This window comes from Streptomyces sp. Ru62, from assembly GCF_002920615.1.
Lineage (GTDB): Bacteria > Actinomycetota > Actinomycetes > Streptomycetales > Streptomycetaceae > Streptomyces.
In genome coordinates this window covers 395,924-453,594 of record NZ_PQSU01000001.1, presented here as the reverse complement: position 1 = coordinate 453,594, position 57,671 = coordinate 395,924, and the positions used below count along the sequence as shown (strand labels likewise).

The window sequence follows — 57,671 nt, the reverse complement described above, 5'->3', positions numbered from 1 at the left end:
GACCTGCGGACCGTCCTGGAGGAGCTGCTGCGGCTGCGCACCCGGGTCCCGCAGCTCACCGGCGCCCTGGCGGCCGGCGTCGACGGCCTCGTCGTCGCCCACGACACCCCCGGGGTCGATCCGGAGGGCCTGGCCGCGCTCACCGCCGCCGCGCTCGGCGTCGCCGTGCGGGTCACCGATGCCACCGGGCACGGCGGCTTCCGGGAGCTGCTGGTGCGCGGCGAGCGCGGCTACATCGCCACCTACGCGGCCGGCCGGACCGCCGTCCTGACCCTGCTCGCGCAGGACCGGGTCAACGTCGGCCGGCTGCACCTGGAGGGGCGCCGGGCCGGCGCCCGCATCGGGGAGCTGCTGGACGCCGCCGAGGCCGTACGCCCGCTCCCGAGGACCACCCCCGCACGGACCCGCACTCCCCGCGCGCCCCGCACCACGGCCGCCGAGGCGCGCACCGCAACCGACAGCTGAAAGGACCACCATGGCCAACACCGAGACCGCGCTGAAGGAAGCCCTCACCTCCATAGAGGGAGCGACCGGTGTCGCGCTCGTCGACTACACCAGCGGGATGGCGCTGGGCACGATGGGCGGCAGCAAGACCTTCGACCTGAACGTGGCCGCCGCCGGCAACACCGATGTGATCCGCGCCAAGATGCGCACGATGGAGATGCTCGGCCTCAAGGCCGGCATCGAGGACATCCTGATCACCCTCTCCGACCAGTACCACCTGATCCGCCTGCTCAGCAGCCGCGGCGGCAACGGGCTGTTCCTGTACCTGGTCCTCGACTCCAGCCGGGCCAACCTGGCGATGGCCCGGCACCAGCTCAAGCGGATCGAGGAGGAGCTGGAGGTCTGACGGCGGCTCAGACCAGTGCGGCGGTACGGCGGCGGGCTCCGCCCGGGGCCGCGTCGCCGGCCGCGACGCCCGTACCGCGCAGGCCCTTGACGGTCTTGCCCGCGGGGCGCCCGCCGCGCCGGTCGAGCCAGTCGACGCGCACCCACAGCAGCGTCTCCCGGGTCCGCTCCAGCCGCCCGAGCCACGCGGCCTTCAGGCGCAGCCCGGTGCCGAGCCCGGCCAGCAGCATGCCACCGGCCGCGGGCACGGCGAAGGCGGAACCGAGCGCGAGCGCCCAGCCCAGCACCAGCCACCAGCGGTGGCCCCGGCGCCAGGCGCGCACGGTCACCGCCCGGTCCTGAAGGACGTCGTACTTGCCCGCGCGGGCCACCCCGCGGGCGAGGGCGGTGTAGCGGCCCCGCCGGGCGAGTGCCACGACGGCCGCGCCGATGAGGAACAGCGCCGCGCCCGCCAGCACGCCGATCCGGCGCCCGGTCACTCCCTCCGGCACGACCCCGATCCCCGCGGCGACCACCCCGAGCCACCACAGCGGTGCGGCCCCGGCCCGTACGACGACGGCCACCCGAGCCAGTCCCTGTCCTCCGCGCGCCACGTCAGCCTCCCGTGTCACGTTCCGAAGCGCATGCGTCTCGTAGGGAAGCTAATAGCAGAACGTGAGACGAATCTGAGAGTGGCGGGGCCCGGTCATTCGACGAACAGGCCGCGGGCCGCCGCCTTGGCGTCGAACTCCTCCAGGCGGGCCTGGGCGTCCGGCAGGTCGTCGCAGAGCGCCTCCAGCAGCACCCGGCCGAGGAGCATGGGCGCGCACGCGGTGTCGAAGGCGAGCCCGGTGCCGACGGCGGCGGGCAGCAGCAGGTCGGAGTACTTGGCGACCGGCGCGAACGCGGAGTCGGCGACGGTGACCACGGTCAGGCCGGCGTCCTTGGCGTAGGCGAGGGTGTCCACGACCTCGCGCGGGTGCCGGGGCAGCGCGAAGCAGAGCAGGGCGGTGGCACCCGCGCGGACGGCGGCGTCGATGCGGTCGTGGATCATCGTGCCGCCCTCGTGGAGCAGCCGGACGTCCGGGTGCACCTTGGCGGCGAAGTAGGAGAAGCCGTACGCCTGGGAGGCGGCGGCGCGCAGGCCGAGCACCGGCAGCGGGCGGGAGGCGGCGAGGACGCGGCCGGCCCGCTGCACCGGGCGGGGGTCGGCGAGCAGCTCGGCGAGGTGCCTCAGGTTCTCGATCTCGGCCTCGACGGCCTGCTGGTACTCGTTGTAGGCGGAGACCTCGGCGGCCGGTTCGGCCGGGACGACCTCGCGCAGGTGCTTGCGCAGGGCGGGATAGCCGTCGAAGCCGAGGGCGACCGCGAACCGGGTCACCGACGGCTGGCTGACCCCGGCCAGTTCGGCCAGTTCCACGCTGGACAGGAAGGGCACGTCGGCGGCCCGGCGCACCATGCTGTGCGCGATGCGGCGCTGGGTCGGCGTGAGCCGGTGGCCCTCGAAGAGCGCCTGCAATCGGTTGGCAGGGCTGTCGGTCCCGCTCATCACGTACTCCCCCTCCGGATTCCTCGACGCCCCGGGAGAGTACAGCGCCGGGGCATTGACAAACACGGGTCGTCTATTCAGACAGTGTCTCGCTGCATACCGTTATACAGCCCACCGTGGGGAGAACGCATGGCTCAGCTCGTGGAACTGCGCTCCATCGACGTCGTCCCGGACGAGGAACGGCACGGCACGGCCTTCAGCCAGTTCACCCTCTGGCTCGGCGCCAACCTCCAGATCACGGCCGTCGTGACGGGTGCCCTGGCGGTCGTCTTCGGCGGGGACGTGGTGTGGTCGGTCGTCGGCCTGCTGCTCGGCAACCTGCTCGGCGGGGCGGTGATGGCCCTGCACTCCGCCCAGGGCCCGAAGCTCGGCCTGCCGCAGATGATCCAGTCCCGGGCACAGTTCGGGGTGCGCGGGGCGGTCGTACCGCTGCTGCTGGTGATCGTGATGTACGTCGGCTTCTTCGCGTCCGGCAGCGTGCTCGCCGGGCAGGCGGTGGGCGAGCTGACGCACACCGACGACACCACCGGGATCGTCGTCTTCGCGGCCGTCACGGCGGTCATGGCGACCGCCGGCTACCGGGTCATCCACACCCTCGGCCGGGTCGCGAGCGTCGTCTGCGCGCTCGCCTTCGTCTACCTCGCCGTACGCCTCCTGGACCGCGCCGACACCGCCGCGCTGCTGCACGACGCGCACTTCTCGCTGCCGATGTTCCTGCTGGCGATGTCCCTGTCGGCGTCCTGGCAGCTGGCGTTCGGGCCGTACGTGGCGGACTACTCGCGCTATCTGCCGCGGACGACGTCCACGAAGGCCACCTTCTGGTGGACGCTGTCCGGCTCGGTGCTGGGCTCCCAGTGGTCGATGACGTTCGGGGTGCTCGTCGCGGCCACGGCGGGCGAGACGTTCCTGGACAGCCAGGTCGGGTACGTCGTCGCCCTCGGCGGCACGGGCCTGGCCGCGTCCTTCTTCTCCTTCGTCATCGCCCTGGGCAAGCTCACCGTCAACGTCCTCAACACCTACGGCGGCTTCATGTCGATGGTGACGAGCGTGAGCGGCTTCCGCGGGCAGCGGCGGCTGTCCCGGGCGGGCCGGGCCGCGTACATCGGGCTGGTGATGGTCGCCGGGACCGCGGTGGCCCTGCTGGGCAAGGACAGCTTCCTGTCCTCCTTCAAGGACTTCCTGCTGTTCCTGCTGACCTTCTTCACGCCCTGGTCGGCGATCAACCTGGTGGACTACTACCTGATCTCCAGGGAGCGGTACGACCTCGCGGCCCTCGCCGACCCGCACGGACGCTACGGCGCCTGGCGCTGGGACGCCCTCGCCGTGTACGCGGCCGGTCTGCTCGCCCAGCTGCCGTTCCTCGCCACCAGCTTCTACACCGGCCCGCTGGTGGACCCGCTCGGCGGTGCGGACATCTCCTGGATCGTCGGTCTGGCCGTACCGGCGCTGCTGTACTGGCTGGTCGCGCGCCGGAACACGGTGGCCGGCCCGAACCCCGAGCGGGGGGCTAGCCCCAGTGCCGTCGAGACGGCCGCTCCCTAGGCTGACCGGCATGAGCACACTCGATCCCCGGGACGCCGGCCTCAGGACGGACCCGAACCTCCGGAAGGACCTGGACGCGACCGTGCGCGCCCGCAGGGAACTGGGCGACGACTACGACTCCGCGCTGGTGGAGTCCTTCCTGGAGAAGGTCGAGCAGCGGATCGACGACGCGGTGGACCGCCGGGTGCGGCGGCAGCTCGCCGAGCGGCAGATGGCGACGGCCCGCGAGACCCGGCGGCCGAAGCCGGCCGACTCCTGGGGCGAGCGCTACGGCTTCGCCCTGATCACGCTCGTCCTGGCGATCCCGCTGTCCGCCATCGCGGGTGCGGTGGCCGGGCTGTCCGGGATGGTGGTCACCTGGCTCGGCATCGTCGGCGTCAACGCGGTGCAGGCCGTACGGCTCAACCCCGACCTCCTCGCCGGCCGGCGCCACCACGACGGCCCGGCGCGGGGCGAGTGACCGCCGGGGCGGGTGACCGCCCTCGGTGGGGTCACGCCTGCCGGGTCGGCAGCACCATGATCTGGCGCAGGTTGACGTGCCGGGGGCGGCTGGTGGCGTAGGCGACGACATCGGCGACCTCCGCCGGGGCGAGTCCCCCGATCGCCCCGAACATCTCGTCCAGTTGCCCGGACAGCTCCGCGCTGTCGACGTGCGAGGCCAGTTCGGTCTCCGTCAGTCCCGGCTCGATGTTGGTGACCCGGACGTCCCGCGGCCCCAGTTCGCCGCGCAGGCTCTGCGACAGGTAGGTGACGGCCGCCTTGGTCGCCCCGTACACCGCGTAGTTCGGGAAGGGCACGTGGGCGCCGATGGAGGAGATGTTCACCAGGTCGGCGGTGCGCCCCCCGGCCGCGGCGGCCAGCAGGTCGGCGTTGAAGGCGCGGATGATCCGCAGGACGCCGGTGACGTTCGTGTCGAGCATCCGCTGCCACTCGTCGAGCCGGCCCGCCTCGACGGGGTTCGGCAGCATGACACCGGCGTTGTTGACGACGAGGTCGACGGCTCCGAACGTCTCGTGGACCCGGTCCCGGGCGTCCTCCACGGACGCGTCGTCGGTGACGTCGGCGGCCACCGCGAGCGCCTGGCCGCCCTCCGCCCGGATCTTCTCCACCAGCGCGTCCAGCCGGTCCGCGCGCCGGGCGAGCAGCGCCACCCGGGCCCCCTCGGCGGCCAGGTGCAGGGCGACCGCCTCGCCGATGCCGCTGGCGGCTCCGGTGACCACGGCGGTACGGCCGGACAGGTTCTCGTACGACATGGGTGCTCCCTCGTGGACCGCGGCCGGGGCTGCTCCCCGGCGGCTGACACCACTCTCGTCACGTCCGGCCGCCCTACCCAGGGATGCGGTTTTCCTGGGTCTGCCAATACCAGGATCGACGGCCGCCGCTCCCCTACGATCTGGTTATGGACGGGGACTGGACCGAAGCAGAGGTGGGCGACTTCCTGCGCTCGCGCCGCGCCCGCATCAGGCCGGAGGAGGTCGGGCTGCCCGCGCACGGGCGGCGCCGGGTGCCGGGCCTGCGCCGCGAGGAGGTGGCCCAGCTCGCGGGAGTGAGCGTCGACTACTACATCCGGCTGGAGCAGGGCCGGGGCACCAGCGTGAGCGACGCCGTGCTGGATGCCGTCGCGCGGGTGCTGCGGCTGGACGAGACAGAGCACGCCTACCTGCGCACGGTGGCGCGCCCCCGCCGGCAGCGGCGGAGGCCGGCCGGTGCGCCCCGCGTCCGGCCCGGCGTGCAGATCCTCCTCGACGGCATGGAACGCAGCCCGGCGTTCGTGCTGGGCCGCCGCATGGACGTGCTCGCCTGGAACGCGCTCGGTGACGCCGTCAACGGCTTCAGCCGCCTGGCACCGGACGAACGGAACGTCCCCCGGCTGGTCTTCCTCGACCCTGCCTCCCGGGAGCTGTACCCGGAGTGGACGGCGGTGGCCGCGCAGACGGTGGCCCAGCTGCGGCTGCTGGCGGGCCGGTACGCCGACGACCCCGGACTGTGCGCGCTGGTCGGCGAACTGACCCTGAAGAGCGAGGACTTCCGCCGGCTGTGGACCGACCACGAGGTCCGCGAGTGCGCGTTCGGCGTGAAGAAGGTGCGGCACCCGGTCGCGGGCCTGCTGACCCTGCCGTACGAGACCCTGACGGTCCCCGCGGACCCGGAGCAGACGATCGTGGTGTACACGCCGGAACCGGGTTCGGAGACGGCTGAGCGGCTCGCCGTGTTGGGGAGCTGGAACGCGACGACGGCCGCAACCAGCGACTGAGGAGCAACGACGGCGACTGACCACGTCCGCGAGAGCGGCGCCGGTTCAGGCGCAAAGGGGGGTGCGCGGGGACCGCCGCACCCCCGTTTCCGGGGGGCGGGACGACGGCGGTCCCCGCGAGGGACGCGGGCCGGGTCAGGGCCGGGCCTACGCGTCCGTGGCGTCCATGGAGGTCCGGGAGCCGCTCCGGAGGTCCTTGGCGCCGTTCGGCGCCGGCCTGGGCGGGGAGCCGCTCCCACCCCTGCCGACACCCACTAATCTGCCGGATCCGTGTTAAGCGGGTGCTGCGCGCACATGACGCCCTCGTACCACTTCCGCGAATCCCGGCCCCCGCCCGGGCGGGCTACTTGGCGCCGCCCTTGGCCAGGAAGGCCAGCAGGTCCTGCCGGCTGACCACACCGGTCGGCTTGCCCTCGACCAGCACGATCGCGGCGTCCGCCGAACCCAGCACCTGCATCAGGTCGCCGACCGGCTCGCCGGAGCCGACCTGGGGCAGCGGGGCGCACATGTGCTTCTCCAGCGGGTCCTCCAGCGAGGCCCGCTTGCTGAACAGGGCGTCGAGCAGCTCCCGCTCCACGACCGAGCCGACGACCTCGGCGGCCATCACGTCCGGGTGACCGGCGCCGGGCTTGACGACGGGCATCTGCGAGACGCCGTACTCGCGCAGCACCTCGATGGCCTGGCCGACGGTCTCCTCCGGGTGCATGTGCACCAGGGACGGGATGGAGCCGCCCGCCTTGTCGCTCAGGACGTCACCGACGCGGGCGCTGGGGCCCTCGTCCTCCAGGAAGCCGTAGTCGGCCATCCACTCGTCGTTGAAGATCTTGCTGAGGTAGCCGCGGCCGCTGTCGGGCAGGAGCACGACCACGACGTCGTCCGGGCCGAGCCGCTCGGCGACCTTCAGCGCGGCCACGACGGCCATGCCGCAGGAGCCGCCCACCAGCAGGCCCTCCTCCTTGGCCAGCCGGCGGGTCATCTGGAAGGAGTCCTTGTCGGAGACGGCGACGATCTCGTCCGCGACGGTGCGGTCGTAGGCGGTCGGCCAGAAGTCCTCACCGACGCCCTCGACCAGGTACGGCCGCCCGGAGCCGCCCGAGTACACGGAGCCCTCGGGGTCGGCGCCGATGACCTTGACCGCGCCCTGGCTGGCCTCCTTCAGGTAGCGGCCGGTGCCGGAGATGGTGCCGCCGGTGCCAACGCCCGCCACGAAGTGGGTGATCTTCCCCTCGGTCTGCTCCCACAGCTCGGGGCCGGTCGAGTGGTAGTGCGAGAGCGGGTTGTTGGGGTTGGAGTACTGGTCGGGCTTCCAGGCGCCGGGCGTCTCGCGCACCAGCCGGTCGGAGACGTTGTAGTACGAGTCAGGGTGCTCCGGGGCCACGGCGGTCGGGCACACGACCACCTCGGCGCCGTACGCGCGCAGCACGTTGATCTTGTCGGTGCTCACCTTGTCCGGGCAGACGAAGATGCACTTGTAGCCCTTCTGCTGGGCCACGATGGCGAGTCCCACGCCGGTGTTGCCACTGGTCGGCTCGACGATCGTGCCGCCCGGCTTCAGCTCCCCGCTCTGCTCCGCGGCCTCGATCATGCGCAGGGCGATGCGGTCCTTCACGGAACCGCCCGGGTTGAAGTACTCCACCTTGGCCAGGACGGTCGCCTGGATGCCCTTGGTCACGTTGTTGAGCCGCACCAGCGGGGTGTTGCCGACGAGGCTGATCATCGAGTCGTGGTATCGCACCGTTGTCTCCGGTCGCTGCAAAAGAACTGTTCGTAGTGGTGTCGCCAGCCTAAGGCCAGCGGTGTGGCGTGGGCGTTCGTTCACTCCCTGTCGAGATTGGCGCACGGTCCGTACGGGGCAAGGAGTGGGTACGGCTACGAGGAGGTGGCGGCGACGCATGACGAGGATGTCGAGGGCACGAGTGGCCCGGCGCATCGCGGCCGGGGCGGCGTACGGCGGGGGCGGGGTCGGGCTCATCGGCGCGGCCGTCGTCGGTCTGGTGCTGGCGGAGGTGCGACTGGCACGGCGCCATGTGGGCAACGGCAGCGGCGGGCGGGTGCCGGTGGCCGACGGCGTGTACGGGCACGCGTACGGCATCCCGGGCGAACCGCCGCTCCGCCTGACCATGCTCGGCGATTCGACGGCGGCGGGGCAGGGCGTGCACCGGGCGGGCCAGACCCCGGGGGCGCTGCTGGCCTCCGGGCTCGCGGCGGTGGCGGAACGCCCGGTGGAGCTGCGGAACGTGGCGGTGCCGGGCGCCCGGTCCGACGACCTGGACCGCCAGGTCGCGCTGGTGCTGTCCGCACCCTCCCCCGTCCCGGACATCTGCGTGATCATGGTCGGCGCGAACGACGTGACCCACCGGATGCCCCCGACCCGCTCGGTACGGCACCTGGCGGCGGCGGTACGGCGGCTGCGCACGGCCGGCGCCGAGGTGGTGGTCGGCACCTGTCCCGACCTCGGCACGATCGAGCCGGTGCAGCAGCCGCTGCGCTGGCTGGCCCGGCGGGCGTCCCGGCAGCTGGCGGCGGCCCAGACGATCGGGGTGGTGGAACAGGGCGGGCGCACGGTGTCGCTGGGCGACCTGCTCGGCCCCGAGTTCGAGGCGAATCCGCGGGAGCTGTTCGGGCCGGACAACTACCACCCGTCGGCCGAGGGCTATGCGACCGCGGCCATGGCCGTCCTGCCCACGGTGTGCGCGGCGCTGGGCCTGTGGCCGGAGGAGGAACGGCCGGACGTGTCGCGCCGCGAGGGCTTCCTGCCGGTGGCCCGCGCGGCGGCCGAGGCCGCGTCGGAGGCCGGCACCGAGGTGACGGCGGCCATGCCGACGGGGCCGCGGGGGCCTTGGGCGTTGCTCAAGCGGAGGCGCCGGCGGCGGGTACCCGAGGCGGAGCCGGCGACCCGGCCCCTCTGACCGGCTCGGGCCCGGACCCGGAGCCAAGCAAGCGCTTAGACAATTGCGGCCAGTGTCACACCGCGACACCGGTGACCTGGCCCATACGTACGGGTAACTTCCCACCTGCCCTGCCCGAAAAAATCCGCCACTGGAGCCGTGATGCCCGAAGCCGTGATCGTCTCGACCGCCCGCTCCCCCATCGGCCGCGCGAACAAGGGCTCCCTGAAGGACCTGCGCCCCGACGACCTCACCGCCACGATCATCCAGGCGGCCCTCGCCAAGATCCCCGAGCTGGACCCGAAGGACATCGACGACCTGATGCTCGGCTGCGGCCTGCCCGGCGGCGAGCAGGGTCACAACCTCGGCCGGATCGTCGCCGTGCAGATGGGCATGGACCACCTGCCGGGCTGCACGATCACCCGCTACTGCTCCTCCTCCCTGCAGACCTCCCGCATGGCACTGCACGCCATCAAGGCCGGCGAGGGCGACGTCTTCATCTCGGCCGGTGTCGAGATGGTCTCCCGTTACGTCAAGGGAAGCTCCGACGGCCTGCCGGACACGCACAACCCGCTGTTCGCCGAGGCCGAGGCCCGCACCGAGTCGGTCGCCGGGCAGGAGGGCACCACCTGGCACGACCCGCGCGAGGACGGCCTGCTGCCCGACCCCTACATCGCGATGGGCCAGACCGCCGAGAACCTGGCCCGCTGGAAGGGCGTCACCCGCCAGGAGATGGACGAGTTCGGCGTCCGCTCGCAGAACCTCGCCGAGGAGGCCATCAAGAGCGGCTTCTGGGAGCGCGAGATCACCCCGGTGACCCTGCCCGACGGCACGGTGGTCGGCAAGGACGACGGCCCGCGCGCCGGCGTCACCCTGGAGGCCGTACAGGGCCTGAAGCCGGTCTTCCGCCCGGACGGACTCGTCACGGCCGGCAACTGCTGTCCGCTGAACGACGGCGCCGCCGCGCTCGTCATCATGTCCGACACCAAGGCCCGCGACCTGGGCCTGACCCCGCTCGCCCGCATCGTGTCCACCGGTGTCTCCGGCCTCTCCCCGGAGATCATGGGCCTCGGCCCGGTGGAGGCGAGCAAGCAGGCTCTCCAGCGCGCCGGTCTGACCATCGACGACATCGACCTGGTCGAGATCAACGAGGCCTTCGCCGCGCAGGTGATCCCGTCCTACCGGGACCTCGGCATCGACATCGACAAGCTGAACGTCAACGGCGGTGCCATCGCCGTCGGCCACCCGTTCGGCATGACCGGTGCCCGCATCACCGGCACGCTCATCAACTCGCTCCAGTGGCACGACAAGCAGTTCGGCCTGGAGACGATGTGCGTCGGCGGCGGCCAGGGCATGGCGATGGTCATCGAGCGCCTCAGCTGACCCACCGTCCGTAGCGGGCCACGTACGTCACGTCGCAGAAGGGCCCAGAACCCAGGAAACACCACGGTTCTGGGCCTTTTCGTGATCCAATCTCCCCCAGGATGTGACCTATCTCGCTCGCCGGGCCCATCGATGCAGGTCAGCGCGGGTCAGCGCGCCACACGACGAAACCACGAACGCAAAGTCCTGTCCGTTTCGTGACGTTACGCACTGACAGCTGGTTAGTCCGCCCTTCAAGCTGATGTAGGAAGTCGGGGGTCGACTTTGAACCGGGAGTATGTCAGTGAGCGCCATGCCGATCGCCCTGCTGCTCACCACGGCAGCCACCGGCGCCGTGGGTGTCGCCGTCCTGCGCACCGTGCTGAAGCTGCGCCGCCAGCTCACCGAACTGGCGGCGCAGCTCGCCGACGGCCAGGCGGCCACGACACGCGCCCTCCTGCCGAACGCCCGCACCACTGCCGACGCCGACGAGATACGGGCGGCCGTGGCCGAGGCGCTCGCCGAGGAACGGGAGCGCGAGCTGGCCGAGGCACGCGCCTTCTGGGCGGCGCAGGAGGCGCGTGACGCCTCCGAGTCGCCCTCGCTGTACGGCCTGCCCGACGCCGATGTGTTCCTGCCCCGCCAGGCGGACTTCGTGGGCCTGGAGCCGCTGGAGCCGGTGGCCGAGCCGGGCGCCGACGCCGACGAGTTCGCCGGGGAGTCCCCGGAGTTGGCCGCGGCGCGCCGCCGGCACCCCTCGCACCCGGACTTCGTGCCGGTGCAGTCGCCGGCCGTGAACGACCACGAGCGCACCGTCACCACGCTGGAGGAGCTGGCCGCCGAGCGCGTCGAACTCTCCGATGTCCGCCCCGGCCCGCTCGGCACGCTCGACGTCTACGTCTTCGCCGACGGCACCACCCTGTGCATGACCCCGGGCCACCGCGAGACGGCGGAACGCCTGGCGCGGGCCCTGGAGTCCGGCGAGGCCCCGTACCTGCTGGGCGGCTCGGGCATCTCCGGCGCGTACACCCTGACGTTCGCGTGCGGCGAGGAGACGGTCTACATCCTGGCCGACCGGGTGATCGCGTCCCTCTGACGGTCGACGTCAGACCCCCGCCCGCTGCCGCGCCTCCTCCACCAGCCGCACGGCCTCGGCGACCTGGTCCTCACTGCGCACCACGACCGCGAGGTCGTGCGCCGCCACCAGGATCTGATCCGCCGCGGCGAACATCCCCGCGTCCGGCATCTCCCGGGGCTCGCTCCCCGGCTCCTCCATCAGCTGGGCCCGCCGGGAAAGCTCCCGGGCCAGGGCCAATGCCTCCGCCGCCGCGCTCCGTTGGAGCCGGCTCTGCGGTGCCGCCCGCAACCGGTCGGCGAAGTGATCCACTGCTTGGGTCAAGGGCGTCGTATCAACCACCCGCCGAGCGTAACGCCCCGCACTGTTGCCAATACGCGAACGCTCAGGCACGGTGACGTGAAGGACCGGCTTACATCCCCTTTGCGTTCGGAGGCGCCGATGTCCCACGTCTTCTCCGAGGAGACCCACCGCAATCTGCTCGCCCGCATCCCCCACTGCACCGGTCGTGAAGTCTCCGACTGGCTGCGCACCGTCGAAGAAGGCCCGGCACTCTTCCGCTTCGAGGAGAAGGTCAGCTGGCTCCGGCACGAGTACGACCTGGCGTACGGCCACGCGAAGGCGATCGTGCACGAGTACGACCTGAGGAGGGCGGCGCGCAAGCTGCTCTGAACGGCCAAGCTGCCCTGAACGGCACAGGGCCCCGGGCGGATCACCCGGGGCCCTGCCGATGACCGGCGTCGGCGCTAGTCGTTGTTGCTGAAGATCGCCACCAGTCGCAGCATCTCCACGTAGATCCACACCAGGGTCAGCGTGAGGCCGAACGCGGCGAGCCATGCCTCGTTGCGCGGGGCGCCGTAGGCGATGCCGTCCTCGATCTGCTTGAAGTCGAGGGTCAGGAAGAACGCGCCGAGGATGATCGCGATGATGCCGACGAGCGCGCCGAGCGGGCCGAAGCTGCGCAGTCCGCCGTCCTCGGCGACACCGAAGGCGACCAGCAGCAGATTGACCGCCATGACCACCAGGAACGCCATCGCGATGGCGAGGCCGATGCGGGCGTAGCGGGCGGTGACGCGGATCCAGCCGGCCTTGTAGACGAGCAGGGTCGCGCCCGAGACGGCCATGGTGCCGAGCACGGCCTGGAAGGGCGCGCCGCTCCAGCGGCTGTTGTACATCTCGCTGATGACGCCGAGGAAGACGCCCTCGAAGGCGGCGTACCCGAGGATCAGCGCGGGCGACGGGGTGCGCTTGAAGCTCTGCACCATCGCCAGGACGAAGGCGATCAGCGCGGAGCCGACGGCCAGGCCGTAGCTGCTGCCCGAGACGGGCAGCAGGGCCCAGGCGAGGACGGCGCCGACGGCGACCGTGCCGAGCGTGACGGCCGAGCGGACGACGACGTCGTCCATGGTCATCCGGTCGGTGGTGGCCGGGGCCTGGGGCGGGGCGCCGACGCCCTGCTGTGCGTAGGGGTTCTGCGCGTACGGGTTCTGCGCGTACGGGTTGCCCTGTGCGTACCCGGCCTGCGGTGCGGTGTTGAAGCCGGCGTAGCCGTTGTCGCGGCTGAACCCCCGTCGCGAGAAGACCGGGTTGCTGCTCCTCATTTCACTCCTCCATGGCTGCCGAGCGCAGCCTTGGCTCAAGAGTAATGGATTGGCAAAGGATCGACCATGATACTTGAGGAGGATCTTTCCCCTGCTGTGCTGCGCAACACGCTACGCGGGCATCTGATTCCCGGCCATGGACGGACGGCTAACCGAGCGGAAACCCTGTGTACGCCTCCGCCAGGTCGGTCCCGGCCGCCCGGGAGGAGGCGATCCGCTCCAGCCGGGCCAGTTGGAGGCGGGCGTCGAAGGCGGTGGCGTCCGGGGCGCGGTGCAGCAGGGTCGTCATGTCGTAGGAGAACCGTTCGGCCTGCCAGATCCGGCGCAGACAGGTCGCGGAGTAGGCGTCGAGGAGGTCCGGGGAGCCGGTCTCCCGTTCGTGGGCGAGGGCCCGGGCGAGCGTGACGACGTCACCGACGGCGAGGTTCAGCCCCTTGGCGCCGGTCGGCGGCACGATGTGGGCGGCGTCGCCGGCGAGGAAGAGCCGGCCGTGCCGCATCGGCTCGTGCACGAAGGAGCGCATGGGGGTGACCGACTTCTGGGTGATCGGCCCGCGCTCCAGCCGCCAGCCGTCGTCCGTCTCGAACCGCCGGTCCAGCTCGTCCCAGATCGCCTCGTCGCCCCACGCCTCGGCGTCCGTCCCCGCGGGCACCTGGAGGTAGAGCCGGGAGACGGCCGGCGACCGCATGGACAGCAGGGCGAAGCCGCGTTCGTGGCGGGCGTAGACGAGTTCGTCGTGCGAGGGCGCGACATCGGCGAGGATGCCGAGCCATGCGTAGGGGTACGACCGCTCGAACACCCGGGACACCCCGGCCGGGAAGGCCTGGCGGGCCACCCCCCAGAACCCGTCGCAGCCGACGACGTAGTCGCACTCCAACACGTCCTCGCGCCCCTGGTGCCGGAACGGGACCCGTGGCCGGTCGCCCTCCGCGCCCTCCACGCGCAGCGCCTCGGCCTCGAAGAGCAGCGGCCCGCCCTCCTTCGACTGGAGCGCGATGAGGTCCTTGCAGACCTCGGTCTGGGCGTAGACGGTCACGGACCGTCCGCCGGTGAGCGCGGGGAAGTCGACGCGGTGCCGGCGCCGGTCGAACCGCAGCTCGATCCCGTCGTGCCGCAGCCCCTCCCGGTCCATCCGCTCCCCGGCCCCGGCGGCGCGCAGCACGTCGACGGTCCCCTGCTCCAGAATCCCGGCCCGCTGCCGCTGCTCGACGTAGTCCCGGTCCCGGCTCTCCAGGACGACCGACTCGATCCCGGCACGGTGCAACAGCCGGGCGAGCAGCAGCCCGGCCGGGCCCGCCCCGATGATCCCGACGGTGGTGCGCATCGGTCGTCTCCTCTCTCCCGCCGCCCCACAGGGCGTTCGTCTGGTGAAATTTCTTTCACTGTTTTCCGGGCGTGAGTCTCCGCCGCACGGGCCCGGCTGTCAACGGTCGTGCGGCGGTCGAGTGGTGTGTGGGCGGTTCTGGTGGCGCCCTCGACGCCGAGGGTCAGGCGTAGACGGACACCATGACGCCCCGAACCGGCCGTTCCATCCGACCGGAACAGGTGACGAGGAAGGTGCCCGGAGCCGGACTTGAACCGGCACGCCCGCGAAGGGGCAGCGAGGTTTAAGCTCGCCGTGTCTGCATTCCACCATCCGGGCAGGCCATGGGCTCCGCTTGCGAGCTTCGAGCCTATCGGGACCCATCCCCCGGACAGCGGACGGGTGGACCGATGTTGTCTTATTTTATTGACGTCTGAGGGTGCATCAGCCCGCGGAACACGCCATCCGCACTTGCCAATAGCCTGACGTGACGGCTGTACGCGCGTACGTGAAATGACGGAATTTCACCGTCCGAACGAGGGTGTTCCACCTGTTCTCGACAGGGTTCCCGACGCGGCCCCCGCCACGGACGGAGTCAGGGTCACCCGTCCTCCCCAGGTATGACGGCGGGCCGCTCCGTCCGACCCGAGTCGCCCTCCGGAACCGGAACAGCGACTGACTACACGCGCGCTCCCCGCCGGGACGATGGACCAGTCCCCAACGAACAGACGTCGTACCGACAGGAGCGCCCTCCCGTGACCACCACACCCACCGCAGGCCGGACCACCGCCGTGGCCGCACGCGCCACGGAGCTGTCGAAGATCTACGGGCAGGGTGAGACCCGGGTGGTCGCCCTGGACCGGGTCTCCGTCGACTTCCGGGCCGCCGAGTTCACCGCGATCATGGGGCCGTCGGGCTCCGGCAAGTCCACGCTGATGCACTGCGTGGCCGGGCTGGACACCTTCTCCTCCGGGTCCGTCCGGATCGGGGACACCGAGCTGGGGTCCCTGAAGGACAAGCAGCTCACCAAGTTGCGCCGGGACAAGATCGGCTTCATCTTCCAGGCGTTCAACCTGCTGCCGACGCTGACCGCCCTGGAGAACATCACCCTCCCGATGGACATCGCCGGGCGGAAGCCGGACAAGGCGTGGCTGGACCGGGTCATCGACATGGTCGGGCTGTCCGGCCGGCTCAGCCACCGGCCCGCCCAGCTGTCCGGCGGTCAGCAGCAGCGGGTCGCCGTCGCCCGCGCCCTCGCCTCCCGGCCCGAGATCATCTTCGGTGACGAACCGACCGGGAACCTGGACTCGCGCTCCGGCGCCGAGGTCCTCGGCTTCCTGCGCAACTCCGTGCGCGAGCTGGGCCAGACCGTCGTCATGGTCACCCACGACCCGGTGGCCGCCGCCTACGCGGACCGGGTGATCTTCCTGGCCGACGGGCGGATCGTCGACGAGATGTACGGCCCCACCGCCGACTCCGTCCTCGACACCATGAAGCAGTTCGACGCGAAGGGCCGTACCAGCTGATGTTCCGCACCGCCCTGCGCAACGTCCTCGCGCACAAGGCCCGGCTCCTGATGACCGTGCTCGCCGTCATGCTCGGCGTGGCGTTCGTCTCCGGGACGCTGGTCTTCACCAACACCATCTCCGACGCCTACCAGAAGAGCTCCGCCAAGGGCTTCGACCGGGTCGACGTCGCCGTACGGCCCGAGTACCAGGACTCCAAGGGCAACCAGGTCGGCCGGACCCCCGAGCTGACCCGGGCCCTGCTCGACAAGGCCGCAGGGGTCCCCGGGGCCGCCTCCGCCACCGGCGTCGTCAGCGGCTTCACCGCCGTCGCCGACAAGGACGGCAAGCTTGTCGGCGGTGACTGGCAGTCCGCCGGCGGCAACTACTGGGGCACCGAGGACCCCCGCTACCCGCTGGTCAGCGGCCATGCCCCGCGCGGCAAGGACGAGGTGCTGATCGACTCGGCGACCGCGAAGCGGGCGGGGTACCGGGTCGGCGACACCGTGCGGCTCTCCGTGGACGGCCCGGTCCTCACCCCCACCGTCAGCGGCATCTTCACCACCGACGACGGCAACGTCGCCGCGGGCGGCAGCCTCACCCTGTTCGACACGGCGACCGCGCAGGCCCTGTTCGGCAAGAAGGGCACGTACGACGAGATCGACGTGCGGGCCGCGGCCGGCACCAGCCAGGCGGCGCTCAAGGCCCGGCTCGACAAGGCCCTGCCCGCGAAGCTGGTGGAGACCACCACCGGCAAGCAGCTCGCCGACGACCAGGCGGAGGCCATCTCCTCGTCCATGAGCAGCCTGAAGCAGGGCCTGCTGGTGTTCGCCGGCATCGCCCTGTTCGTCGGCACGTTCATCATCGCCAACACCTTCACCATGCTGGTCGCCCAGCGCACCCGGGAACTGGCCCTGCTGCGGGCGGTCGGCGCCTCCCGCCGCCAGGTCACCCGCTCGGTGCTCATCGAGGCGTTCGCCGTCGGCGCGGTCGCCGGTGTGACCGGTCTGGCCGCCGGTGTCGGCATCGGCGCGGGCCTGCGCTCCCTGCTCGGCTCGTTGGGCGCGACCATGCCCGACGGCCCGCTGGTGATCAGCCCCGGCACGGTGGTCACCGCCCTCGGGGTCGGCGTCCTCATCACCATGCTGGCCGCCTGGCTGCCCGGCCGCCGGGCCGCGAAGATCCCGCCGGTGGCGGCGATGAGCAGCGTGCACGCCACGGCCACCACCAAGTCGCTGGTGCTGCGCAACACGCTGGGCTCCCTGTTCGCGGCGGCCGGCATCGCGGTGGTCCTCGCGGGCACCAGGATGGACGCCGACACCGGCCAGGGCGCGATGGGCGTCGGCGCCGTGCTGCTGATCATCGGCGTGTTCATCCTGACCCCGCTGCTGTCCCGCCCGCTGATCGCCGCCGCCGCGCCGGTGCTGCGCGCCTTCGGGGTGTCGGGCAAGCTGGCCCGGCAGAACTCGGTGCGCAACCCGCGCCGCACCGCGGCCACCGCCTCCGCGCTGATGATCGGCCTGACGCTGATCACCGGTATGACCGTGATGGCGGGCAGCCTCCAGACGTCCATCGACAAGATGGCCTCCTCGGCGATCCGCGCCGACTACGTCGTCTCGATGGCCAACCGCGGCCCGCTCTCCCCCGGTGTGGAGAAGAAGATCGCCTCCGCCGACGGCGTCACCGCGAGCAGCCCCCTGCGCAACGGCGAGTCCCGTATCGACGGCGGCACCGAATACCTGACCGGTGTCGACGGCGCGACCATCGGCGAGCTGACCGATCTGAAGGTGACCGACGGGTCGTTCAGCGTGGGCGGCACGCGGGTCGTCGTGGACGAGGACCGTGCCAAGGACTTCGGCTGGAGGGCCGGTTCCCGCTTCACCGCGCACTTCGAGGACGGCAAGGCCCAGCGGCTGACGGTCGCGGGGGTCTACGAGGGCAACGACATGCTCAACGGGATCATCCTCGACAACAAGGTCCTCACCCCGCACCTGTCCGACCCGGCCGACATGCAGGTCATGGTGAAGACGGCGGACGGGGCGTCCGACGCGGCCAAGGACAGGCTGGAGAAGGTCCTCGGCTCCAACCCGGCGATCAAGGTCCAGGACAAGCAGGACATCTCCAAGGAGATCGCGCAGATGTTCACGCTGATGCTGAACATGGTCTACGGCCTGCTCGGCATGGCGGTGATCGTCGCGGTGCTCGGCGTCATCAACACGCTGGCCATGTCCGTCTGCGAGCGGGCCCAGGAGATCGGCATGCTCCGCGCGATCGGCCTGGACCGCAGGGCGGTCAAGCGGATGGTCCGCCTGGAGTCCCTGGTCATCTCCCTGTTCGGCGGGGTGCTGGGCATCGGTCTGGGCGTGTTCTTCGGCTGGGCGGCCGGCGAGCTGCTGGGCACGAAGATGCCGACGTACGAACTGGTGCTGCCGTGGGGCCGGATGACGGTGTTCCTGCTGCTGGCGGGCGTGGTCGGCGTCCTGGCCGCGCTGTGGCCGGCCCGGCGCGCGGCCCGGCTGAACATGCTGACGGCCATCAAGGCCGAGTAACCGGTCGTACGACGGCACAAGGGGGCCCCGCGGGAGGGGCCCCCTTGTGCCGTACCGCTGTCAGCCGTGCCAGGTGCGGGCCCGCAGGGGGAGTCCTGAGGCGCCGGACTCGGGGGTGCGGATCGCGAGGACCTGGTTGACGCCGATGCGGTTGCGTTCGAACGCGAGCGCGGAGGCGGCCATGTACAGCCGCCAGACGCGGGCGCGGCCCGGGCTGGTGAGGCCGACGGCCCGGTCCCAGTCGGCCTCCAGGTTGGCGACCCACCGGCGCAGGGTGCGGGCGTAGTGCTCGCGGATGGACTCCACGTCCCGGACCTCGAAACCGGCCCGCTCCAGCTGGGTGACGGTGGTGCCGACGGGGGCGAGTTCGCCGTCGGGGAAGACGTAGGCGTCGATGAACTCGTCCACCTCGTACGCCGACTCGTCCCGCTGCGGGCGGCGGGCGATCTGGTGGTTGAGCAGCCGGCCGCCGGGCTTGAGCAGGGCGTGGAGCTGACGGGCGTACTCCAGGTACTTCTCGGCGCCGACGTGTTCGGCCATGCCGATGGAGGAGATCGCGTCGAAGGGGCCGTCCACGACGTCCCGGTAGTCCTGGACCCTGATCTCCACCCGGTCGGTCAGGCCCTCGTCGGCGACGCGCTTGCGGGCGTACGCCGCCTGCTCCTGGGAGAGCGTGACGCCGACGACGCTCACGCCGTGCTCGCGGGCCGCGTGGATGGCCATGGAGCCCCAGCCGCAGCCGACGTCCAGCAGCCGCTGACCCTCCTTCAGGCCCAGCTTGGCGCAGACCAGTTCGAGCTTGTCACGCTGGGCGGACTCCAGGGTCCCGGCGTCCTCCCAGTAGGCGCAGGAGTACACCATGGACGGACCGAGGACGATCTCGTAGAAGTCGTTGCCGACGTCGTAGTGGTGGCTGATGGCCCGCTTGTCGGTCCGGCGGGTGTGCAGATTCCGGCGGGGCCTGCGGACCTCCTCGCGCGGCGGCGCGGGCGGGATCGGCGGACCGGCCAGTTTCAGCAGCTCGCGGGCGGCGGCCCGGACATCGGGGTCGCGGAGGGCCTGGACGAGGCTGCGGGCGTCCTCCCCGCGCTCCCAGACGAGGCCCGCCATGGCGTCGAGCGCGGTGTACAGGTCACCCTCGATCTCCAGGTCGCCGGCGACCCAGGCGCGGGCGAGGCCCAGTTCGCCCGGTTTGAACATCATGCGGCGCAGGGCGCGGCGGTTGCGCACGACGAGCGCCGGCGCGTCCGGCGGCCCTGCCTGCGATCCGTCCCAGGCCTTCAGGCGTACCGGGAGCGGGGCTCCCAGCATCTGCTCGGCAAGACTCCTCAGCCGCGACGCGGCGTCGGCCATGGCGCACACCTCCAAGACGACGATCCCGGATGCCGGATACCACGTAAACACCGCGAGGGCCTCGGCGCAGTCCCGCAAAGGAGTTACGACTGGGCAAAACGGTTGTAGAAACCATGCAGATGGGTGCCCGGGAACGCCGGAAGACCTCCCGCACCACGGATGGCAGGAGGTCTTCCGGGTCGGCCGCCGACGGAAGGGTCCGTCGGCGACCTGAGGGTCTGTCTACGACCGGAGGGTCTACCGGTGTCGACCGGAGGTCAGGAGGCCTTGGCCTTCTCCTCGGTCTTGCTCGCGGCGGCGACCGGCGCCGGCTTGGCGGCCTCGTAGAACTCCTCGCGCGGGTTCTCCATGGCGCCGAGGGAGACGACCTCGCGCTTGAGGAACATGCCGAGCGTCCAGTCGGCGAAGACGCGGATCTTGCGGTTCCAGGTCGGCATCGCCAGACCGTGGTAGCCACGGTGCATGTACCAGGCGAGGCGGCCCTTGACCTTGATCTTCATCTTGCCCATGACGATCATCGCCACGCCCTTGTGCAGGCCGAGACCGGCGACCGCACCCTTGTTGGCGTGCTCGTACTCCTTCTGCGGGAAGCCCCGCATACCGGAGACCACGTTGTCGCCGAGGACCTTGGCCTGGCGCAGCGCGTGCTGGGCGTTCGGCGGGCACCAGGCGTTCTCCACACCGGCCTTGCGGGCGGCGATGTCCGGGACCTGGGCGTTGTCGCCGGCGGCCCAGATGTAGTCCGTGCCCTTGACCTGGAGGGTGGGCTCGCAGTCGACGTGACCGCGCGGGCCGAGCGGCAGACCGAAGCGGGAGAGGGCCGGGTTGGGCTTGACGCCGGCCGTCCACACGATGGTGTTGGAGTCGACCTCCAGGCCGTTCTTCAGCACCACGTGGCCGTCGACGCAGGAGTCCATGGAGGTGGAGAGGTAGATCTCCACGCCCCGGCTCTCCAGGTGCTCCTTGCCGTACTGGCCGAGCTTGGGGCCGACCTCGGGGAGGATCTTGTCGGCGGCGTCGACGAGGATGAAGCGCATGTCCTCGCGGGAGACGTTCTTGTAGTACTTGGCCGCGTCCCGGGCCATGTCCTCGACCTCGCCGATGGTCTCCGCGCCCGCGAAGCCACCGCCGATGAAGACGAAGGTGAGCGCCTTGCGGCGGATCTCCTCGTCGGTCGTGGAGTCCGCCTTGTCGAGCTGCTCCAGGACGTGGTTGCGCAGGCCGATCGACTCCTCGATGCCCTTCATGCCGATGCCCTGCTCGGCGAGGCCGGGGATCGGGAAGGTGCGGGAGACCGCGCCCATGGCGATGACCAGGTAGTCGAAGGGCAGCTCGTACGCCTCGCCCACCAGCGGGGCGATCGTGGCGACCTTGCGGTCCTGGTCGATGGTGGTGACCCGACCGGTGAGGACCTCCGCCTTCGGCAGCACGCGTCGCAGCGGGACGACGACGTGGCGAGGGGAGATGCTGCCGGCGGCGGCTTCGGGGAGGAAGGGCTGGTAGGTCATGTACGACCGGGGGTCGACGACCGTGACGGTCGCCTCGCCGTAGCGCATCTTCTTGAGGATGCGCCGAGCTGCGTACAGGCCTACGTACCCACCGCCTACTACGAGGATCCTGGGACGCTCCGTGGTGCTCATGCCATCGAGTATCCACCCGCCCCCGGGGGGTCGCTCGTGCGCCCCTTCACAAGGTCTGACAGGGCCTGTGTTAAACTCCGCGGCTCGCGTGAAGCAGACCACCGGGCCACGGGGGAACCGCGGGGCGCTTCGCCCCGTTGTCAAGGCCGCGTGAGCTGCCTCTCCGGGCCGATGGGGCGCCCGTGAGGGCACCGTGACACCCTCGGAACACCCCCTTCCGGGACCCTCCCACACTCCCCGTCTGAACATGTTCAAACGGCCCTCCGACCCCCGGAAGAGGCAATGGACCCCCTTCCGGGGCCCGATGGGAGGGAATTCCTTGTGAAGAACTTCACGAAGGTTCCCGCGTGGGTATGACCAGGGGCCCCTCAAGGGGGCCCCGGACACCGCTCAAACGTTATCCAACCTGCTCAGCAGGTGGCTACCACTCAGTAACAAAAGAGAGCCACGCCACGCCGCCCATGGGCCGCGCTCCCGCCCCGGGCCGCTCTCACGCCACCGACCAGGCGATGCCGTCGAGGATGTCGTGCTCGCTCACCACGACCTCCTCGGCGCCGATCCGCTCCATGATCGCGAGCAGGACGAGGGCGCCCGCGCCGATGACGTCGACCCGGCCCGGGTGCAGGGACGGGATCGCGGCGCGCTCGGCGTGCGTGGAGCGCAGCAGCCGTTCGGTGATCTCGCGCACGCGGTCCCGCGAGACCCGGGAGTGGTGGATGCGCGCGGAGTCGTACCCGGGCAGCTCCTGGGCGATGGCGGACACCGTGGTGACGGACCCGGCCAGGCCCACCAGGGTGTGGGCCTCGCGCAGCGGGACCGACTGCTCGGCGAGGTCCAGGGCGGCCTCGATGTCGGCCCGCATGGCGGCGATCTCGTCCTCGGTGGGCGGGTCGCTCACCTCGCCGCCGTGCACCAGGTGCCGCTCGGTCATCCGCACGCAGCCGACGTCCACCGACCGGGCGGCGCGCACGTGGTCGTCGCCGACGACGAACTCGGTGGAGCCGCCGCCGATGTCCACGACCAGGTAGGGCCGGGCGAGGTCCGCACGGCCGGTGAGCTCCTTGGTGGCACCCGTGAAGGAGAACTCGGCCTCCTGGTCACCGGTGATGACCTCCGGCTCGACCCCGAGGATGTCCAGCACGCCGCGCACGAAGTCCTCGCGGTTCTCGGCGTCGCGGGAGGCGGAGGTGGCGACGAAGCGCAGGCGCTCGACGCCGTGCTCCTTGATGACGTCCGCGTACTCACGGCAGGCGGCGAAGGTGCGCTCCAGTGCCTCGGGCGCGAGCCGGCCGGTGCGGTCGACCCCCTGGCCGAGCCGCACGATCGTCATCCGGCGGTCCAGGTCGGTCAGTTCGCCCGTCGCCGGGTCGGCGTCCGCGACCAGCAGACGGATGGAGTTGGTACCGCAGTCGACGGCGGCCACGCGAGTCACTTCTCGTCCCCCTCGCTGTCGTCGCGCTCGTCCCTCTCGCCGCTGTCGAGCGTCACGCACGCGCCCTTGCGCCACCACTCCGGCAGCATCGCCAGGGCCTCGTCGCCGAGCGGGTTCACGCCCGGGCCCGCGGCCAGCGAGTGGGCGACGAGCACGTGCAGGCACTTCACCCGGTCCGGCATGCCGCCCGCGCTCGGGAAGCCGCTCAGGACCTCGATCTCGTCCCGGCGCCGGATGTAGTCCTCGTGCGCGGCCCGGTACGCGGCGGCCAGCTCGGGGTCACGGCCCAGCCGCTCGGTCATCTCCTTCATCACGCCGTTCGCCTCCAGCGTGCCGATGGCGGAGGACGCCTTCGGGCACGTCAGGTAGTACAGCGTCGGGAAGGGCGTGCCGTCGGGCAGGCGCGGTGCCGTCTCCACGACGTCCGGCTGACCGCACGGGCAGCGGTGCGCGATGGCCCTGAGGCCCCGCGGCGGGCGGCCCAGCTGCTGCTTGAAGGCCTCTACGTCCGCGTCGGTGGGCTCGGTGCGCGGAGTGGGCGGCGGAGGGGTTTCCATGACTGCTTTCAGGGTGGGTTCGTGTCGGTTGCCGGACCGGACGGGCCGGTCACTGGTCGGAGGCGTCGGCCTTGTCGACGCCTTCCCAGACGTTCGTGTACCAGGGCCGGTGGGCGGCCCCGAGGTCGGCGCGGGACTGCCTGGCCGCACCCGGGTCGACGACCACGTACCCGGTCTCGCCGGGCATCACGTAGTGCAGCCGGCGGCGGATCTGCTGCTCGGCGTAGGCGTCGTCCTGCCAGCGCGCCTTCAGGTCACGGAGCTGCTCGACGCGCTCACGGGCCTGCTCCCGCTGCCGCTGGAGGTCGGCGATCTGCTCGCGCTGGGAGACGTACTGCCGCATCGGATAGGCGAGGGCGACGATCATCGTGCACAGCACCAGCGCGAGCAGGGCCGCGCGGCCCGTGAGCCGGGAGCGGCGGGCCTGCCGCTTGGTCTGGGAGCGGTAGACGCGGGCCGCGGTCTGCTCGCCGAGCAGCCGCAGCCTGGTCGCGGTGGAGAAACGGTCCCGGTCCTTCACGGCCATCTGGCTCTCCGCCTCCCCTTTCACACGTGCGTACGTCCCCGGACACGGTACGGGACCGAGTACGGGGACGTACGTACGACTGGCTAGGACTTGACCCCGGAAGGCTCAGCCCTTGAAGCGCGGGAACGCGCTGCGGCCGGCGTACACCGCCGCGTCGTCGAGGATCTCCTCGATGCGCAGCAGCTGGTTGTACTTGGCGACGCGCTCGGAGCGGGCCGGGGCGCCGGTCTTGATCTGGCCGCAGTTGGTGGCGACGGCCAGGTCGGCGATGGTGACGTCCTCGGTCTCACCGGAGCGGTGCGACATCATGCACTTGAAGCCGTTGCGCTGGGCCAGCTCGACGGCGTCCAGGGTCTCGGTCAGCGAGCCGATCTGGTTGACCTTGACCAGCAGGGCGTTGGCGGCGCCCTCCTCGATGCCGCGGGCGAGGCGCTCGGGGTTGGTGACGAACAGGTCGTCGCCGACCAGCTGGACCTTGTCGCCGAGCTTGTCGGTGATGACCTTCCAGCCGGCCCAGTCGTCCTCGAACAGCGGGTCCTCGATGGAGACGAGCGGGTAGGCCGCTACGAGCTCCTCGTAGTACTCCGTCATCTCGGCGGCGGAGCGTTCCTTGCCCTCGAAGAGGTACTTGCCGTCCTTGTAGAACTCGGAGGCGGCCACGTCGAGCGCGAGGGCGATCTGCTGGCCGGGGGCGTAGCCGGCCTCCTTGATGGCCTCCAGGATGAGGTCGAGGGCCTCACGGTTGGAGCCGAGGTTCGGGGCGAAGCCGCCCTCGTCGCCGAGGCCGGTGGACAGGCCCTTGTTCTTCAGGACCTTCTTCAGGGTGTGGTAGACCTCGGTGCCCCAGCGCAGGGCCTCGGAGAAGGACTCCGCGCCGATCGGGGCGATCATGAACTCCTGGATGTCCACGTTGGAGTCGGCGTGCGAGCCGCCGTTCAGGATGTTCATCATCGGCACCGGCAGCAGGTGCGCGTTCGGGCCGCCCAGGTAGCGGAAGAGGGGGAGGTCGCTGGCCTCGGAGGCCGCGTGGGCGACGGCGAGCGAGACGCCGAGGATGGCGTTGGCGCCGAGGGAGCCCTTGTTGTCGGTGGCGTCCAGGTCGAACATGGCCTGGTCGATCAGGCGCTGCTCGGTGGCGTCGTAACCGACCAGCTCCGGGCCGATCTGCTCGATCACGGCGAGGACGGCCTTCTCGACGCCCTTGCCCTGGTAGCGGTTCGGGTCGCCGTCGCGGAGCTCGATGGCCTCGAAGGCGCCGGTCGAGGCGCCGGACGGGACGGCGGCACGACCCGTGCTGCCGTCGTCGAGGCCGACCTCGACCTCGACCGTGGGGTTGCCTCGGGAGTCCAGGATTTCCCGGGCTACGACGACGTCGATGGACGGCACGAGCATCTCCTTCTTGGATGTGACGCTGGAAGTGCGGGGCGGTGTGCCTTACGGCTGTGCCTTGCGACTAGAGCCTAACCGTCCCGGGGGCGTCGGCCACCGACCGACCGTCCCGTGGACAAGCCGACGGTACCTTTTGTTTCTCGCCGAAACAAAGGGTGCGGGGGGCGGCGGACGCAAAAAAGCCCCGCCCCGGTGCGTACGGGGGAACACGCACCGGGGCGGGGAGCCCGTGGGGACGGGGGGCGGCCCGCAGGGGGCCTCAGCGCGGCCCGCGCGCAGGCGCGGGCCCGTGGCCGGGCTGGGGGCCGGGTCTCACTTCAGGTGGAGCTGCTGACCCGGGTAGATCAGGTTGGCGTCCTCGACGATGTCCTTGTTCAGCTCGAACAGCTTCTGCCAGCCGCCCTGCACGTGGTGCTTCTCGGCGATGGAACTGAGGGTGTCACCGGTGACGACCTTGTACTCGCCGTCGCCCTTCTTGACCTTCTTGCCGGTCGGGGTGGTGACGGTCTTGCCCTGGCCCTTGCTCGCGCTCGCGGCCGGACGCTCGGCGGAGCGGGAGGCGGCCTGCTCGCCGGTGGAGCGGGTGGCGGTGGAGCTGCCCGAGCCGGTGGAGGTGCTCGGAGTGGAGGTGCTCGGCGCGGAGCCGTTGTACGGGGTGCTGGACAGGCCCGTGCCGCAGACCGGCCAGGCGCCCTTGCCCTGGGCGGCGAGGACCTTCTCGGCGACGGCTATCTGCTGCGCCTTGCTCGCCTTGTCGGCGGTGCCGGCGTACTGCGTGCCGCCGTACGCGGCCCAGGTGGAGGCGGAGAACTGCAGACCGCCGTAGTAGCCGTTGCCGGTGTTGATGGACCAGTTGCCGCCGGACTCGCACTGGGCGACCGCGTCCCACTGGGAGGCGGTGGCGGCGGAGGCGTTGCCGGCCGCCATCAGCGGAGCGGCGACGGCGGCACCGGTGACACCGGCGAGCGCGATGGCGCGGACGGCCTTGGACGGACGACGGTGCTTGCCCTTGCTGGAGAACAGCATGGATCGATCCCCTCACCGACGCCTGCGAGGTGAGCTGTCGGGTTCGGGCCGGTTGAGTTGCCCGGCCGCACTCCGCTCACGCGGACTGCGGCTTCACCCCAAGCCGGTTCCGGCATCAACTGCCGGGCCCGGCACCTACCTTGGGTCCCCCGCTCCTGCCTACGGCGCTTGACGCGACGACTGTTCCCGGGCAACCGCTGGCAGGATTCGGCGTTGCGGCTGCCGGGGCTCGTGGTGACGAGCGGTCCCGACCGTAGACACGCGATCCGCGGAATTTCAAAGACGATCTAGGCTTCTGAGACTCATCCCACACTTTCGCCAAACCGGACATTAAGGCGATAACCGGGACGTCAACTCCCCCTACTCGCCGCCCGTTTCGCCCCCGACTTCCAGGGTCTGACCGGCACTGATGTGGTTCGGGTCGGTCCCGATGGCCTTCTTGTTGCCGGCGTACAGCGCGCGCCACCCGCCGTCGACGTCAAGGGAGTCGGCGATGGAGGCGAGGGTGTCGCCCTGGCGGACGGTGTACGTGTCCGTTTCGCGCGAGGCGTGCCGGCCGGAAGACGTGGCGTTCTGACCGTTTGTCGCGCTTTCGTCCGCACCGCTCTCGTCCGCGCTCGCGCCCCGGTGGCGCCCGCCGCCGAGGGAGCCGGTGTCGACCAGGCTCCAAGAACCGGCGGCCTGCTGCGGGTTGTCCTGGAGGCCGGCGTCCGGAGCGGCCGTGGGCGAGCTCTCGGCCCCCTGGGCGCTTCCGGTGTCCGGCGCGGTGGACTTGTCGGACTTGGGAGTGTTGGTCCCCGTGGAGCCGGCTCCCGCATCGGCATCCTTGCCCGGCTTGGCGCTCGGAGTGGTGACCTCCTCCGAGGAAGAGTCGGCGCCGGAGCCGGAGTTGGTGCCGGAGCCGGCATCGCTGGAGGGCGACGAATCCGGCAGGCCGGACGAGTCGGAGCTGTCGGAGGAACCGGATGTACCGGAGTTGCCCGCTGATCCGGACGAATGACTCGAACCGCCGCTGTCGCCGGAGCCGCCGGAGCCGCCGACGCCCGTGTCGACGTGCGTCGAGCCCGAGTCCTCGGTCAGACCGGACAGCAGGGCGCAGGTGGCCCAGGGCGTGGTGCCCTTGTCGGCGAGGATCTTTTCGGCGACGGCGATCTGCTGGTTGCGGCTGGCCTGGTCCGGGCCGGCCGCGTACTGGCCGCCGCCGTAGGCGTTCCAGTCCTCCTGCGAGATCTGCAGGCCGCCGTAGTACCCGTTGCCGGTGTCCGCGCTCCACGAGCCGCCGCTCTCGCACTCGGCCACCTTGTCCCACGTGGTGCCGTCGGCCGCGTTGGCGCTCGCCGCGCCGAGCAGCGGGATGGCGATGGCGGAGCCGGTCACTCCGGCCGCGACGAGGAGAGCCGGGGCCTGACGGGGGCGACGGTGTCGGCCGTTCCCGGAGAGCATGCAGAAGCCTTTCGAGCGACAGCAGGACCGGCGCGGCGGATGGAGCCGGTCGCCGCGCTGATGGGTGAACGTATCGGCAGACGATCACTTGTCACAAGTTCATGCCGCACAGATCACGTGAAGATCACAGAGTTGAACGCCTGTCATCTTTCCCTGGAGAGGCTGTGCCGGACCCGGAAGGACCGCGTCCGGACGGTGTGTTCAGGTGCGGGGTGTGAACTCCACCGGCAGGGTGCGCAGGCCGCGCATGATGAGTCCGCCGCGCCAGCGCAGTTCGGCAGGATCCGCGGCGAGGCGCAGATCGGGCAGCCGGGTGAGCAGGGCGGCGAGCGCGGTCTGACCCTCCAGACGGGCGAGCGGCGCGCCGAGGCAGTAGTGGATGCCGTGACCGTAACCGAGGTGCTGGTTGTCGCGGCGGGCGAGGTCCAGCACGTCCGGGTCGGCGAACCGCTCCGGGTCCCGGTCGGCGGCGGCGAGGACGACGAGCACCGGGTCGCCCGGCGCGATCCGCTGTCCGCCGATGGTGAGCGGCTCGGTGGCGAACCGCCAGGTGGCCAGCTCCACCGGGCCGTCGAAGCGCAGCAGTTCCTCCACGCCGGTCGCCAGGAGCTCCGTCTCCCGGCGCGCCAGGGACTCCTCCAGCCGTCGGCGCTGACCGGGGTGCGTGAGCAGGGCGTAGGTGCCGTTGCCGATGAGGTTGACGGTCGTCTCGAAGCCGGCGAACAGGAGGATGAAGGCCATGGCGGCGGCCTCGTTCTCGGTGAGGTGCTCGCCGTGGTCGGAGGCGCGGATCAGGCCCGAGATCAGGTCCTCGCCGGGCGCGGGCTCGGCCGGCAGCGCCTCGCGCTTCTTGTGGATCAGCTCGGCCAGATAGCCGCGCATCTTCTTCACCGACCGGGCGACGCCTCCCCGGGGGCCTCCGCCGTGCCGGATCATCATGCCCGCCCAGTCCCGGAAGTCGTCCTGATCCTCGCGCGGGACGCCGAGCAGGTCGCAGATGGCGTAGATGGGCAGCGGGAAGGCGAACTCGTGGATGAGGTCGGCGGAGCCGCGCCGTGCGAACTGGTCGATGAGGTGATCGGTCAGCTCCTGCACCCGGGGCGCGAACTCGGCGACCCGGCGGGGCGTGAAGGCCTTGCTGACCAGCCGGCGCAGCCGAGTGTGGTCCGGCGGGTCGATGTTCAGCAGATGCGTCATCAGCTCGGCCTTGCGCTCGCCGGGGATGCCGGTCTTGCCCTTGGCGTGCGCGGGCTCGTCGTGATGCGCCGGGTTCTTGCTGAGCCGCTGGTCGGCCAGGGCCTGCCGGGCATCGGCGTACCGGGTGACCAGCCAGGCCTCGACCCCGCTCGGCAACCGCGTCCGGTGCACGGGGGCGTGCTCGCGCAGCCATGCGTAGGCGGGATAGGGGTCGGTGGCGAACTCCCAGGTGAACAGGGCGGGGGCCGGTTGCTCCGGGTGGGAGGACGGCTGGGCGGAGTGGGAGGACGGCTGGGCGGGGTGGGGCTGGTCGGTCACTCCTCGACCGTATCCGGCTCGCCGGGGAGTGCAGGGCGGGGTGTGGCAGCCCCCGGGGGCCGCGGGGGCGCGGGGGCGCGGTGGTGAGGGGCCGCAGGGGTCTGGCCTGCGGGCCGTCCCCCCGGGCATCGGGGACCGGGCACCAGGGACCCGGGCACCAGGCGCCGGGGACCAGGAACCGGACGCCAGGAACTGGGCACCAGGAACCGGACACCGGGGACGCGGACCGGACACCGGACGTAGGGCCGGGGCCCCGAGCGCCCCGGGTGGCGGTGCTAGGCGGGCAGGCCCTCGGCGGCCCGTATCGCGTCCCGGTAGGCCCGGGCCGCCGCCCGCAGTGCCGCCTCGGGGTCGGTGCCAACCGCCTCGGCGCGGACCGCCAGCGCCAGCAGTTCGTAGCCGATGCCGTCCCCCTTCGGCAGCGGGACGTCCAGGCCCGCCGTGCGGGTGCGCGAGGCGAGCTTGGCGGCGAGGGCCAGGCCGGGCTGGCCGAGCGGGACGCCGTCCGTGACCGAGGCGCGCCGCTTCTCCTCGGCCTTGGTGCGCAACCAGTGCTCCTTGACGTCCTCCGGGGTCTCGGCCTCCTCGTCGCCGAAGACGTGGGGGTGCCGGTGGATCAGCTTGGCGACGATGCCGCCGGCGACGTCGTCGACGGAGAACGGCGCGTCCGGGTCCTCCTCGGCGATGCGGGAGTGGAAGACGACCTGGAGGAGGACGTCGCCCAGCTCTTCGCGCAGCTCCGCGCGGTCGCCGGCCTCGATCGCCTCGACCAGTTCGTACGCCTCCTCGATGCCGTACTTCGCCAGGCCCTCGTGGGTCTGCCGGGAGGACCACGGGCACTCGGCGCGGATGCGGTCCATGACCTGAACGAGGTCCAGCAGGCGGGCTCCGGGCAGGTCGTAGGAGGCGGGGAGCAGCTCCAGCTCCGGCATGGCGACCCGGCCGGAGCCGGCCAGCCGGGCGAGGCCGTCGGTGAGGGCGGGCTCTCCCTCACCCGTGGCGACGACCACCACCGTCCGGCCCCCGGCACAGGCGTCGACCAGCTCCTGGGCGGTGGGTGACGCCTCCGCCACGGCTATCCCGGCCTCGCGCAGATACGGCAGCTGCGGATGGGCGCCGTCCGCGCACAGCACGGCGTCGGCGGTGCGCAGGGCCTGCCAGGCGGGCCAGGACAGCAGACCGGGGGCGACGCGGTGGCTGGTGGTGAGCAGGACGATGCGGCCGGGGGCGGCTCCCCCACGGGCTTCGGGGCTGGTTTCGTTCACGATCCGAACGTAACCCACGGGGCGAGGCAGCGGATCGGGTTGTCCACAGGCCCGACGGGGTCATGTGATCGTATGACCGGACGCGCCACCGCGCCGGCCGGTGGCCCGTCTACGCCGTCACCGGCTCCCCGCCCGCCGTCGTGACCTCGCGTACCCACGGCGTCCCGGCGTCCACCCGGCTGCTCTTCTGCACGTCCCAGGAGCCGTAGCGCGGGTTGAGGTCGACGTGGAGTTCCTCCGAGGCCTTGGACAGGGCCTTCCAGAAGGCGGGCTGGCTCGTGTCGGTGCCGAGCCGCGCGGCCAGCTTCTGCGCCTCCAGTTGCAGCCGCAGGTTGTCGTCGAGGCGGGCCGGGGCGATGCCGTACTTCTGGAGCCAGGCCGTCTCCAGGCCCTTGCCGCCACCGGCCTGCCGCTCCAGCTCGCCGCGCATCTGCTGGATCTCCTTGCGGGTGACGGTGATGTCCGCGTCCCGCGCGGCGCGGTGCAGCACCCGGTCGAGCACCATGTTGTGCAGGGTGTCACGGGTGAGCGTGCTGGTGGAGGAGACAACCTGCTCGTACTGCGTCTCGTCCGGCACCGCCGCGCGCTGCGCCCGGCGGACCTCGTCGACCCGGCTCTCCAGCTGGGCCACGGTGATCCGCTGCCCGCCGACGACGGCCGCGGCGCCCGGGTGCGCGTCGCTTCCGCAGGCGGTCAGCAGGGGTGCCGCGGCGGCGATCGCGGCGGTGAGGACGAGCGCGGTGCGGCGGCGGTGCAAGGGGACCTCCCGGGGAGATTGCAACGACAGGTGCGGCGCGCCAGCGCCTCCGCCAGGGGTGGTGGTCGGGCGACGGGCGGGCGCACAGAGTCTTGCGGTGATCGATGGTAGGCAGTGGGCAGGCTGCGGCCAACCCATTCGACCAACGATTCGCGCGCGCTTCGGGCACCGCCGCGCCGCTCCCCGAGGGGCCGTCAGGCCGGCCGGGTCAGCCGACGATGGCCACGGGCGCGTCCCAGGCGTCCCGGTCGACGGTCAGCGTGACCCCGCCGTGCGCCTCCTTGCTGTTCACCATGTACTGGTGGCCGCGGCTGTGGTTCGTGTACCGGGTCGCGCCCCACGGCCAGTCCGCGGTCGTCGTGTTCTGCTTGTCCCACAGCGCGTACCAGAGGTTGCCCGGCAGGTCCGTCCTGTCCTTGGCGGTGGCGACGGCCTTGGCGCTGGAGCTGGTGAAGCCGTAGTAGCCGCCGCGGTAGGTCTTGGACCGCAGCGTCTTCATGAACGAGCGGACGTACGTGAGGACGGCGTCGTTGCACGTCTTGTTCTGGACGTCGTACGGCTCCATGTCGAGGTACACGGGGCTGCCCGCCTTCATGCCGAGCGCCGACGCCTTGGCGACCGCGTCCTTGGCGTCGGCCACGCCGAGGGACGCCGCGGTGGCGGCGGTCAGCTTCTCGGGGCTGGAGCCGGTCTGGCAGGGCGGCTGGGCGCCGACGTAGATCGGGATGAGCTTCCATCCGAGGGAGTTGACCGACTTCACCCAGGAGGCGGTGAGGTTGGGCTGGGCGCAGCCGCGGTTCTTGCCGCCCACGTAGACGGCGGCGGCGCCGTAGAAGCCGGTGTGCCAGGCCTTCATGGCCGACAGCGAGGGCGCTGTGCAGGTGTCGAACGCGCGGCCCGTGAAGGTCTTCTGGGCCGGCCAGGTGGTGGCGGCCATGGAGGTCTGCGCGGCGATCCCGGCCCCGGCCACGACGGCCGCGCCGGCCACCGCCCAGGTGAGGTACCTGCGCTTCTTCGACTGCCGATGACCGGCCATGAACCCCACCCCTGCTCGTCGCACGTCGCATCCCGCGCGTGCGTGCCTGGCGAAAACGAAGCGAGACGTACCGAGCGGCGTTCTGCCGCCGGGAAACGCAGGCCCCTTGAGTGCACAAGATTCTCCCAGGACCGGCAAAGTCGCCCGCCGCTACCCGCGTACCTGCCCCAGCCACTGGAGGGTGCGGCGGATCTCCACGGCCAGCGGGTGGCCGGGGCCGTGCAGCCGCTCGACGTCCAGCACGAGCCGCGCGAGCGTGTCGTGGGCGGCCGGCCGGTCGCCGAGGGCGAGCAGCAGATGGCCGATGCGGCGGCGCACCTCGTGGGCGAGCTGCGGGTCCCCGGAGACGTACTGGTTCTCGTAGTACGGCAGCAGCGCCCGGTACTCGGCGAGCGCCGCCGCCGGTTCGCCCAGTTGCTCCAGGCACTGCGCGGCCTCGTAGCGGTAGCGCAGCGACTGCGGGTCGGCCTGGCCGGCCTCGGCGGCGCGTTCGTCCGCGAGCCGGCGCAGTTCGGGCAGCGCGCGCCGGTACTGGCCGTCGTCCATGAGCGTGGCCGCGTACTGCTTGCGCAGGGTCCGTACGACCGGGGAGTGCTCGCCGTGCTGCTCGGCGGCGGCCGGCAGGATCGCGCCCAGGATGTCCACGGCCTGCGTGATGCGGCCCTCGCCCAGCAGGCGCTTGACCTCGTCCACGGCGGCGGCGACATCGGGCTTCTCCGCCACCGGCGGCGCCGGTGCGACGGGCGTGGGCTGGGGCGCGGGGGTCCGCGCGCGGTCCGGCCAGGGGGCGTGCGGGCGCAGGAAGGGACGCGTGGGGTCCAGGGGCGCGCCCGTGGGCGTCCCGCGCGCGGGCAGGAGCAGCGCCAGGGCCTCGTACACCTCCTGCGCGGACGCCGGCCGGTGCTGCGGGTCCTTGGCGAGCAGTCGCAGCACCAGGGTTTCGAGCGCCTCGGGGACCTCGGGACGGATCCGGCGCACGGGCAGCGGCGGCTCGTACAGGTGCCGGTGCAGCACGCCCAGGGCCGTGGAGCCGGCGAACGGCACCTCACCGCTGAGCAGTTCGTGCATCAGCACACCGAGCGCGTACAGGTCGGTGTACGGGCCGACCGCGCCGCCCATCGCCTGCTCCGGCGCCATGTAGGCGGGTGAGCCGATCGGGGAACCGGTGTGCGTGAGGCGGGTGGTGTCGGTGTCCATCACCGACGCCACGCCCAGGTCGAGGACGGTGACCGTGCCGTCCTGCTTCACCATCACATTGCGCGGCTTCAGGTCGCGGTGCACGATCGGCACGGCGTGCACGGCGCTCAGCACGGCGCACAGTTGCGCGGCCACCGCGACCGTCCACTGCCACGGGTACGGGTCGTGCTCGGCGAGGTGGTCGGAGAGGTCGGCCCCGTCGACGTACTGCATGACGAGGAACAGCTCCTCGCCCTCGCTGCCCGCGTCGTGCACCGTCACCAGACCGGGATGGTCCACCTGCGCGGTCACCCGGCACTCGCGCACGAACCGGCGGCGCAGCTCGTCCGCCTCCTGGCCCGCCACCTTGTCCGGGCGCAGCAGCTTCACCGCCACGCGCCGGTCGAGCCGGCGGTCGTAGGCCGTCCAGACCTGGCCCATGCCGCCCTGCCCGATGAGCGTGGACAGTTCGTAACGGCCGGCGACCATGCGTCCTGTCGTCACGGTCACCGTCCGCCCTCGCCGTGGCCCTCGTGTCCGTCCTGCCGGCGCAGGTAGTCGCTGAGTTCGTCCAGTTCGGCGCGTACCTGGTCGATGCGGGCGGGCGCGGGGCGCTGGGCCGGCTCGGCCGGGGGCACGGGCGCCGGGGGCACGGCTCCCGTGTGCGGCGGCCCGGGTATCCGGGTGTGCGGCTGGAGTACCGGCGTGGGGTGCGCGGGCGGTACGGGGTGCTGCGGGGCCGGCACGGGCGTCGTGTACGGCGGCGCCGCGTGCCCGAAGCCGTACGGGCCGGGGGCGGGCGGGGCGTGGGTGGCGGCGTGCGCGGGGACGAACCCGGCGAACCGCTCCCGCTGGTGCAGCCGGATGTCCACCACCAGGTAGTACACCGCGGACGCCACGCCGAGGAGCATGAGCAGGCCCAGGGCGACGTCGCTGCGCCAGTCCTCTTCCGGCAGTTCACCGACCACCACGAACCCGGTGATGGACAGCGGCAGGCTCAGCCACGCGGTCAGCCAGTCGGACCAGCGGGCCCGCACGAAGGCCACCCGGAACAACGGCAGACACGACAGCAGCCCGCAGGAGAGGGCCCCGGCCGCCGCGAACATCACGCGCAGGGAGATGACCTTTCCCGCGCTGCGGGGAGGCGGCACCGCGCCGTGGCCGTACATGACTGCTCCTGGACCGAGTGGGACCGATGGGGACGGACGCCGACGGGACGGTGTCCCGGTCGGAGTCCGAGCGTATAGGCCGACACGGACAACCGGTCCCGGGTTGTACCGAACCGTTGTCGCACTGATCACTTCACTCGGTCCGGTCGCCCCACGGTCCGGCCGGGCCCGTTCGTCCGGGCCGGGTTCAGCCGGGTGCGACCGTGCCGTCCGTCAGTCCGTCGTACATCCCGCGCACGAGCTGTTCCCCGAGCCGGCTCGCGTGCCTGAGCGCCCGCTCGAACTCGTCCAGCGCGCGGAACCGGTCGCCGTAGCGCCGCTGTTCCTCCAGCGGCAGCCGCGGCAACTGGAGCCGGCGCACGTCCAGCCGGGTCGCCGTGGAGGCGTAGCTGCTGGCCTGCCGGTTGTTGGCCGTGCCCCGCAGGAACCCGGCGAGGAACCACGGGTCGAGCGCCGTCCGGTCCGGGCGCAGCAGTACGAGGTTGCGCCCCAGCACCGCGCCCCCGGTCGCCTCGTCGATCACGCGCGCCACCGATCCCCCGCCGAGCACCGGTACGACGACATCGCCCGGCTCGGTCAGTACGGCCTCCTCCTCGCTCTCCGGAAGCGTGCCCGAAGGCGCCGTTCCGGCGACCACGTCATGGTCGGTGAGCACCGGCACGCGCGCGTGGCCGCCGTTTCCGCCGGTGCGCATCACCAGCGCGCCCCCGCGCGCGAGTTCACCGATCGTGGTGAGCGGCCAGCGCGCGGCCGGCGACGGGTCGGCCGGGGGCGGGGTGAGGTCGGCGGTCAGGCGCAGGGTCGCGCCCAGGCGCTCACGCACCCGCGTGAGCTGCTCCGCGCCGTCCGCCACCGCGGCGGGCGGCAGATGGCGGGCGGGAGCCAGGTCCACGTCGTCGTCCAGGAGGTCGATGACCGGCACGGAACGGGCGAGCCCCGGGCGCTCCGCGAGTCGCCCCGCGCGCGTGAAGGCGTCCCACGCGTCCGTCACGGCCTCCCGTACCGCCTCCCAGTCCGGACCGCCCCGCCCCTCCCCGGCGAACCTCCCGGTGTCCACGAGCAGCACCTCGGGCGTCGCCGGCGCCCGGTCGGGCCGGCGCAGCACCCACAGGTGCAGCGGGATGTTGTACGGCGGTGCCGCCCCGACCGGCAGCGCCACCACGGCACGCAGCGCGCCCCGGCGCAGCAGATCGGCGCGGATCCGGCGCCCGGAACGGCGGGAGGCGGCGGCCGGCGGCATGAGCAGCACGGCGGTGCCGCCGTCGGTCAGGCGGGCCAGCGCGTGTTGCACCCACGCCAGTTCGGACTCGGTGCGGGCCGGGAAGCCGTACTCCCAGCGGGGGTCGTAGGCGAGTTCGTCGTGGCCCCAGTTGCGCTCGTTGAACGGCGGATGGCACAGGACCACGTCGGCGCGCAGCCCGGGGTGCGCGTCGGCGCGCAGGGTGTCGCCGGCGGCGGCGCGCACGGTGGCCCGGCTGTGCAGCGCGAGCCGCAGCGCGCTGATCGCGGCGAGTTCGGGGGCGCTGTCCTGGGCGTACAGCTCCTGGTCGGGCCGGCCGGCCACGGCACGCAGCAGTGCGCCGGTGCCGCAGGCCGGGTCGAGGACGGTACGGGCCGGGCCGGCGAGGTCGGCCATGAGACCGGCGAGTTCGGCCGGGGTGAGCGTGTACTGGCGGGGGTTGGCGTCCAGGTGCCGTCCCAGCAGGAACTCGAACGCCTGCCGTGCCCCCGTCTCGGCGGCCAGTTCGGCGGCACCGCGCAGGAGGGGGGTGGAGAGGAGGAGTTGGGGGCCGGTGGGGGTGCGGAGGGCTGGGGTGGTGGCTTGGGGGGCGGGAGTTGCTGGGCGGGCCCCGGCACCGGCATGCACATCGGCGGCACCGACAGCGGCGTTCACAGCGGAGGAGCCGGCACCCGCGTTCACACGGGACGCCCCGGCGCCCGCGTTCACAGCGGAAGAGCCGGCACCGGTGTTCACACCGGACGACCCGGCACCTGCGTTCACAGCGGAGGAGCCAAAACCCGTGTTCACACCCTCAGCCCAAGCGCCCGCGTTCACACCACCAGCATGCGCGGCCTCGTTCACAGCCCCGGCGTCGCCACCGGCGTTCACACCCCCGGCGTCGGCAGCCCTGTTCACACCACCGCTCTCAGGTGTCGGCCCCATACCCGCACCCCGCACCCCGCGCCCCGCCCGCCCCACCGGTCCGCCGAAGCGCGGGACCAGCACCTGATCCAGCGCGCCGGACAGGATCGCGGCCAGCCGTGCGTCGGAGCCCGCGCTCGCGTCGAGCCAGACGGTGGGGCGCTCGTGGATCAGCAGCAGCACACAACCGGTGTGCACCAGGGCCGTCAGCGGTCCTTCCGGGTGCCCGGCGAGTTGTTGCCAGACGCGTTCGCGCAGCGGCACCTCGGCGAGTTTCCCCTGCTTGCGCAGCCAGGCCTCGACCTCGGCGAGCGCGAAGGACGGGCTGGTCTCGGTGCCGCCCACCGGCTTCGGGAAGTCGGCGTGCCGACGGCGCCAGTTGCTGACGGCGGCCCGGCCCACTCCGGCCAGCCGCGCGATACCGGCCGCGGTCACCTCTGTCGCGTTGTCCTGCACCGGCCCGCTCCCCTCGTCCCATGTGAGCACCGAGCATACCGACGTACACAAGATCCAGGGGTTCACGGCGTGAACCAACACCGATCCGTGAACCGTGTTGACTCGGTTCACAAGGTCTGCTGTTATTGACCCAGCGAACAAGCGGCCGCCGGAGGGGGAGGCCGCAGTAGTGGGGAGGGGTTCGCCATGGGCATGAAGGCCAAGGTCGCGGTCGGTGCCGTCGTGGGCTTCGTCGTCATCGGTGCCGTGTCCGCCAATGCGGGCGGCGACGGCAAGGACGGCGGTTCCGGCGGTGGCGACAAGGGGTCCTCGGCGTCGGCCGGGCACAAACCCGGCGGCGCGAAGGACTCGGGGGGTGCCGAGAAGTCCGACGCGAAGTCCGCCGAGAGGAAGGCCGCCTTCGAGGGCGACGGCGAGTACCAGGTCGGTACCGACGTGAAGCCGGGGACGTACCGGACGACCGGCAACGACGACGGCATGTGCTACTGGGAGCGTGCCAAGGACGCCTCCGGCGAACTGGACTCCCTGCTCGCCAACGACAACGTCAGCGGCACGAGTTACGTGACCGTCAAGCCCACCGACAAGCTGTTCAAGTCCAGCGGTTGCGAGGACTGGGAGGCCGTGGACCCGAAGGCGAAGGGCACGCCCGCCTCCTCGATGGACGGCGACGGGGGCATGTTCAAGGTCGGTACGGACATCGCGCCGGGTACCTACAGGTCGACCGGCAACGCCGACGACTCCTGCTACTGGGAGCGTACGAAGGACGCCGGCCACGGGCTGGACTCGATCATCGCCAACAACAACGTCACCGGTACGGCCGTCGTCACCATCAGCCCGTCGGACGCCTACTTCAAGACGAACGACTGCGGCACCTGGAAGAAGGCCTGACCCGTCCGGTCTCCCGGCGCGGGCTACGACACCCCGCGCCGGCGCGCCACCACACTCCACGGAGCCCCACGGCTCCCCGCTCACCACCCATTTCTCTCAGCAAGGAACCGTCATGCGTCGTACCGCACTCGCCGCCCTCTGTCTCGCCGCCGCGGCCACGGCGGCCCTCACCACCGGCTGCCAGCCGGGGCAGGACTCGGCGGACAGCAAGCCGAAGGGCCCGTTCGCCGGGCTGAGCGGCGGTCAGATCGCCGACCGCGCGCTGAAGGCCACCACCGATGCCTCGTCCGTGCGGCTGAAGGGCCGGGTCACCGACGACGAGAGCAAGGGCGTCATCGAGATCGACATGGCGATCGACCACAAGGGCGAGTGCGCCGGCACGATGAGGATGGGCGGCCAGGGCAAGGCCGAGCTGATCAAGACGGGCAGCACCGTCTACATGAAGTACGACGCGGCCTTCCTGCGCGCCCAGAGCGAGGGCGAGTCCAAGGAGGACACGCAGGCGGCCGTGGACATGCTGGCCGGGAAGTGGACCAAGATGGCCGTGAAGGGCCAGGACGCCAAGGACATCGCGAGCTTCTGCGACCTGGACTCGGTCCTCGGCGACATGAGCAGCGGTGGCACGGCCGGCACCAGCCGCGGGAAGACCACGCGGGTCGACGGCACCCCGGCGATCACCCTGCACGAGAAGGACGGCAAGGAGAGCTACACGGCGTACGTGGCGACCGAGGGCAAGCCGTACCTGCTGCGGGTCGACAGCGTGTCCGGCGGGAAGGAGCCGGAGCACCTGTCGTTCCTCGACTACGGCAAGCCGGTCCCCGCGAGCAAGCCCGCGGGCGAGATCATCGACCTGGACGCGCTGTAACGGCCGACGCGCCGTGACAACCGACGCGCCGTGACAGCCGACGCGCTGGGCCACCCGTGCCGGGCGGGGCCCGGCGCGGGGGTCACAGCGGGTGCCGCATCCATACGTTGGGCTCGGTGTAGACGGCGTACCCGTGCTCCGGTTCGCAGCGGACCGGGACCAGCGCGCCGGGCACCTCGACGTCGCCCGCCGTGTCGAAGGGCAGTCCGGTCCAGCGGCGCCACTCCTCCAGCGAGCCAGTCACGGTCATGGAGGCCGGGGCGATGGAGTCGATGGCGGCGCCGGCCCGGGCGTGCACGCGCAGCCAGGGGTCCTCGGGCAGCCCGTCGGGGCGGACCCGGTGGGCGTACTCGGCGATCGGGGTGTGCGGCTCGCGGTGCTTGGCGTTGGGGCGGACGGGGGCGACCACCTCGCGGAAGCCGCGGGCGCGGGCGTTGTCGCGCATCGCCGAGAGCATGACGGACGACAGGCCCCGGCCCTGGGCGTGCGGGGCGATGGTGACCGCGATGGCGCTGACGGTGTCCGGGCGGGTGCCGTGGCGCAGGTCGGCGAAGGCCCACACCAGGACCTGGTCCCAGCCCCGGGCCGGCAGGGTGCGCCGGCCGTCCAGGTCGAGGGCGAACGGCACGCTGTGGGCGTGGGCGACGACCTGGCCGTCCGCGTCCTCGGCGAACAGGGTGTACTCGGGCAGTTCGGTGGGGATGCGGCCGTAGTGGGCGTTGCCCACCAGGTCGTGGGTGACGAACTCGGGCCAGGTGTCGGTCATGCCGAGCACCGCGCGGAGCCGGTCGGGCCGCTCGGCGAGGCTGCTCACCTTGATGTCCATGACGGTCACGGTAGGCGGTGCCTCCCCGGGCGGGACAGCGAATTGCCCGGCGGCGGGACGGCGGTGCGGCCGGTGCCCGTGCGGGTCACCGGGCGCGGAACCGCTCGGGTGCCTTGGTGGGGTTGCCGCCGGTGGGGAGCTTCTGGTCCGGGCAGCCGGTGAGGACCTTCTTCATGGCGGTCCGCTCGGCGGCGGTGACCCACAGGCCGTACTTCTTCTTGACCGCGACCTGGGCGGCGACATAGGCGCACCGGTAGGACTTCTCGGGCGGCAGCCAGGTGGCCGCGTCGCCGTCGCCCTTGCCGCGGTTGGTGCTCGCGTCGACCGCGAGGAGGTTCAGAGGGTCGTTGGCCAGCGCTATGCGCTTGCTGGGGTCCCAGTACTTGGCGCCCTTCTGCCAGGCGTCGGAGAGGGCGACGACGTGGTCGATGTCGACCTGGCTGCGGCCGCGCCGGTAGGTGATGTCCTTGCCGGAGTAGGGGTCGGGGTCCAGCAGCCCGTAGGAGACCTTGCAACCGCCGCCGGTGAACCGCACCTGCTTCAGGTCGCGTTTGAGGATGTCGTCGCGGGTGTCGCAGGAGTTGGAGTCGGTGTCCGCCCAGGCGGTGCCGAACCGCTCCCGGGAGTAACCGGTCTTCGGCGCGCGCCCCTTGACGGTCAGCGAGTCGACGGCGGCCAGTGCCGCGCCCCCGCCCCCGCGTTTCGCGGGCCCGGAGGCCCCCTCGGTCTGCTCGGCCGTGCAGCCGGTCACGGCGACCAGCACCGCCACGGCGATGGCCGCTCCGCCCCTCGGACGCGTCACAGTGCGTCTCCCTCGCTCACCCTGGCCCGCCCCGCAGGTGCGGGCGGATCGTTCCGCTCACCACCGTAACTTCCCTCCACAGCCCATCAGATGCGAGCGCGAAGGGGGCATGGGGCAGCAAACCGGGCGCCGGTTGGAGAATATGACAGGCCGTTGCCGCGCGCGCCCTCCGGGCGGGCTTGACCTTGTCACTGGCGTCAGGGTCCGACGATCCTCGCATGACCGAGAGCAGCCACCCCCAGGGCCCCCGTACCGTCCTCGTGACCGGCGCCGGCACCGGCATCGGCCGCGCCACCGCGCGCGCGTTCGCCGCCGAGGGCGCCCGCGTCGTCGCCGTGGGCCGCCGGGCCGCGCCCCTGGCCGAGACCGCCGACGGGCACCCCGGGATCACGCCCCTGTCCGCCGACCTGACCGCCGAGGACGGCCCCGGCACCGTCGTACGGGCCGCGCTGGAGCGGTACGGCCGGATCGACGTGCTCGTCAACAACGCGGCCGTCGTCACCGCCGACTCCCTGCGCGGCTACACACGCGCGTCGGTACGACCGCTGCTGGAGACCAACCTCCTCGCACCCGTGCTGCTCACCCAGGCGGCGCTGCCCGTGCTGACCGGGAGCCGGGGTGTCGTGGTGAACGTGACCACCTCGGTGGGCCAGCGCGCCTGGCCCGGGAACTCCCTGTACGCGGCGGGCAAGGCGGCCCTGGAGACGCTGACCCGCAGCTGGGCGGTGGAACTGGCGCCGCACGGCATCCGGGTGGTCGCCGTGGCCCCGGGCGCGATCGAGACCCCGGTCGCCGACCACGCCGGCTTCACCCCCGAGCAGCGCGCCGCCCTGCGCAGGTGGCAGCTCGCCCACACCCCGCTCGGCCGGATCGGCCGCCCAGAGGAAGTCGCCTGGGCCATCACCCGGCTCGCCTCCCCGGGGGCGTCGTTCGTGACGGGGGTGGTGCTGCCGGTGGACGGCGGCGCGGTGGTCGCCTGACCCGGTTCCGTGTGGTCCTCTGAACCGGTTCGCGTGGTCGCCCGAACCGGTTCGGCCGTCGCCTGGCCCGGTTCGCTCAGGGCACCGTGTCGCCCGCCTCCCGCAACGCCGCCGCCAGCCGGTCCCGGACCGCCGTCTGGGCGCGGATGCGCGCGTCGAGCACGGCCAGCCGGTCCCCAGCGACCCGCAGTGCCCTGGCGGAGGCCGGACCGGCGGTGACGTCGCCGTCCAGGCAGGGCAGGAAAGCCCGTACGTCGTCCAGGGTGAGGCCCGCCTCCAGCAGCCGGCGGATGTTGCGGACCCGGACGGCGGTACCGGTGTCGTACGCGCGGTAGCCGTTGGCGGCGCGTGCGGAGGTGATCAGGCCCTGCTGCTCGTAGTGGCGCAGGGCGCGCGGTGTCGTTCCGGTCGCCTCGGCCAGCTCACCGATCCGCACGCGCGCCCCGTCCCCGTACGCCTGCCGTCACCCCAGGACCGAGGTGAGGAACTCGCCGACCCAGGCGAGCAGTTCGCGGCCGACCAGCGGCTTGCCGCCGACCTTCGCGGTCTTCGGGCGCGGGACCAGCACCTGGTGCGCGGCGGGCTTGATGACCGTGCCCGGGTACAGGCGCTTGAGCCGCAGTTCCTGCGACTCGCGCAACTCCACCGGCGCGAAGCGGATGTTGGTGCCCTGCAGCACGACCTCGCCGACGCCGCACGCGCGCGCGAGCATCCGCAGCCCGGCCACCAGCAGCAGGTTCTCCACCGGCTCGGGCAGCTTGCCGTAGCGGTCGGTGAGCTCCTCGCGGACGGCCTTGATGTCCTCCTCGGAGTTGGCCGAGGCGATGGAGCGGTACGCCTGGAGGCGCAGGCGCTCGCCGGGCGCGTAGTCGTGCGGGACGTGCGCGTCGACCGGGAGCTCGATCTTGACCTCCAGCGGTGCCTCCTCCTCGATCTCGCCCGTCTCCAGCTGGCGCCGGTAGTCGGCGACGGCCTCGCCGACCATGCGGACGTACAGGTCGAAGCCGACGCCGGCGATGTGCCCGGACTGCTCCCCGCCGAGCAGGTTTCCGGCGCCGCGGATCTCCAGGTCCTTCATCGCCACGTACATGCCCGCGCCCATCTCGGTGTGCTGGGCGATGGTCGCCAGGCGCTCGTGGGCGGTCTCCGTCAGCGGCTTCTCCGGCGGGTACAGGAAGTACGCGTAGCCGCGCTCGCGACCCCGGCCGACCCGGCCGCGCAGCTGGTGCAGCTGGGACAGGCCGAAGGTGTCGCCGCGCTCCACGATGAGCGTGTTGGCGTTGGAGATGTCGATGCCGGACTCGACGATCGTGGTCGAGACGAGGACGTCGAACTTCTTCTCCCAGAAGTCGACGACCACCTGCTCCAGCGCGGACTCGGACATCTGGCCGTGGGCCGTGGCGATGCGCGCCTCGGGGACGATGTCGCGGAGTCTGGCCGCCGCGCGGTCGATGGACTCGACGCGGTTGTGGATGTAGAAGACCTGGCCCTCGCGCAGCAGTTCGCGGCGGATGGCGGCGCCGATCTGCTTCTCCTCGTAGGGCCCGACGAAGGTGAGCACCGGGTGCCGCTCCTCCGGCGGTGTGGTGATCGTGGACATCTCGCGGATGCCGGTGACCGCCATCTCCAGGGTGCGCGGGATCGGGGTGGCGGACATGGTCAGCACGTCGACGTTGGCGCGGAGCTTCTTCAGCTGCTCCTTGTGCTCGACGCCGAAGCGCTGCTCCTCGTCGACGATGACCAGGCCCAGGTCCTTGAACTTGGTCTCGGAGGAGAACAGGCGGTGGGTGCCGATGACGACGTCCACCGAGCCGTCCTTCAGCCCTTCCAGGACGGCCTTGGCCTCGGTGTCGGTCTGGAACCGGGACAGCGCCCGCACGTTCACCGGGAACTGTCCGTACCGCTCGGAGAACGTGCCGAAGTGCTGCTGCACCAGCAGGGTCGTGGGGACGAGGACGGCGACCTGCTTGCCGTCCTGTACGGCCTTGAAGGCGGCCCGGACCGCGATCTCGGTCTTGCCGTAGCCGACGTCGCCGCAGATCAGGCGGTCCATGGGGACCGACTTCTCCATGTCCTCCTTGACCTCGGCGATGGTGGTGAGCTGGTCGGGGGTCTCCGCGTAGGGGAAGGCGTCCTCCAGCTCGCGCTGCCAGGGGGTGTCGCTGCCGAAGGCGTGGCCGGGCGCGGCCATGCGGGCGCTGTAGAGCTTGATCAGGTCGGCGGCGATCTCCTTGACGGCCTTCTTCGCGCGCGCCTTGGTCTTCGTCCAGTCGGCGCCGCCCAGGCGGTGCAGGGTGGGTGCCTCGCCGCCGACGTACTTGGTGATCTGCTCCAGCTGGTCGGTCGGGATGTACAGCCGGTCGCCAGGCTGGCCGCGCTTGGCGGGCGCGTACTCCACGACCAGGTACTCGCGGGTGGCGCCCTGCACGGTGCGCTGGACCATCTCGATGTAGCGGCCCACGCCGTGCTGCTCGTGGACGATGTAGTCGCCCGGCTCCAGGGTGAGCGGGTCGATGGTCTTGCGGCGGCGGGCCGGCATCCGGGCGCCGTCGCGGGTCGCGGTGCGCTGGCCGGACAGGTCGGTCTCGGTGAGGACGGCGAGCTTGAGTGCCGGGTCGACGAAGCCGTACTCGATCGAGCCGCAGGAGACGTGCACCACGGAGGGGCTGAGCTCGCCGAGGTCGTTGTCGAGGCGGGCGGCGATGCCCTCGCCGCCGAGGACCTCCACCGTGCGCGCGGCCGGGCCGTGGCCCTCGGTGACGAACACCGCGCGCCAGCCGTCGGCGAGCCAGCCCTTGGTGTCGGCGAGGGCCCGCGCGGTGTCGCCGCGGTAGGTCTCGGGGGCGTGCATGCCGAGCTTGAGGGTGTCCGCGTCGAGCTCCTCGTCCGCGGCGAACGGCGAGACGGACCACCACATCATGTCCAGCTCGCGCGCGCGGTCGCGGACGTCGGCGATGGACCACAGGGAGGCGGCGCCGACGTCGATCGGGGCCTCGCCGCCGCCGGCGGTGGCCGCCCAGGACGCCTGGAGGAACTCCTGGCTGGTGGCGACGAGGTCGGCGGCGCGGGTGCGGACCCGCTCCGGGTCGCAGACGACGGCCATGGCGCCCTTGGGCAGGACGTCGAGCAGCAGCTCCATGTCGTCCACCAGGACCGGGGCCAGGGACTCCATGCCCTCGACCGCGATGCCCTCGGCGATCTTGTTCAGGAGTTCGCCCAGCTCCGGGTGTTCCTCGGCGAGGGCACGCGCGCGTGCGCGGACGTCGTCGGTGAGCAGCAGCTCGCGGCACGGGGGCGCCCACAGGCCGTGCTCGGCGACTTCGAGGGAGCGCTGGTCGGCGACCTTGAAGTAGCGGATCTCCTCGACGTCGTCACCCCAGAACTCGATGCGCAGGGGGTGTTCCTCGGTGGGCGGGAAGACGTCCAGGATGCCGCCGCGCACGGCGAACTCGCCGCGCTTCTCGACCAGCTCCACGCGCGCGTAGGCGGCGGCCGCGAGGGCTTCGACGACATCGTTCAGGTCAGCGCTCTGGCCGGTCCTCAGGGCCACCGGTTCCAGGTCGCCGAGGCCCTTGACCTGCGGCTGGAGCACGGAGCGCACGGGCGCCACGACGACCGAGACCGGCCCGGTCCCGGGGTCGTCGGGGCTGGGGTGGGCGAGGCGGCGCAGGACGGCGAGGCGGCGGCCGACGGTGTCGCTGCGGGGGCTGAGCCGCTCGTGCGGGAGCGTCTCCCAGGAGGGGTACTCCACGACGCCCTGTTCGGGCAGCAGGGAGCGCAGGGCGGCGGCCAGGTCCTCGGCCTCCCGGCCGGTCGCGGTGACCGCCAGCACCGGGCGGCCGGCCTCACGGGCCAGGGCGGCGATCGCGAAGGGGCGGGCGGCCGGGGGGCCGACCAGGTCGACGTGCGGGCGGTTGCCGTTCGCCGCCGCCCTGGTCGCTTCCGCGAGGGCGGGGTCCTTGACTACGGCGTCGAGCAGACCGTGCAGGCTCATGGAGGGGCTTTCCGTCCAGGGGGTCGGCAACACGAAGGGCCCGACTCGTGTGACGGGCCGGGGCTGTCCAGCGTACGACGGCGTGGGCGGCGGTGCGGGGGGCTGTGGACAACCCCGGGCGACCGCACAGCGCGAAGACCCGGTGCCGGGAAGTCCCCCAGGACTCCCGGCACCGGGTCCGCCCCCCCGCAACCCCCGTGTGCGGTGGCCGTCGGCCCGGCCTGTGCGGCTAGTCCGTCGCGATGGCGTTCAGGACGTTCATGCGGCCCGCGCGGAACGCCGGGATCAGCGCGGCGAACAGGCCCACGAAGGCCGAGCCGACGAAGACGCCGGTGATCGTCGGCCAGGGGATCTCCAGGACGTTGAGGCCCTCCAGGGCGAGGAGCTTCTGGGCGGTCGCGCCCCAGCCCATGCCGAGCCCCAGGCCGAGCAGGGCACCGAAGACGGCGATCACCACGGACTCCAGGCGGATCATGCGGCGCAGCTGGCGGCGGGAGAGGCCGATGGCCCGCATGAGGCCGATCTCCCGGGTCCGCTCGACCACCGACAGGGCCAGGGTGTTCACCACACCGAGGACCGCGACGATGATCGCGAGCGCCAGCAGGCCGTAGATCATGTTCAGGAGCTGGCCGATCTGGTCCTTCAGTGCCTGCTTGTAGTCGGTCTGGTCGCGCACGGTCAGCGCCGGGTCGTCGCGCAGTGCCGACTTCAGCGCCTTGTAGGCGGCGGCTTCCTGCCCGTCCTTGGCGGTGGCGAACATCAGCTGGTCGAGGGGCATCCGGTCGGCCGGGACGTACTTGGCGACGGTGGCGATGGAGGCGTACATCGCGCCCTTGTCGACGACGACCTCGTCGCTGGTGATCGCGCGGACGGTCAGCTTCGCCGTGCGGCCGTCCTCGAAGTGGACGGCGACCGTGGAGCCGAGCTTGATGCCGTGGTCCTTGGCGAAGCCCTCGAAGACGGACATCGAGTCGGGCTTGTAGGCGTCGGCGAGGTCACCGGCGACGGTCTTGGTGCGCAGGTCCTGCACGTAGGTCGGGTCGGCCGCGTTGATGGTCTCCTTCTTGGTGACCCGGCCGTCGGGTGTGGTCAGGGACGCGTCCAGGAGCTTGTACTCGGTGACCCGCTCCAGGCCGGGCGTGTCCTTGATCTTCTGCACCATCTGCGGCTTGATCAGGTTGTACTCCTGGTCGCCCTGGATGATGAAGTCCGTGCCCACGGTCTTGTCGAGCTGGTCGGTGGCCGAGGCCACCATGGAGGAGCCGACCACCGACAGGCAGGCCACCAGGGCGAGGCCGATCATCAGGGCGGCGCCGGTGGCGCCGGTGCGGCGCGGGTTGCGCAGCGCGTTGCGCTCGGCCATGCGGCCCACGGGCCCGAAGATCCGCAGGATGAGCGCGCCGAGGACCCGGACCAGTGCGGCGGCGAGCAGCGGGCCGATGACGACGAAGCCGATGAGCGTGGCCACCACGCCCAGGCCCAGCCAGCCCGAGCCGGTCTTGGCCTGGTCGGCGGTGGCGGCGGCGTACAGGCACCAGCCGCCGGCGCCGGTCAGGAGCAGCCCGATCAGAGCGCGGACGGCGCCGGCCCTGGCGTCGGCCGGGGCGCCCGCGTCGCGCAGGGCGGCCATCGGGGAGACCTTGCCGGCGCGCCGGGCGGGCAGGTAGGCGGCGAGGACGGTGACGACCACGCCGAGGAGCAGGCCGATCGCGGGGGTGGTCCAGGCGACGGTGAGGTCGTCGGTGGACAGGTTCATGCCGATCTGGCCCATGAGTTTCATCAGGCCGATCGCGATGCCGACGCCCGCGCCGACGCCGAGCACCGAGCCGATGACTCCGAGCAGCAGCGCCTCGACCAGCACGGACCGGTTGACCTGCTTGCGGGAGGAGCCGATGGCGCGCAGCAGGCCGATCTCACGGGTGCGCTGGGCGACCAGCATGGAGAAGGTGTTGATGATCAGGAAGATGCCGACGAGGAAGGCGATCCCGGCGAAGCCGAGCATCGCGTACTTCATGACGTTCAGGAAGCTCTGGACGCTCTTCTGGTTGGCGTCGGCGACCTCCTTGGCGGTCTGCACCTTGTAGTCGTGCCCGAGGACGGCGGTGACGTTGTTCTTCAGCTGCGCGTCGGTCACGCCCTTCGCGGCCATGACGTTGACGTTGGTGTAGACGCCGGTCCGGCCGACGAGGGCCTGCTGGGCCGTCTTCGTGTCCAGGTAGAAGATCGCGGCACCGGGATTGGTGACCTTGAAGGCGGCGATGCCGGACACGCGCGCGTGGTGCGTGCCGACGGCCGTGATCACCCCGATCTCGTCGCCGAGCTTCAGATGGTGCTTGTCGACGGTGTCGGCGTCGACCATCACCTGGTCCGGGCCCTTGGGCGCCGCACCGGAGGTGATCTCCATGGTGCGGGCGTCGTTGCCGTTCCAGCTTCCGACGATGGTGGGCGCGCCGCTGGTGGGCGACAGCTTGTCCTTGTCGGCGTCGATGACGGTGACCGAGGTGGAGAACACCGTGCCCTCGGCCGACCTGACGCCCCGGGCCTCGCGGACCTTCCCGACCACGGAGGCGGGCAGCACGGGCGGCTTGCCGGTGCGGGAGGTGGTCTCCCCGGTGTCGGAGGAGCCCTTGGCGCTGACCTGGACGTCCGAGGACGTGGCCTGGAACAGCTTGTCGAAGGTGGTGTTCATCGTGTCGGTGAACACGAGCGTGCCGCACACGAACGCCACCGACAGCAGGACCGCGATCGCCGACAGCGCCATGCGGCCCTTGTGCGCGAAGAAGTTGCGCATCGAGGTCTTCAGCACGGTCATGACGTGCGCCCCCGGGCGTCGAAGTCCTTCATGCGGTCCAGGACCTGTTCGGCCGTCGGCTGGTACATCTCGTCGACGATCCGGCCGTCGGCGAGGTAGAGCACGCGGTCGGCGTAGGAGGCGGCCACGGGGTCGTGGGTGACCATGACGATGGTCTGGCCGAGTTCGTCCACCGAGCGGCGCAGGAAGCCCAGGACTTCGGCTCCCGCGCGCGAGTCGAGGTTCCCGGTCGGCTCGTCCCCGAAGATGATCTCCGGGCGGGCGGCGAGCGCGCGGGCCACGGCGACGCGCTGCTGCTGGCCGCCGGAGAGCTGGGTGGGGCGGTGCTTGAGGCGCCCGGCGAGCCCGACGGTCTCCACCACGCGGTCCAGCCAGGCCCGGTCGGGCTTGCGGCCGGCGATGTCCATGGGCAGCGTGATGTTCTCGATCGCGTTCAGCGTCGGCAGCAGGTTGAACGCCTGGAAGATGAAGCCGATGCGGTCCCGGCGCAGCTGGGTGAGCTTCTTGTCCTTCAGGCCGGTGATCTCGGTGTCGGCCAGGTGGATGTGACCGCTCGTCACCGTGTCCAGGCCGGCGAGGCAGTGCATCAGGGTGGACTTGCCGGACCCGGAGGGGCCCATGATCGCGGTGAACTGGCCGCGGGCGATGTCCACGTCGACGTGGTCCAGGGCGACGACACGGGTCTCGCCGGACCCGTACGCCTTCACGACCTGCCGCGCCCGCGCGGCAACGGCCGTAGTCCCTCCAGTGCCCCCGTGCCTGGGAATGGTTACAGCCGATGTCACGGTATGTCTCCTATGTCGGTTGACAGGTCGTGGTCGATGTCCCGGTGCTCCGGGCGTCGTCCTGGGTTACGTCGATGAGTCTCGCGGTCGGCGGGGGCGTCGCGCGCTGGTGCGAAGCCCCGTCTTTCCCGGGGGTAATCCCCACCCCCGCCGGTGCGGTCCGCCGCCCCCCAGCGGCGTGAAGCCAGGTTAGGGAACGCCCCCGGCCGGTCTCGTCCTCCGCCGGGACGAACCCTCCCCGAGCCGTAGTACGGAGGAACCCCTAGGGGTGCTCCACCGCCGGGTGGAGCCGTTCTCGGGGTCCCCTCCACCCTTCGGTGCGGAAAGCCTCCACCCTTCCGCCGCGTCAGGGTCAAGCCCCGCCCGCCGTGGGAAGCTGTCGTCCCGGTGATACGTGCAGGGGGCACGGGGTAGCGTCCGGCAGGGGCCACGGGAGGGGTGTGCGGTGGGGAGTACGACACCGGCGGTACGCGGCGGAGCCGGGCGGCGGCAGGACACCCGGCGGCGGGGCGCGGTGGTCGCCGCGCTCATGCTGGCGATGGCACTGGCCGCGCTCGACTCCACCGTCGTCTCCACGGCCGTACCGCAGATCGTCGGCGACCTCGGCGGGTTCTCCGTCTTCTCGTGGCTGTTCTCCGGCTATCTGCTCGCCGTCACCGTCACGCTCCCCGTGTACGGCAAGCTGTCCGACACCTTCGGCCGCAAGCCGGTGCTGGTGGTGGGCGCGGCCGTGTTCCTGCTCGGCTCGCTGCTGTGCGCGGCCGCCTGGAACATGGGGGCGCTGATCGCGTTCCGGATCGTGCAGGGCCTGGGCGGCGGGGCGTTGCAGGGCACGGTGCAGACGCTGGCCGCCGATCTGTACCCGCTGGCGGAGCGCCCGAAGATCCAGTCCAAGCTCTCCACGGTGTGGGCGGTCTCCGCGGTGGCCGGACCCGGGCTCGGCGGGGTGCTCGCCACCTACGCCGACTGGCGCTGGATCTTCCTGGTCAACCTGCCGATAGGCGCCGCCGCCCTGTGGCTGATCGTGCGTCATCTGCACGAGCCGGAACGGGAGGACGCGCGGCACGCGCGCGTGGACTGGGCCGGCGCACTCGCGGTGTTCGCGTGCGGCGGGGTGCTGCTGACCGCGCTGGTACAGGGCGGGGTGGCGTGGCCGTGGCTGTCGGCGCCGTCGCTGGCCCTCTTCGGCGCGGGTCTGGTGCTGGTCGGCGTGGTGGTGCGGGTGAAGCGGCGGGCCGCGGCCCCCATCATCCCGGGCTGGGTGTGGCGGCGCCGGACGATCGCGGCCGTCAACCTGGCGCTGGGCGCGCTGGGGCTGCTGATGGTGGCGCCGAGCGTGTTCCTGCCGACGTACGCGCAGTCGGTGCTGGGGCTCGCGCCGGTGGCCGCCGGGTTCGTGCTGTCGGTGTGGACGCTGAGCTGGCCGGTGTCGGCCGCGCTCAGCCAGCACGTCTACCGGCGGATCGGCTTCCGGGACACCGCGCTGCTCGGCATCGGCCTGGCGGCGCTGATCCTGTTCGCGTTCCCGTTCCTGCCGTATCCCGGGTCGTGGTGGCAGCCGACGCTGCTGATGCTGCTGCTGGGCGGGGCGCTGGGGCTGTTCCAGCTCCCGCTGATCGTCGGGGTGCAGTCGACCGTGGGCTGGTCGGAGCGGGGCACCACCACCGCGTCGGTCCTGTTCTGCCGGCAGACCGGCCAGACCCTGGGCGCGTCCCTGTTCGGTGCCGTCGCCAACGGCGTGCTGGCCGCGCGGCTCGGCGGGGCGGGCGACCTGGACTCCGTCACCCGCGCGCTGGACGGCGGTACGGCCCCCGAGGCGACCCGGCGGGCCATCGCCGGCGCGGTCCATGCGGTCTACCTCGGCGCGGCGTGCGCGGCCGCCCTGGCCTTCGTGGTGCTGCTGCTGGTGGCACCCCGGCGGTTCCCGGTGCTCCAGGACTGAACCCGGGCGGGTCGACGAGGGTGACGCCCCTTGGGCCCTGGCGGGTCGACGCCGGTGACACCACCCCCTGGGCCCTGGCGGGTCGACGCCGGTGACACCACCCCCTGGGCCCCGGCGGGTCGACGCCGGTGACACCACCCCCTGGGCCCCGGCGGGTTAACGCGGGTAACCCTCCAGGTCGGACCCGTTCTCCCCGGGAAAGCGCATACCGACCGGCCAGTTCGGTGAAAACGCCGCGCGGCCCGCGGCGCGCGAGTAGCGTGCGTTGCCCTGCTCCCCCACCTCCCTGCGGTCCGCCGCCACGGACCCGAGCCACGCAAGGAGCCCCGGGATGTCCTACGACCCGCCGCACCCGTCGTACTCACCGCACCCGCCCGAGCCGCCGTACCCGGCGCGGCCCACCTACCCCTGGCAGCCGCCCGCGCCGCCCGAACCGGCGCGTCCCGTCCGCCGGACGCCGCGCGAACCCCTCGGCCGGCACAGCGACCTGCGCATGCTGCGCAGCGCCTACCGCTGGCAGCGGCGCACCGCCACGCTCACCGCGCTGGGCTACTTCACGCTGTTCCTCGTCCTGTCCGCGTACGCGCCCGGCGTCATGACGCGCACGGTCGCCGACGGCATCCCCGCCGGGCTGCTGCTCGCCCTCCTGCAACTCCCCGTCACCTGGCTGGCGATAGCCCTGTACGAGCACACCGCGCGCCGGCACGTCGATCCGCTCGCCGACCGCATCCGCAGGCACGCCGAACTCGACGCGCGGCGCGGAGCGACCCGATGACGGCCGCCGCCGGTGCGGCAACCACCGGCTTCAGCGACTCCGCGCAGACCATGTCCCTGGTGGCCTTCTCCACCGCCGCCACCGTGACCCTGCTGCTGTGCGTGATGACCGGCCCCGACCGGGACGACCTGGACGAGTTCTACACCGGCTACCGCTCCCTGTCCCCCCTGCGCAACGGCCTCGCCATCGCCGGCGACTACATCTCCGCCGCCTCCGTCCTCGGCACCGGCGGAGTGATCGCCCTGTGCGGTTACGACGGCGTCGTCCTCGCCCTCAGCACGGCCCTGTCACTGATGCTGATGATGTTCCTGCTGGCCGAACCCCTGCGCAACGCGGGCCGCTTCACCATGGGCGACGCCCTCGCCCGCCGGCTGCCGGGCCGCTGCGTGCGCATCACGGCCTGCGCGGTGAGCATCGCCGCGCTGCTGCCGCTGATGCTCGTCCAACTGGCCGGAACCGGGCAGCTGATGGCCTTCATCCTCGGCTTCACCAACGAGTCCCTGAAGACCGGGTGCGTCGTGGGACTCGGCCTGCTCATGATCGCCTACGCCGCGATCGGCGGCATGAAGGGCACCGCGCTCATCCAGATCCTGAAGATCGTGCTGCTGGTCGGCTCGGGCGCCGTGGTCGCCCTCCTGGTCCTGCGCCGCTTCGACTGGGACCCGGGCGCCCTGTTCACCGCCGCCGCGCGGCAGAGCGGCGCCGGACCGGCCTTCCTGCGCTCCGGACTGGAGTTCGGCACCACGCCCACGGGCCGCGTCGACATGATCGCCTCGCAGCTGACCGTCGTCCTCGGCGTCGCCTGCCTGCCGCACATCACCATGCGCATGTACACCGCCTCCAGCGCCCGCCAGGTGCGCCGCTCGATGTCCTGGGCGGTGTCCCTGGTCGCCCTGTTCGTCCTCGTCATCACGGTGGTGGGGTTCGGCGCCACCGCCCTGCTCGGGCGTACGGCGATCGCCACGGCCGACCCGCAGGGCAACACGGCGTACCTGATGGGCTCGCGCGCGGTGTTCGGCGCCGGCGTGTCGACGGCGGAGACCTTCCTGTTCACCCTGGTCACCACCGCGCTCTTCCTGACCCTGCTCGCCTCGGTGGCCGGGATGATCCTCGCGTGCGCCAACTCCCTCGCGCACGACGTGTTCGCCACCCGGGTGCAGGAGATGCCGGCCCGCCGCGAGATGACCCTGGCCCGCGTCTCGGCGCTCGCCATAGGAGTGCCGACCATCCTGCTGGCCACCCTGGTGCAGCACCACAGCCTGCAGCCCCTGGTCACGCTCTCCTTCTGCCTGGGCGCCTCCGCCCTCGCCCCCGCCCTGGTCTACGGCCTCTTCTGGCGCCGCTACACCCGCAGCGGGCTGCTGGGAACACTGATCGGGGGCTCGCTGACCGTGCTGCTGCTCATGCCGGGCACCAACCTCGTATCCGGATCGCCCGTCTCCGCGTTCCCCGGCGCCGACTTCAACTGGTTCCCGTTCACCACCACCGGCATCGTCTCCATCCCGGCCGGCTTCTTCTTCGGCTGGCTCGGCACGGTGCTGTCGGGCCGCGCGAAGGCGGACCGGCAGCGGCACCAGTACGAGGCGGTGGAGGGCTGGATCCTGGCGGGCGCGGTCCGCAAGGGGAGTTGACGGGAGGGCCGGCGCGTCCCCGCGCGCCCGGCCGGACGGCTACTCCAGGACCACCCTGCCGGTCAGCGAGATGAGGGTGTCGCGCACGGAGTCCATGTGCGCCTGCATGTCGTCCCACAGCTCGCCGTGCTCGCGCAGCACCCGTTCCGTCTCCGCGGCGATGCGCTCCTCCTGCGCGCGCGCCTCGGCGATGATCTCCGCGGCACGCGCGCTCGCCTCCTCCGGGGAGCGGCGCTCGTACTCCTCGGCCTCCACGAGGGCACGCTCGGCCTCCGCCAGCGCCGCTTCGGCCCGACTCGCCCGTTCGGCGTGCCCGGCGTCCAGCTCCGCCATCCGATCGGCCTCCTCCCGCTCCGCCCGGGCCCAGCGCGCGGCGTGCTCCCGGGACTGCTCGGCGAGCATGCCCTCGGTGCGCCGGCGCGCCTCACGCAACTCCGCGAGCGCCTCCATGCGCCCCGACTTCACCGCGCGCCGGGCACCCACGCGGATGCCCTCGGCCTCGGCCTGCACGGCGAGGAGCCACTGACGGGCGCGTTCGTCGGCCTCCGCGCGGACCGCGTCCGCCGCCTCCCGCGCCTCCTCAAGTACGCGCTCGGCGTCCGCCTCGGCCCGCGCGACCTCCTCCGCGGCCTCGCGCCGGGTACGTTCCAGCAGGTCCGCCGCCTCGTCGAGCACGAACTGGTACAACTTGCGGGCGCCTTCCCCGAGCGTCTCGTACGTCTGCGGCGGGAGCTCGGCGACGGCCTCGCGCAACAGCGCGGCCTCCGCCCCCATCTCCTTGGCGAGCACGGTCAGCCGGGCGGCACGCTCCCAGGCGGCGTCCCGGTCCTCGGACAGCGCCTCCAGGAACGCCTCGACCTGGTCGGGACGGTAGCCACGCCCCCGGACGGTCGCGAAGCCGTACGGTGGCATCGATGCGCTGCTCACCCTGGGGACCCCTCTCCACCGGACCTGCACGACAGGATGATTTCGTGCATATCTTGATGGATGGGAAGTAAGGGTTCATAACGCGACACTCCGCAGACACGTCACGCCACCGCTCCGAACGGCCCCCTCACGGACCCGCGCCGGCCCCCTCACGGACAACGCGGCGGGCCCCGCACGCGACACGTGCGGGGCCCGCATGCTCACACCCGGCGGCCGGGCGGCGACTGCGCTACAACAGCCCGTCCCACATCTGCTCCAGCAGCACCGACCACCAGCTCTCCGGCGAACCGAGCGCCGCCGGGTCGAGGGCGGCCAGCTGCGCCTGGAAGTCGACGGTCCAGCGGCCCGCCTGCTCCTGGTTCAGCCCGTACCTGAGCCGCCACATCCGGCCCAGCAGCGCCAGACACCGGGTGAACTCCGGCAGCCCCGTGTTCACGAACTGCGGCGGCACCGGCGCACCGCCCGGACCCGCCTCCACCGGCACGGCCACGATGTTCGCCGTCCCGTACTGCACACAAATCGCCTTGCCGAAGTCGGTACCCATGACGAGGTACGACCCCGCGTCCGCCGCCGGCCGCACACCGCGCTCCGCCGCCAGCTCCGCCAGCGTCGGCACCGGGCGGCCCGGCTGCGCCTGCGCCCAGAAGAACGGGCCCATGTCCAGCGGCAGCCCCGCCACGACCAGGGTGTGCGCCACGATCGGCGGCACGCCCTGCCGGGACACCGCCTGCTGCTCGAACCGGAAGATCCCCGGCCCGAACGCCCCGGCCAGCTCCTGCGCGATGCCCTCCGGGGGCACCGGCGGCGCCGCCTGCACCGGCGGCAGCGGCGCCCGCACCGGCGCGGGCCGTGCGGGACCGTCCGCCACCTGGTGCAACTCGCCCTGGTGCGCCAGCAACTGCCGCATGCCCTGCTGCCGGCTCGCGTGGTCCGTGCCGTACGGCGCGATGCTCGCGATCCTCGCCTGCGGCCACTGCTCCCGGATCATCCGCGCGCAGTACGCCCCCGGCAGCTCGCACGACTCCAGCTCGGTGTGCAGCTCCAGCACCTGGTCCGGCGGCACGTTCATGGCCCGCAGCTCATGGAAGATCTGCCACTCCGGATGCGGCGTCCCCGGCGCCGAACGCCGGATCAACTGCTGCTCGGACCCGTCCTGCGCGCGGTACCGCAGCACGGCCTGATAACCGGGACCGACCGTCGGCTGCCCCTGCTGCGGATACCCGTACGCCGAGCCCTGCCCGGGCATGGGCACACCCGGAGGCATACCGCCCGGAGGCATGGGGGGCTGGACACCGGGAGCGCTGGGGGGCATTCCGGGACCCGGCGGCATGGCCGGCTGACCGCCGGGAGCACCGGGAGCCATGCCGGGGGCGCCCGGGGTACCAGGAGCGCCGGGGCCCATGCCGGGGGCGCCCGGAGCACCGGGAGGCGCGGGCGGCTGGGCGCCTGGGCCGCCGGGAGGCATGCCGGGACCCGGCGGCATGGGCGGCTGACCGCCCGGAGCACCGGGAGCGCCGGGAGGCATGGCGGAGGCGCCCGGCGCCGGGGGCACACCCGGGGCACCCGGCATGCCGGGTGCCCCGGGGGCGGGCGGCGGGGGCACGCCCGGCCCGGCCACCGGGGGAGCGGCCAGGACGGTCTCCGCGTGGTGCACGGCACCGCCGTGGGCAGAGGAGGTTCCGGGGGTTCCGGGAGCGCTCGGAGGCTGCGGGGCACCGACGGCGCCCGGACGACCCGGGGTGGCCGGGGGCTGGGGCGCACCGGGGCTCCCCGGGGCGCCGGGTGCTCCCGGCACGTTCGGCGCGCCACCCGGGGCACTGTGCATGCCGGGTGCGCCCGCAGCCCCAGAGGCCCCGGACGGGTTCGGCATGCCCGGGACACCCGGAGGCTGCGACGCCCCCGGGGCCGACGGCACGCCCGGAGCGCCCGGAGCCCCAGGGCCGCCGGACGGGTTCGGCGCACCCGGGGCGCCCGGAGGCTGCTGTGCCGGCCGGCTCGGGTCGGCCAGGACCGTGGCCGCGTGGTGCACACCGCCCGGCGCCTGCGCCCCGTCCGCGTTCCCCTGACCGCCCTGCGCCTCGGGGCTCTCCGGGCCGAGCGACGGCACGAGCCGCGTCGGCACGTACCCGTCGGCGGGCGGGGGCGGTGTCGCCGCGCTCCCCGGGCGCGCACCCGGCGTGCCCGGGGCGCCCGGCGGCGGAGGCGGCGCGCCACCCACCGCGTCCCTTCTTCGGCGGCGCCGCCTTGCTCGTCGCGGCGTCCGCGATCTCCCCCGCGTTCGGCGCGAGCCGCCGCCCCGGTCCACCCGGGGCCGCCGGGGGCTGCGGCGCACCGCCCGGCGCCTGCGGATAGCCGTAGCCCGGAGCACCGGGCCCCTGCGGGTAGCCGTATGCCGGGGCGCCCGGCGCACCGGCCGGCGCGGGGGGCGGGGGCGCAGTGCCCTGCGCCGGCGGATAGGGCGGTACGCCCGCCGGGGGCGTGTCCGGAGCCGGCGGAACGTGCGGATGACCGTACGCCGGCGTGCCCGGCGGTGGGGGCACGCTGCCCTGTCCGGCGCCCGCCGGAGGTGGGGGCACGCTGCCCTGTCCGAGGCCCTGCGCACCCTGCGGGACCGGCGTCCCGGGCGCGCCGCCCTGCGCACCCGGCAGATCGAGCGCCGGCGCGACCGCCGTCGGCGGCAACTGGCTGCCGCCCGACATCAACGCGGTCGGCGCGTCCGGCGCGACCGCGGGCGGACGCGCCGCCTCGTCCGCGTCGCCCAACGGCGGAGCGAACACCGTCGCGGGCAGCGGCACGGACCGGTCGTCCTCACCGGACCCGGCGTTCGTGTCGGTACCGGCCCACGGCGTGGCCCCCGCGGGCACATCCGCTCCCCTGGGCACCCCGGCCTGCGTCTCCGCCGGTCGGGCCCCACCGGATGAGGCCGCAGCACCCGAGGAAGGCACGCCCGAAGCCGTACCGCCCGCCGGCGCACCGTCAGAAACCGAGCCGCCGCCGGACGCCGAACCCTGATCAGCGGACGGACCGGCGCCCGGAACCGGCGAACCCGCCCCCTCCGTTCGCCGCTCGCCCAGCCCCAGTTTGTCCGCCGCCTCCTGCAACCAC

At 72.4% G+C, this 57,671-nt stretch carries 46 protein-coding genes, 1 tRNA gene, 1 pseudogene and 1 riboswitch (2 of these 49 running past the window's edge); of the genes and pseudogenes, 17 read left to right on the top strand and 31 right to left on the bottom strand.

The genetic code is table 11. The features are described from left to right. Both C3492_RS02170 and C3492_RS02165 read left to right on the top strand, forming a co-directional pair. Positions 1–465: the 3' portion of a roadblock/LC7 domain-containing protein gene (locus C3492_RS02170; RefSeq protein ID WP_014673140.1), read on the top strand. The gene continues 15 nt to the left of window position 1, outside the view; the window shows 465 of its 480 coding nt (coding positions 16–480); the start codon falls outside the window, past its left edge; it ends in the stop codon at positions 463–465. Between the two features lie 10 nt (positions 466–475). Continuing rightward, complete coding sequence (locus C3492_RS02165) at positions 476–850, top strand: hypothetical protein (RefSeq protein WP_103809967.1); 375 nt, start codon at positions 476–478, stop codon at positions 848–850. A 7-nt stretch (positions 851–857) separates the two neighbouring features. On the opposite strand, the gene C3492_RS02160 is transcribed toward C3492_RS02165, so the two are convergent. Both C3492_RS02160 and C3492_RS02155 read right to left on the bottom strand, forming a co-directional pair. Beyond that, complete coding sequence (locus C3492_RS02160; protein WP_258055434.1) at positions 858–1,442, bottom strand: hypothetical protein; 585 nt, start codon at positions 1,440–1,442, stop codon at positions 858–860. A 92-nt stretch (positions 1,443–1,534) separates the two neighbouring features. Then, positions 1,535–2,377, bottom strand: a complete 843-nt coding sequence (locus tag C3492_RS02155; RefSeq protein WP_181140146.1) for a MurR/RpiR family transcriptional regulator — start codon at positions 2,375–2,377, stop codon at positions 1,535–1,537. 129 nt (positions 2,378–2,506) lie between these two features. On the opposite strand from C3492_RS02155, the gene C3492_RS02150 reads away from it, so the two are divergent. Further along, positions 2,507–3,919 (top strand): cytosine permease, encoded by a 1,413-nt coding sequence (locus tag C3492_RS02150; protein ID WP_103809964.1) that lies wholly within the window; start codon positions 2,507–2,509, stop codon positions 3,917–3,919. 10 nt (positions 3,920–3,929) lie between these two features. After that, the gene (locus tag C3492_RS02145; protein WP_103809963.1) at positions 3,930–4,379 is read left to right on the top strand and encodes a hypothetical protein; all 450 of its coding nucleotides are present in this window, start codon (positions 3,930–3,932) and stop codon (positions 4,377–4,379) included. A 31-nt stretch (positions 4,380–4,410) separates the two neighbouring features. Here C3492_RS02145 and C3492_RS02140 read toward each other — a convergent pair whose 3' ends face one another. Continuing rightward, positions 4,411–5,172, bottom strand: coding sequence for an SDR family oxidoreductase (locus C3492_RS02140; protein ID WP_103809962.1), 762 nt, complete (start codon positions 5,170–5,172; stop codon positions 4,411–4,413). Between the two features lie 146 nt (positions 5,173–5,318). On the opposite strand from C3492_RS02140, the gene C3492_RS02135 reads away from it, so the two are divergent. Then, entirely contained in the window at positions 5,319–6,173 is an 855-nt protein-coding gene (locus C3492_RS02135) for a helix-turn-helix transcriptional regulator (RefSeq protein ID WP_103809961.1), read from the top strand. Between the two features lie 343 nt (positions 6,174–6,516). On the opposite strand, the gene C3492_RS02130 is transcribed toward C3492_RS02135, so the two are convergent. Then, positions 6,517–7,908: a cystathionine beta-synthase gene (locus tag C3492_RS02130; protein ID WP_103809960.1), complete on the bottom strand. Its 1,392-nt coding sequence runs from the start codon at positions 7,906–7,908 to the stop codon at positions 6,517–6,519. 157 nt (positions 7,909–8,065) lie between these two features. Between C3492_RS02130 and C3492_RS02125 the strand changes: the two genes are divergently transcribed. The 3 genes from C3492_RS02125 to C3492_RS02115 all read left to right on the top strand — a co-directional run bounded on the left by C3492_RS02125 (position 8,066) and on the right by C3492_RS02115 (position 11,519). Beyond that, complete coding sequence (locus C3492_RS02125; RefSeq protein WP_181140145.1) at positions 8,066–9,082, top strand: SGNH/GDSL hydrolase family protein; 1,017 nt, start codon at positions 8,066–8,068, stop codon at positions 9,080–9,082. A 141-nt stretch (positions 9,083–9,223) separates the two neighbouring features. After that, positions 9,224–10,444 (top strand): acetyl-CoA C-acetyltransferase, encoded by a 1,221-nt coding sequence (locus tag C3492_RS02120; protein ID WP_103809958.1) that lies wholly within the window; start codon positions 9,224–9,226, stop codon positions 10,442–10,444. 292 nt (positions 10,445–10,736) lie between these two features. After that, on the top strand, positions 10,737–11,519 hold the full coding sequence (locus tag C3492_RS02115) for a hypothetical protein (protein WP_181140157.1): 783 nt from the start codon (positions 10,737–10,739) through the stop codon (positions 11,517–11,519). Between the two features lie 9 nt (positions 11,520–11,528). Here C3492_RS02115 and C3492_RS02110 read toward each other — a convergent pair whose 3' ends face one another. Then, complete coding sequence (locus C3492_RS02110) at positions 11,529–11,840, bottom strand: hypothetical protein (protein WP_181140144.1); 312 nt, start codon at positions 11,838–11,840, stop codon at positions 11,529–11,531. Positions 11,841–11,939: 99 nt separating this feature from the next. Between C3492_RS02110 and C3492_RS02105 the strand changes: the two genes are divergently transcribed. After that, positions 11,940–12,170, top strand: a complete 231-nt coding sequence (locus C3492_RS02105; RefSeq protein ID WP_030653267.1) for a DUF4287 domain-containing protein — start codon at positions 11,940–11,942, stop codon at positions 12,168–12,170. Between the two features lie 74 nt (positions 12,171–12,244). Here the strand turns inward: C3492_RS02105 and C3492_RS02100 are convergent, their stop codons facing one another. The 3 genes from C3492_RS02100 to C3492_RS02090 all read right to left on the bottom strand — a co-directional run bounded on the left by C3492_RS02100 (position 12,245) and on the right by C3492_RS02090 (position 14,741). Beyond that, positions 12,245–13,099 carry a Bax inhibitor-1/YccA family protein gene (locus C3492_RS02100; RefSeq protein ID WP_103809955.1) on the bottom strand — a complete coding sequence of 285 codons (855 nt, stop codon included), beginning with the start codon at positions 13,097–13,099 and terminating at the stop codon, positions 12,245–12,247. Positions 13,100–13,247: 148 nt separating this feature from the next. After that, a complete protein-coding gene (locus tag C3492_RS02095; protein WP_103809954.1) occupies positions 13,248–14,423 on the bottom strand; it encodes a 4-hydroxybenzoate 3-monooxygenase in 1,176 nt (391 codons plus the stop codon). Between the two features lie 234 nt (positions 14,424–14,657). Then, positions 14,658–14,741 (bottom strand) — tRNA-Leu (locus C3492_RS02090). A 416-nt stretch (positions 14,742–15,157) separates the two neighbouring features. Here C3492_RS02090 and C3492_RS02085 point away from each other — a divergent pair. Together C3492_RS02085 and C3492_RS02080 are read left to right on the top strand one after the other, a co-directional pair. Further along, entirely contained in the window at positions 15,158–15,928 is a 771-nt protein-coding gene (locus tag C3492_RS02085; protein ID WP_103809953.1) for an ABC transporter ATP-binding protein, read from the top strand. Beyond that, complete coding sequence (locus tag C3492_RS02080; protein ID WP_103809952.1) at positions 15,928–18,456, top strand: ABC transporter permease; 2,529 nt, start codon at positions 15,928–15,930, stop codon at positions 18,454–18,456. The genes C3492_RS02085 and C3492_RS02080 overlap by 1 nt, the downstream gene beginning before the upstream one ends. 60 nt (positions 18,457–18,516) lie before the next feature. Here C3492_RS02080 and C3492_RS02075 read toward each other — a convergent pair whose 3' ends face one another. The 15 genes from C3492_RS02075 to C3492_RS02005 form a co-directional block, all read right to left on the bottom strand. Next, positions 18,517–19,809, bottom strand: a complete 1,293-nt coding sequence (locus tag C3492_RS02075) for a cyclopropane-fatty-acyl-phospholipid synthase family protein (RefSeq protein ID WP_103809951.1) — start codon at positions 19,807–19,809, stop codon at positions 18,517–18,519. Positions 19,810–20,066: 257 nt separating this feature from the next. After that, positions 20,067–21,449: an NAD(P)/FAD-dependent oxidoreductase gene (locus tag C3492_RS02070; protein ID WP_103809950.1), complete on the bottom strand. Its 1,383-nt coding sequence runs from the start codon at positions 21,447–21,449 to the stop codon at positions 20,067–20,069. Positions 21,450–21,939: 490 nt separating this feature from the next. Continuing rightward, the gene (locus C3492_RS02065) at positions 21,940–22,881 is read right to left on the bottom strand and encodes a Ppx/GppA phosphatase family protein (protein ID WP_103809949.1); all 942 of its coding nucleotides are present in this window, start codon (positions 22,879–22,881) and stop codon (positions 21,940–21,942) included. Further along, positions 22,878–23,438 (bottom strand): DUF501 domain-containing protein, encoded by a 561-nt coding sequence (locus tag C3492_RS02060; protein WP_103809948.1) that lies wholly within the window; start codon positions 23,436–23,438, stop codon positions 22,878–22,880. Before C3492_RS02060 ends, C3492_RS02065 begins: the two co-directional genes overlap by 4 nt. Before the next feature lie 49 nt (positions 23,439–23,487). Next, positions 23,488–23,964: a septum formation initiator family protein gene (locus tag C3492_RS02055; RefSeq protein ID WP_103809947.1), complete on the bottom strand. Its 477-nt coding sequence runs from the start codon at positions 23,962–23,964 to the stop codon at positions 23,488–23,490. Positions 23,965–24,069: 105 nt separating this feature from the next. Continuing rightward, on the bottom strand, positions 24,070–25,356 hold the full coding sequence (gene eno, locus C3492_RS02050; RefSeq protein ID WP_103809946.1) for a phosphopyruvate hydratase: 1,287 nt from the start codon (positions 25,354–25,356) through the stop codon (positions 24,070–24,072). A gap of 309 nt (positions 25,357–25,665) precedes the next feature. Beyond that, complete coding sequence (locus C3492_RS02045; protein ID WP_103809945.1) at positions 25,666–26,379, bottom strand: transglycosylase family protein; 714 nt, start codon at positions 26,377–26,379, stop codon at positions 25,666–25,668. Positions 26,380–26,383: 4 nt separating this feature from the next. After that, positions 26,384–26,556: riboswitch (cyclic di-AMP (ydaO/yuaA leader) on the bottom strand. A gap of 183 nt (positions 26,557–26,739) precedes the next feature. Further along, positions 26,740–27,822, bottom strand: a complete 1,083-nt coding sequence (locus C3492_RS02040; RefSeq protein ID WP_103809944.1) for a transglycosylase family protein — start codon at positions 27,820–27,822, stop codon at positions 26,740–26,742. Positions 27,823–28,023: 201 nt separating this feature from the next. Continuing rightward, complete coding sequence (locus C3492_RS02035; protein ID WP_103809943.1) at positions 28,024–29,337, bottom strand: cytochrome P450; 1,314 nt, start codon at positions 29,335–29,337, stop codon at positions 28,024–28,026. 275 nt (positions 29,338–29,612) lie between these two features. Beyond that, positions 29,613–30,602 carry a nucleoside triphosphate pyrophosphohydrolase gene (locus tag C3492_RS02030; protein ID WP_103810044.1) on the bottom strand — a complete coding sequence of 330 codons (990 nt, stop codon included), beginning with the start codon at positions 30,600–30,602 and terminating at the stop codon, positions 29,613–29,615. Positions 30,603–30,711: 109 nt separating this feature from the next. After that, a complete protein-coding gene (locus C3492_RS02025) occupies positions 30,712–31,359 on the bottom strand; it encodes a SurA N-terminal domain-containing protein (RefSeq protein ID WP_103809942.1) in 648 nt (215 codons plus the stop codon). Between the two features lie 208 nt (positions 31,360–31,567). Next, positions 31,568–32,395 carry a glycoside hydrolase domain-containing protein gene (locus tag C3492_RS02020; protein ID WP_103810043.1) on the bottom strand — a complete coding sequence of 276 codons (828 nt, stop codon included), beginning with the start codon at positions 32,393–32,395 and terminating at the stop codon, positions 31,568–31,570. 150 nt (positions 32,396–32,545) lie between these two features. Continuing rightward, on the bottom strand, positions 32,546–34,060 hold the full coding sequence (locus C3492_RS02015) for a serine/threonine-protein kinase (protein WP_181140156.1): 1,515 nt from the start codon (positions 34,058–34,060) through the stop codon (positions 32,546–32,548). Between the two features lie 17 nt (positions 34,061–34,077). Then, positions 34,078–34,740, bottom strand: coding sequence for a hypothetical protein (locus C3492_RS02010; RefSeq protein ID WP_103809940.1), 663 nt, complete (start codon positions 34,738–34,740; stop codon positions 34,078–34,080). A gap of 187 nt (positions 34,741–34,927) precedes the next feature. Continuing rightward, positions 34,928–37,339 carry an N-6 DNA methylase gene (locus C3492_RS02005; protein WP_103809939.1) on the bottom strand — a complete coding sequence of 804 codons (2,412 nt, stop codon included), beginning with the start codon at positions 37,337–37,339 and terminating at the stop codon, positions 34,928–34,930. A gap of 186 nt (positions 37,340–37,525) precedes the next feature. Between C3492_RS02005 and C3492_RS02000 the strand changes: the two genes are divergently transcribed. Together C3492_RS02000 and C3492_RS01995 are read left to right on the top strand one after the other, a co-directional pair. Beyond that, the gene (locus tag C3492_RS02000; RefSeq protein WP_103809938.1) at positions 37,526–38,227 is read left to right on the top strand and encodes a hypothetical protein; all 702 of its coding nucleotides are present in this window, start codon (positions 37,526–37,528) and stop codon (positions 38,225–38,227) included. 112 nt (positions 38,228–38,339) lie between these two features. Then, positions 38,340–39,092, top strand: coding sequence for a hypothetical protein (locus C3492_RS01995; RefSeq protein ID WP_103809937.1), 753 nt, complete (start codon positions 38,340–38,342; stop codon positions 39,090–39,092). 82 nt (positions 39,093–39,174) lie between these two features. On the opposite strand, the gene C3492_RS01990 is transcribed toward C3492_RS01995, so the two are convergent. Together C3492_RS01990 and C3492_RS01985 are read right to left on the bottom strand one after the other, a co-directional pair. Continuing rightward, positions 39,175–39,918 (bottom strand): GNAT family N-acetyltransferase, encoded by a 744-nt coding sequence (locus C3492_RS01990; protein ID WP_181140143.1) that lies wholly within the window; start codon positions 39,916–39,918, stop codon positions 39,175–39,177. Positions 39,919–40,003: 85 nt separating this feature from the next. Further along, on the bottom strand, positions 40,004–40,720 hold the full coding sequence (locus C3492_RS01985; protein ID WP_103809935.1) for an HNH endonuclease family protein: 717 nt from the start codon (positions 40,718–40,720) through the stop codon (positions 40,004–40,006). A 218-nt stretch (positions 40,721–40,938) separates the two neighbouring features. Here C3492_RS01985 and C3492_RS01980 point away from each other — a divergent pair, with 218 nt between their 5' ends. Further along, positions 40,939–41,700 carry an SDR family NAD(P)-dependent oxidoreductase gene (locus C3492_RS01980; RefSeq protein WP_103809934.1) on the top strand — a complete coding sequence of 254 codons (762 nt, stop codon included), beginning with the start codon at positions 40,939–40,941 and terminating at the stop codon, positions 41,698–41,700. 76 nt (positions 41,701–41,776) lie between these two features. Here the strand turns inward: C3492_RS01980 and C3492_RS01975 are convergent, their stop codons facing one another. The 4 genes from C3492_RS01975 to C3492_RS01960 form a co-directional block, all read right to left on the bottom strand. Beyond that, positions 41,777–42,136: a MerR family transcriptional regulator gene (locus tag C3492_RS01975; protein WP_103809933.1), complete on the bottom strand. Its 360-nt coding sequence runs from the start codon at positions 42,134–42,136 to the stop codon at positions 41,777–41,779. A gap of 27 nt (positions 42,137–42,163) precedes the next feature. Next, the gene (gene mfd, locus C3492_RS01970; protein WP_103809932.1) at positions 42,164–45,694 is read right to left on the bottom strand and encodes a transcription-repair coupling factor; all 3,531 of its coding nucleotides are present in this window, start codon (positions 45,692–45,694) and stop codon (positions 42,164–42,166) included. A 229-nt stretch (positions 45,695–45,923) separates the two neighbouring features. Beyond that, positions 45,924–48,506: an ABC transporter permease gene (locus C3492_RS01965; RefSeq protein WP_103809931.1), complete on the bottom strand. Its 2,583-nt coding sequence runs from the start codon at positions 48,504–48,506 to the stop codon at positions 45,924–45,926. Then, positions 48,503–49,291 (bottom strand): ABC transporter ATP-binding protein, encoded by a 789-nt coding sequence (locus C3492_RS01960; protein WP_030657902.1) that lies wholly within the window; start codon positions 49,289–49,291, stop codon positions 48,503–48,505. The genes C3492_RS01965 and C3492_RS01960 overlap by 4 nt, the downstream gene beginning before the upstream one ends. A gap of 445 nt (positions 49,292–49,736) precedes the next feature. On the opposite strand from C3492_RS01960, the gene C3492_RS01955 reads away from it, so the two are divergent. The 3 genes from C3492_RS01955 to C3492_RS01945 all read left to right on the top strand — a co-directional run bounded on the left by C3492_RS01955 (position 49,737) and on the right by C3492_RS01945 (position 53,639). Further along, positions 49,737–51,233, top strand: coding sequence for an MFS transporter (locus tag C3492_RS01955; protein ID WP_103809930.1), 1,497 nt, complete (start codon positions 49,737–49,739; stop codon positions 51,231–51,233). A 331-nt stretch (positions 51,234–51,564) separates the two neighbouring features. Continuing rightward, complete coding sequence (locus C3492_RS01950; RefSeq protein WP_103809929.1) at positions 51,565–52,008, top strand: DUF485 domain-containing protein; 444 nt, start codon at positions 51,565–51,567, stop codon at positions 52,006–52,008. Then, entirely contained in the window at positions 52,005–53,639 is a 1,635-nt protein-coding gene (locus tag C3492_RS01945; RefSeq protein WP_103809928.1) for a cation acetate symporter, read from the top strand. The genes C3492_RS01950 and C3492_RS01945 overlap by 4 nt, the downstream gene beginning before the upstream one ends. Before the next feature lie 39 nt (positions 53,640–53,678). On the opposite strand, the gene C3492_RS01940 is transcribed toward C3492_RS01945, so the two are convergent. Both C3492_RS01940 and C3492_RS46775 read right to left on the bottom strand, forming a co-directional pair. Then, entirely contained in the window at positions 53,679–54,566 is an 888-nt protein-coding gene (locus C3492_RS01940) for a cellulose-binding protein (protein WP_258055433.1), read from the bottom strand. 229 nt (positions 54,567–54,795) lie between these two features. Continuing rightward, positions 54,796–57,671 (bottom strand): annotated as a pseudogene (locus tag C3492_RS46775) (SUKH-4 family immunity protein) (it continues 341 nt past the right edge of the window).

Bases quoted from the DNA above. Each gene is read 5' to 3' on its own strand.
- C3492_RS02150 (WP_103809964.1), top strand. From the start codon at position 2,507: ATGGCTCAGCTCGTGGAACTGCGCTCCATCGACGTCGTCCCGGACGAG.
- C3492_RS02020 (WP_103810043.1), bottom strand. From the start codon at position 32,395: ATGGCCGGTCATCGGCAGTCGAAGAAGCGCAGGTACCTCACCTGGGCG.
- C3492_RS02060 (WP_103809948.1), bottom strand. From the start codon at position 23,438: ATGGAAACCCCTCCGCCGCCCACTCCGCGCACCGAGCCCACCGACGCG.
- C3492_RS01990 (WP_181140143.1), bottom strand. From the start codon at position 39,918: ATGGACATCAAGGTGAGCAGCCTCGCCGAGCGGCCCGACCGGCTCCGC.
- mfd (WP_103809932.1), bottom strand. From the start codon at position 45,694: ATGAGCCTGCACGGTCTGCTCGACGCCGTAGTCAAGGACCCCGCCCTC.
- C3492_RS02040 (WP_103809944.1), bottom strand. From the start codon at position 27,822: ATGCTCTCCGGGAACGGCCGACACCGTCGCCCCCGTCAGGCCCCGGCT.
- C3492_RS02045 (WP_103809945.1), bottom strand. From the start codon at position 26,379: ATGCTGTTCTCCAGCAAGGGCAAGCACCGTCGTCCGTCCAAGGCCGTC.
- C3492_RS02015 (WP_181140156.1), bottom strand. From the start codon at position 34,060: ATGGTCGCCGGCCGTTACGAACTGTCCACGCTCATCGGGCAGGGCGGC.
- C3492_RS02055 (WP_103809947.1), bottom strand. From the start codon at position 23,964: ATGGCCGTGAAGGACCGGGACCGTTTCTCCACCGCGACCAGGCTGCGG.
- C3492_RS02010 (WP_103809940.1), bottom strand. From the start codon at position 34,740: ATGTACGGCCACGGCGCGGTGCCGCCTCCCCGCAGCGCGGGAAAGGTC.
- C3492_RS02075 (WP_103809951.1), bottom strand. From the start codon at position 19,809: ATGGCCGACGCCGCGTCGCGGCTGAGGAGTCTTGCCGAGCAGATGCTG.
- C3492_RS02135 (WP_103809961.1), top strand. From the start codon at position 5,319: ATGGACGGGGACTGGACCGAAGCAGAGGTGGGCGACTTCCTGCGCTCG.
- C3492_RS01950 (WP_103809929.1), top strand. From the start codon at position 51,565: ATGTCCTACGACCCGCCGCACCCGTCGTACTCACCGCACCCGCCCGAG.
- C3492_RS02145 (WP_103809963.1), top strand. From the start codon at position 3,930: ATGAGCACACTCGATCCCCGGGACGCCGGCCTCAGGACGGACCCGAAC.
- C3492_RS02165 (WP_103809967.1), top strand. From the start codon at position 476: ATGGCCAACACCGAGACCGCGCTGAAGGAAGCCCTCACCTCCATAGAG.
- C3492_RS02120 (WP_103809958.1), top strand. From the start codon at position 9,224: ATGCCCGAAGCCGTGATCGTCTCGACCGCCCGCTCCCCCATCGGCCGC.
- C3492_RS01995 (WP_103809937.1), top strand. From the start codon at position 38,340: ATGCGTCGTACCGCACTCGCCGCCCTCTGTCTCGCCGCCGCGGCCACG.
- C3492_RS02080 (WP_103809952.1), top strand. From the start codon at position 15,928: ATGTTCCGCACCGCCCTGCGCAACGTCCTCGCGCACAAGGCCCGGCTC.
- eno (WP_103809946.1), bottom strand. From the start codon at position 25,356: ATGCTCGTGCCGTCCATCGACGTCGTCGTAGCCCGGGAAATCCTGGAC.
- C3492_RS02115 (WP_181140157.1), top strand. From the start codon at position 10,737: ATGCCGATCGCCCTGCTGCTCACCACGGCAGCCACCGGCGCCGTGGGT.
- C3492_RS02000 (WP_103809938.1), top strand. From the start codon at position 37,526: ATGGGCATGAAGGCCAAGGTCGCGGTCGGTGCCGTCGTGGGCTTCGTC.
- C3492_RS01945 (WP_103809928.1), top strand. From the start codon at position 52,005: ATGACGGCCGCCGCCGGTGCGGCAACCACCGGCTTCAGCGACTCCGCG.
- C3492_RS02155 (WP_181140146.1), bottom strand. From the start codon at position 2,377: ATGAGCGGGACCGACAGCCCTGCCAACCGATTGCAGGCGCTCTTCGAG.
- C3492_RS02140 (WP_103809962.1), bottom strand. From the start codon at position 5,172: ATGTCGTACGAGAACCTGTCCGGCCGTACCGCCGTGGTCACCGGAGCC.
- C3492_RS02100 (WP_103809955.1), bottom strand. From the start codon at position 13,099: ATGAGGAGCAGCAACCCGGTCTTCTCGCGACGGGGGTTCAGCCGCGAC.
- C3492_RS02095 (WP_103809954.1), bottom strand. From the start codon at position 14,423: ATGCGCACCACCGTCGGGATCATCGGGGCGGGCCCGGCCGGGCTGCTG.
- C3492_RS02105 (WP_030653267.1), top strand. From the start codon at position 11,940: ATGTCCCACGTCTTCTCCGAGGAGACCCACCGCAATCTGCTCGCCCGC.
- C3492_RS02125 (WP_181140145.1), top strand. From the start codon at position 8,066: ATGACGAGGATGTCGAGGGCACGAGTGGCCCGGCGCATCGCGGCCGGG.
- C3492_RS01980 (WP_103809934.1), top strand. From the start codon at position 40,939: ATGACCGAGAGCAGCCACCCCCAGGGCCCCCGTACCGTCCTCGTGACC.
- C3492_RS02070 (WP_103809950.1), bottom strand. From the start codon at position 21,449: ATGAGCACCACGGAGCGTCCCAGGATCCTCGTAGTAGGCGGTGGGTAC.
- C3492_RS01965 (WP_103809931.1), bottom strand. From the start codon at position 48,506: ATGACCGTGCTGAAGACCTCGATGCGCAACTTCTTCGCGCACAAGGGC.